This is a genomic window from Nocardia camponoti, from assembly GCF_014646135.1.
Lineage (GTDB): Bacteria > Actinomycetota > Actinomycetes > Mycobacteriales > Mycobacteriaceae > Nocardia > Nocardia camponoti.
In genome coordinates this window covers 1-54,987 of the sequence record NZ_BMMW01000008.1, presented here as the reverse complement: position 1 = coordinate 54,987, position 54,987 = coordinate 1, and the positions used below count along the sequence as shown (strand labels likewise).

51 protein-coding genes, 5 tRNA genes and 1 other RNA gene are annotated in these 54,987 nt (G+C 63.3%); 28 read left to right on the top strand and 29 right to left on the bottom strand.

Features of this window, described 5'->3' with window-relative positions:
• Positions 1-277: 277 nt before the first annotated feature.
• The 3 genes from IEX78_RS23720 to ffs all read right to left on the bottom strand — a co-directional run bounded on the left by IEX78_RS23720 (position 278) and on the right by ffs (position 2,363).
• A complete protein-coding gene (locus IEX78_RS23720; RefSeq protein ID WP_188831292.1) occupies positions 278-853 on the bottom strand; it encodes an HhH-GPD-type base excision DNA repair protein in 576 nt (191 codons plus the stop codon).
• Positions 854-891: 38 nt separating this feature from the next.
• Positions 892-2,184, bottom strand: coding sequence for an aspartate aminotransferase type Ic (locus IEX78_RS23715; protein ID WP_188831291.1), 1,293 nt, complete (start codon positions 2,182-2,184; stop codon positions 892-894).
• Positions 2,185-2,268: 84 nt separating this feature from the next.
• Positions 2,269-2,363: signal recognition particle sRNA small type (ffs, locus tag IEX78_RS23710), an RNA gene on the bottom strand.
• Between the two features lie 132 nt (positions 2,364-2,495).
• Between ffs and IEX78_RS23705 the strand changes: the two genes are divergently transcribed.
• The 3 genes from IEX78_RS23705 (at position 2,496) to IEX78_RS23695 (ending at position 4,278) form a co-directional block, all read left to right on the top strand.
• On the top strand, positions 2,496-3,530 hold the full coding sequence (locus tag IEX78_RS23705; protein ID WP_188831290.1) for a hypothetical protein: 1,035 nt from the start codon (positions 2,496-2,498) through the stop codon (positions 3,528-3,530).
• Positions 3,531-3,573: 43 nt separating this feature from the next.
• Positions 3,574-3,661, top strand: a tRNA-Ser gene (locus tag IEX78_RS23700).
• Positions 3,662-3,891: 230 nt separating this feature from the next.
• Entirely contained in the window at positions 3,892-4,278 is a 387-nt protein-coding gene (locus tag IEX78_RS23695) for a DUF5994 family protein (RefSeq protein WP_188831289.1), read from the top strand.
• Here the strand turns inward: IEX78_RS23695 and IEX78_RS23690 are convergent.
• Positions 4,275-5,687 (bottom strand): threonine/serine exporter family protein, encoded by a 1,413-nt coding sequence (locus tag IEX78_RS23690; protein WP_188831288.1) that lies wholly within the window; start codon positions 5,685-5,687, stop codon positions 4,275-4,277. The two genes, IEX78_RS23695 and IEX78_RS23690, sit on opposite strands and share 4 nt — an antisense overlap.
• 64 nt (positions 5,688-5,751) lie before the next feature.
• Positions 5,752-5,994, bottom strand: a complete 243-nt coding sequence (locus IEX78_RS23685) for a hypothetical protein (protein ID WP_188831287.1) — start codon at positions 5,992-5,994, stop codon at positions 5,752-5,754.
• A gap of 30 nt (positions 5,995-6,024) precedes the next feature.
• On the opposite strand from IEX78_RS23685, the gene IEX78_RS23680 reads away from it, so the two are divergent.
• Together IEX78_RS23680 and IEX78_RS23675 are read left to right on the top strand one after the other, a co-directional pair.
• Positions 6,025-6,696 carry a helix-turn-helix transcriptional regulator gene (locus IEX78_RS23680; protein ID WP_188831286.1) on the top strand — a complete coding sequence of 224 codons (672 nt, stop codon included), beginning with the start codon at positions 6,025-6,027 and terminating at the stop codon, positions 6,694-6,696.
• Positions 6,697-6,867: 171 nt separating this feature from the next.
• Positions 6,868-7,260 carry a helix-turn-helix domain-containing protein gene (locus IEX78_RS23675; RefSeq protein ID WP_188831285.1) on the top strand — a complete coding sequence of 131 codons (393 nt, stop codon included), beginning with the start codon at positions 6,868-6,870 and terminating at the stop codon, positions 7,258-7,260.
• On the opposite strand, the gene IEX78_RS23670 is transcribed toward IEX78_RS23675, so the two are convergent.
• A complete protein-coding gene (locus tag IEX78_RS23670) occupies positions 7,257-8,645 on the bottom strand; it encodes a wax ester/triacylglycerol synthase domain-containing protein (RefSeq protein ID WP_188831284.1) in 1,389 nt (462 codons plus the stop codon). The two genes, IEX78_RS23675 and IEX78_RS23670, sit on opposite strands and share 4 nt — an antisense overlap.
• Before the next feature lie 92 nt (positions 8,646-8,737).
• The gene (locus tag IEX78_RS23665; protein WP_188831283.1) at positions 8,738-8,947 is read right to left on the bottom strand and encodes a DUF397 domain-containing protein; all 210 of its coding nucleotides are present in this window, start codon (positions 8,945-8,947) and stop codon (positions 8,738-8,740) included.
• Between the two features lie 421 nt (positions 8,948-9,368).
• Between IEX78_RS23665 and IEX78_RS23660 the strand changes: the two genes are divergently transcribed.
• The 3 genes from IEX78_RS23660 to IEX78_RS23650 are packed head-to-tail and all read left to right on the top strand — an operon-like array spanning position 9,369 to position 11,551.
• On the top strand, positions 9,369-9,854 hold the full coding sequence (locus IEX78_RS23660) for a DUF309 domain-containing protein (RefSeq protein ID WP_188831282.1): 486 nt from the start codon (positions 9,369-9,371) through the stop codon (positions 9,852-9,854).
• A gap of 9 nt (positions 9,855-9,863) precedes the next feature.
• Positions 9,864-10,775, top strand: coding sequence for a tRNA glutamyl-Q(34) synthetase GluQRS (gene gluQRS, locus IEX78_RS23655; protein WP_188831281.1), 912 nt, complete (start codon positions 9,864-9,866; stop codon positions 10,773-10,775).
• 44 nt (positions 10,776-10,819) lie between these two features.
• Positions 10,820-11,551 (top strand): RDD family protein, encoded by a 732-nt coding sequence (locus tag IEX78_RS23650; RefSeq protein WP_188831280.1) that lies wholly within the window; start codon positions 10,820-10,822, stop codon positions 11,549-11,551.
• 63 nt (positions 11,552-11,614) lie between these two features.
• Here the strand turns inward: IEX78_RS23650 and IEX78_RS23645 are convergent, their stop codons facing one another.
• Complete coding sequence (locus tag IEX78_RS23645; protein WP_188831279.1) at positions 11,615-12,166, bottom strand: DUF4190 domain-containing protein; 552 nt, start codon at positions 12,164-12,166, stop codon at positions 11,615-11,617.
• A 169-nt stretch (positions 12,167-12,335) separates the two neighbouring features.
• Between IEX78_RS23645 and IEX78_RS23640 the strand changes: the two genes are divergently transcribed.
• Positions 12,336-13,010, top strand: coding sequence for a queuosine precursor transporter (locus IEX78_RS23640; protein ID WP_229684311.1), 675 nt, complete (start codon positions 12,336-12,338; stop codon positions 13,008-13,010).
• Between the two features lie 22 nt (positions 13,011-13,032).
• Here the strand turns inward: IEX78_RS23640 and tgt are convergent, their stop codons facing one another.
• The 5 genes from tgt to IEX78_RS23615 all read right to left on the bottom strand — a co-directional run bounded on the left by tgt (position 13,033) and on the right by IEX78_RS23615 (position 19,104).
• On the bottom strand, positions 13,033-14,289 hold the full coding sequence (tgt, locus tag IEX78_RS23635) for a tRNA guanosine(34) transglycosylase Tgt (protein WP_188831277.1): 1,257 nt from the start codon (positions 14,287-14,289) through the stop codon (positions 13,033-13,035).
• A gap of 43 nt (positions 14,290-14,332) precedes the next feature.
• Positions 14,333-16,237, bottom strand: a complete 1,905-nt coding sequence (locus IEX78_RS23630; RefSeq protein ID WP_188831276.1) for an ABC transporter ATP-binding protein — start codon at positions 16,235-16,237, stop codon at positions 14,333-14,335.
• Positions 16,234-17,967, bottom strand: a complete 1,734-nt coding sequence (locus tag IEX78_RS23625) for an ABC transporter ATP-binding protein (protein ID WP_188831275.1) — start codon at positions 17,965-17,967, stop codon at positions 16,234-16,236. The genes IEX78_RS23630 and IEX78_RS23625 overlap by 4 nt, the downstream gene beginning before the upstream one ends.
• Before the next feature lie 78 nt (positions 17,968-18,045).
• On the bottom strand, positions 18,046-18,501 hold the full coding sequence (locus IEX78_RS23620; RefSeq protein ID WP_188831274.1) for an RrF2 family transcriptional regulator: 456 nt from the start codon (positions 18,499-18,501) through the stop codon (positions 18,046-18,048).
• Between the two features lie 9 nt (positions 18,502-18,510).
• Positions 18,511-19,104, bottom strand: a complete 594-nt coding sequence (locus tag IEX78_RS23615; RefSeq protein WP_188831273.1) for a TetR/AcrR family transcriptional regulator — start codon at positions 19,102-19,104, stop codon at positions 18,511-18,513.
• A 131-nt stretch (positions 19,105-19,235) separates the two neighbouring features.
• Here IEX78_RS23615 and IEX78_RS23610 point away from each other — a divergent pair, with 131 nt between their 5' ends.
• Together IEX78_RS23610 and IEX78_RS23605 are read left to right on the top strand one after the other, a co-directional pair.
• Positions 19,236-21,530 (top strand): MMPL family transporter, encoded by a 2,295-nt coding sequence (locus tag IEX78_RS23610; RefSeq protein WP_188831272.1) that lies wholly within the window; start codon positions 19,236-19,238, stop codon positions 21,528-21,530.
• 156 nt (positions 21,531-21,686) lie between these two features.
• Entirely contained in the window at positions 21,687-23,951 is a 2,265-nt protein-coding gene (locus tag IEX78_RS23605) for an MMPL family transporter (RefSeq protein ID WP_188831271.1), read from the top strand.
• On the opposite strand, the gene IEX78_RS23600 is transcribed toward IEX78_RS23605, so the two are convergent.
• From IEX78_RS23600 to IEX78_RS23585, 4 genes are all read right to left on the bottom strand, one after another.
• The gene (locus IEX78_RS23600; protein WP_188831270.1) at positions 23,945-24,196 is read right to left on the bottom strand and encodes a hypothetical protein; all 252 of its coding nucleotides are present in this window, start codon (positions 24,194-24,196) and stop codon (positions 23,945-23,947) included. The genes IEX78_RS23605 and IEX78_RS23600 overlap by 7 nt on opposite strands.
• A gap of 268 nt (positions 24,197-24,464) precedes the next feature.
• Positions 24,465-24,555 (bottom strand) — tRNA-Ser (locus IEX78_RS23595).
• 46 nt (positions 24,556-24,601) lie between these two features.
• The gene (locus IEX78_RS23590) at positions 24,602-25,036 is read right to left on the bottom strand and encodes a nucleoside deaminase (protein ID WP_188831299.1); all 435 of its coding nucleotides are present in this window, start codon (positions 25,034-25,036) and stop codon (positions 24,602-24,604) included.
• Between the two features lie 17 nt (positions 25,037-25,053).
• Positions 25,054-25,593: a tRNA adenosine deaminase-associated protein gene (locus tag IEX78_RS23585; protein WP_188831269.1), complete on the bottom strand. Its 540-nt coding sequence runs from the start codon at positions 25,591-25,593 to the stop codon at positions 25,054-25,056.
• A gap of 58 nt (positions 25,594-25,651) precedes the next feature.
• On the opposite strand from IEX78_RS23585, the gene IEX78_RS23580 reads away from it, so the two are divergent.
• Positions 25,652-26,605 carry a prephenate dehydrogenase gene (locus IEX78_RS23580; protein ID WP_188831268.1) on the top strand — a complete coding sequence of 318 codons (954 nt, stop codon included), beginning with the start codon at positions 25,652-25,654 and terminating at the stop codon, positions 26,603-26,605.
• Here the strand turns inward: IEX78_RS23580 and IEX78_RS23575 are convergent.
• From IEX78_RS23575 to IEX78_RS23565, 3 genes are all read right to left on the bottom strand, one after another.
• Positions 26,602-27,219, bottom strand: coding sequence for a putative glycolipid-binding domain-containing protein (locus IEX78_RS23575; RefSeq protein WP_268240928.1), 618 nt, complete (start codon positions 27,217-27,219; stop codon positions 26,602-26,604). The two genes, IEX78_RS23580 and IEX78_RS23575, sit on opposite strands and share 4 nt — an antisense overlap.
• Positions 27,220-27,281: 62 nt before the next feature.
• Positions 27,282-29,099 (bottom strand): ABC transporter ATP-binding protein, encoded by a 1,818-nt coding sequence (locus IEX78_RS23570; RefSeq protein WP_188831267.1) that lies wholly within the window; start codon positions 29,097-29,099, stop codon positions 27,282-27,284.
• On the bottom strand, positions 29,096-30,904 hold the full coding sequence (locus IEX78_RS23565) for an ABC transporter ATP-binding protein (protein WP_188831266.1): 1,809 nt from the start codon (positions 30,902-30,904) through the stop codon (positions 29,096-29,098). Before IEX78_RS23565 ends, IEX78_RS23570 begins: the two co-directional genes overlap by 4 nt.
• A 208-nt stretch (positions 30,905-31,112) precedes the next feature.
• On the opposite strand from IEX78_RS23565, the gene IEX78_RS23560 reads away from it, so the two are divergent.
• Positions 31,113-32,261, top strand: a complete 1,149-nt coding sequence (locus IEX78_RS23560) for a DNA cytosine methyltransferase (RefSeq protein ID WP_229684306.1) — start codon at positions 31,113-31,115, stop codon at positions 32,259-32,261.
• Here IEX78_RS23560 and IEX78_RS24590 read toward each other — a convergent pair.
• Complete coding sequence (locus IEX78_RS24590; protein WP_268240927.1) at positions 32,258-32,383, bottom strand: hypothetical protein; 126 nt, start codon at positions 32,381-32,383, stop codon at positions 32,258-32,260. The genes IEX78_RS23560 and IEX78_RS24590 overlap by 4 nt on opposite strands.
• 87 nt (positions 32,384-32,470) lie before the next feature.
• Here IEX78_RS24590 and IEX78_RS23555 point away from each other — a divergent pair, with 87 nt between their 5' ends.
• Positions 32,471-33,157 (top strand): DUF998 domain-containing protein, encoded by a 687-nt coding sequence (locus IEX78_RS23555; protein WP_188831264.1) that lies wholly within the window; start codon positions 32,471-32,473, stop codon positions 33,155-33,157.
• Here the strand turns inward: IEX78_RS23555 and IEX78_RS23550 are convergent.
• On the bottom strand, positions 33,150-34,718 hold the full coding sequence (locus tag IEX78_RS23550; RefSeq protein WP_188831263.1) for an esterase-like activity of phytase family protein: 1,569 nt from the start codon (positions 34,716-34,718) through the stop codon (positions 33,150-33,152). The genes IEX78_RS23555 and IEX78_RS23550 overlap by 8 nt on opposite strands.
• An 86-nt stretch (positions 34,719-34,804) precedes the next feature.
• On the opposite strand from IEX78_RS23550, the gene IEX78_RS23545 reads away from it, so the two are divergent.
• Together IEX78_RS23545 and IEX78_RS23540 are read left to right on the top strand one after the other, a co-directional pair.
• Positions 34,805-35,200, top strand: a complete 396-nt coding sequence (locus tag IEX78_RS23545; RefSeq protein WP_188831262.1) for a RidA family protein — start codon at positions 34,805-34,807, stop codon at positions 35,198-35,200.
• A gap of 10 nt (positions 35,201-35,210) precedes the next feature.
• A complete protein-coding gene (locus tag IEX78_RS23540) occupies positions 35,211-35,918 on the top strand; it encodes a maleylpyruvate isomerase family mycothiol-dependent enzyme (protein WP_229684304.1) in 708 nt (235 codons plus the stop codon).
• Between the two features lies 1 nt (position 35,919).
• Here IEX78_RS23540 and IEX78_RS23535 read toward each other — a convergent pair whose 3' ends face one another.
• Complete coding sequence (locus IEX78_RS23535) at positions 35,920-37,017, bottom strand: nitric oxide synthase oxygenase (RefSeq protein WP_229684303.1); 1,098 nt, start codon at positions 37,015-37,017, stop codon at positions 35,920-35,922.
• Positions 37,018-37,256: 239 nt separating this feature from the next.
• On the opposite strand from IEX78_RS23535, the gene nicT reads away from it, so the two are divergent.
• Both nicT and IEX78_RS24470 read left to right on the top strand, forming a co-directional pair.
• Positions 37,257-38,288 (top strand): Nickel transporter NicT, encoded by a 1,032-nt coding sequence (gene nicT / locus IEX78_RS23530; RefSeq protein ID WP_188831296.1) that lies wholly within the window; start codon positions 37,257-37,259, stop codon positions 38,286-38,288.
• Positions 38,289-38,429: 141 nt separating this feature from the next.
• On the top strand, positions 38,430-40,151 hold the full coding sequence (locus tag IEX78_RS24470; RefSeq protein WP_229684300.1) for a glycoside hydrolase domain-containing protein: 1,722 nt from the start codon (positions 38,430-38,432) through the stop codon (positions 40,149-40,151).
• Here the strand turns inward: IEX78_RS24470 and hisC are convergent.
• A complete protein-coding gene (gene hisC / locus IEX78_RS23515; protein ID WP_188831260.1) occupies positions 40,148-41,218 on the bottom strand; it encodes a histidinol-phosphate transaminase in 1,071 nt (356 codons plus the stop codon). The genes IEX78_RS24470 and hisC overlap by 4 nt on opposite strands.
• Positions 41,219-41,274: 56 nt before the next feature.
• Here hisC and IEX78_RS23510 point away from each other — a divergent pair, with 56 nt between their 5' ends.
• The 3 genes from IEX78_RS23510 (at position 41,275) to IEX78_RS23500 (ending at position 42,303) form a co-directional block, all read left to right on the top strand.
• Positions 41,275-42,006, top strand: coding sequence for a dienelactone hydrolase family protein (locus tag IEX78_RS23510; protein ID WP_188831259.1), 732 nt, complete (start codon positions 41,275-41,277; stop codon positions 42,004-42,006).
• A 93-nt stretch (positions 42,007-42,099) separates the two neighbouring features.
• Positions 42,100-42,189: transfer RNA gene (locus tag IEX78_RS23505), tRNA-Ser, on the top strand.
• Positions 42,190-42,230: 41 nt separating this feature from the next.
• Positions 42,231-42,303, top strand: a tRNA-Arg gene (locus IEX78_RS23500).
• A 369-nt stretch (positions 42,304-42,672) separates the two neighbouring features.
• Here the strand turns inward: IEX78_RS23500 and IEX78_RS23495 are convergent.
• Positions 42,673-42,757 (bottom strand) — tRNA-Ser (locus IEX78_RS23495).
• An 81-nt stretch (positions 42,758-42,838) separates the two neighbouring features.
• Here IEX78_RS23495 and IEX78_RS23490 point away from each other — a divergent pair.
• A complete protein-coding gene (locus IEX78_RS23490; protein WP_188831258.1) occupies positions 42,839-43,822 on the top strand; it encodes an NAD(P)H-quinone oxidoreductase in 984 nt (327 codons plus the stop codon).
• A 9-nt stretch (positions 43,823-43,831) separates the two neighbouring features.
• Here IEX78_RS23490 and IEX78_RS23485 read toward each other — a convergent pair whose 3' ends face one another.
• Positions 43,832-45,034 carry a cysteine desulfurase-like protein gene (locus IEX78_RS23485; RefSeq protein ID WP_188831257.1) on the bottom strand — a complete coding sequence of 401 codons (1,203 nt, stop codon included), beginning with the start codon at positions 45,032-45,034 and terminating at the stop codon, positions 43,832-43,834.
• A gap of 59 nt (positions 45,035-45,093) precedes the next feature.
• Between IEX78_RS23485 and IEX78_RS23480 the strand changes: the two genes are divergently transcribed.
• The 4 genes from IEX78_RS23480 (at position 45,094) to glfT1 (ending at position 48,377) form a co-directional block, all read left to right on the top strand.
• Entirely contained in the window at positions 45,094-45,612 is a 519-nt protein-coding gene (locus IEX78_RS23480) for a bacterial proteasome activator family protein (protein ID WP_188831256.1), read from the top strand.
• A gap of 111 nt (positions 45,613-45,723) precedes the next feature.
• A complete protein-coding gene (gene wzm, locus IEX78_RS23475) occupies positions 45,724-46,605 on the top strand; it encodes a galactan export ABC transporter permease subunit Wzm/RfbD (protein ID WP_373291647.1) in 882 nt (293 codons plus the stop codon).
• A 12-nt stretch (positions 46,606-46,617) separates the two neighbouring features.
• On the top strand, positions 46,618-47,418 hold the full coding sequence (gene wzt / locus IEX78_RS23470; RefSeq protein WP_188831254.1) for a galactan export ABC transporter ATP-binding subunit Wzt/RfbE: 801 nt from the start codon (positions 46,618-46,620) through the stop codon (positions 47,416-47,418).
• Positions 47,415-48,377 carry a galactofuranosyltransferase GlfT1 gene (gene glfT1, locus IEX78_RS23465; protein WP_229684298.1) on the top strand — a complete coding sequence of 321 codons (963 nt, stop codon included), beginning with the start codon at positions 47,415-47,417 and terminating at the stop codon, positions 48,375-48,377. The genes wzt and glfT1 overlap by 4 nt, the downstream gene beginning before the upstream one ends.
• A gap of 56 nt (positions 48,378-48,433) precedes the next feature.
• On the opposite strand, the gene IEX78_RS23460 is transcribed toward glfT1, so the two are convergent.
• Both IEX78_RS23460 and IEX78_RS23455 read right to left on the bottom strand, forming a co-directional pair.
• Positions 48,434-50,320: a glycosyltransferase gene (locus IEX78_RS23460; RefSeq protein WP_188831253.1), complete on the bottom strand. Its 1,887-nt coding sequence runs from the start codon at positions 50,318-50,320 to the stop codon at positions 48,434-48,436.
• Between the two features lie 105 nt (positions 50,321-50,425).
• The gene (locus IEX78_RS23455) at positions 50,426-50,950 is read right to left on the bottom strand and encodes a GtrA family protein (protein ID WP_229684296.1); all 525 of its coding nucleotides are present in this window, start codon (positions 50,948-50,950) and stop codon (positions 50,426-50,428) included.
• A gap of 79 nt (positions 50,951-51,029) precedes the next feature.
• On the opposite strand from IEX78_RS23455, the gene IEX78_RS23450 reads away from it, so the two are divergent.
• A complete protein-coding gene (locus tag IEX78_RS23450; protein WP_188831252.1) occupies positions 51,030-51,989 on the top strand; it encodes a glycosyltransferase in 960 nt (319 codons plus the stop codon).
• Positions 51,986-53,509, top strand: coding sequence for a DUF2142 domain-containing protein (locus IEX78_RS23445; protein ID WP_188831251.1), 1,524 nt, complete (start codon positions 51,986-51,988; stop codon positions 53,507-53,509). Before IEX78_RS23450 ends, IEX78_RS23445 begins: the two co-directional genes overlap by 4 nt.
• 27 nt (positions 53,510-53,536) lie before the next feature.
• Here IEX78_RS23445 and rfbB read toward each other — a convergent pair whose 3' ends face one another.
• Positions 53,537-54,538 carry a dTDP-glucose 4,6-dehydratase gene (rfbB, locus tag IEX78_RS23440; protein ID WP_188831250.1) on the bottom strand — a complete coding sequence of 334 codons (1,002 nt, stop codon included), beginning with the start codon at positions 54,536-54,538 and terminating at the stop codon, positions 53,537-53,539.
• Positions 54,539-54,987 lie beyond the last annotated feature (449 nt).

Sequence of the window (54,987 nt, the reverse complement as noted above, 5' to 3'; positions counted from 1 at the left end):
GTCGGTGGTGATGACGGCCTTCGAGTTGTCGACGACCTGGGCGTTGTAGTTGATCGGGGCAGCGGCTTCAGGCGCATCAGCGTGCACGGTGCCAGCGGTGATACCCATGGCAGCGATCAGCAGCGCCGACGTCGCGGCGAGCTTCCTCATCTTCATAAACTTGGCCAATCCCTCATCTGGTTGGTGCGTTGGTGCGTGTTACCAGGCGATATTTCAACATCACCAACCCGCTGACGAGGGAAAAATTCACCGAGAATTTAAGAACAATATGCACGTTTCAGCTGGATTTGGCCTCAGCCTTCGCTTTTTTCTTGAATTCCCTTACCTCCGAAAGCGATTCGGCATCGACCACGTCGGCAACCGATCGCCGCGATCCTTCATCCCCATATGACCCTGCGGCAACTCGCCACCCATCGGGCCGCACATCGCGTTGCTTACCGAGCAACGCGAGAAAAATCTTGGCCTTCTGCGCCCCGAATCCCGGCAGGTCTTGCAGCCTGCGCAACACCTCTTTGCCGTCGGGTTCACCGCTGGTCCAGATGTTGGCTGGCTCGCCTTGATAGTTGTCGAGCAGATATTGCGCGAGCGCTTGGGTGCGCCGAGCCATCGACCGCCCGTACCGATGAATAGCGGGCGGGGTGGCGGCGAGTTCTTCGAATTCGGTCGGATCGGCTTGCGCGATGCGCACCAGATCGAATCCGCCCATCCGGTCAGCGAGTTTGCGCGGCCCGCGAAATGCGTGCTCCATCGGATATTGCTGGTCGAGCAACATCCCGACCAACAGAGCGAAGTCGTCGCTGCTGAGTAATTCGTCGGCCTCGGGTTCCTGCGCCAAACACAGTATGCGGCTCATTAACCAATGGTGACACAATTCACCCGAGGCGCGACGGCTCAGTGTTGTTCGAGCATTTTCTCGGTAGCGGCGAGCAAAACGCAGGTCGCGAGCCCGTCCATCGCCTTTTCCAATTCCGGCAACTGCGGGAAGCTGGGGGCGATGCGGATGTTGCGGTCTTCGGGGTCGTTGCCGTATGGGAACGCCGAACCGGCGGCCGTGAGCGCGATGCCCGCCTCTTTCGCGAGCGCGATCACGCGCGCCGCGGTGCCTTCGAGCACGTCGAGGCTGATGAAGTAGCCGCCCTTCGGCTCGGTCCACGAGGCAACCTTCGACGCGCCGAGGCGGTCTTCCAAGATGCGGCGGACCAGCGCGAACTTCGGCTCAAGCAGCTCGCGATGCTTTTGCATGTGTGCACGCACGCCTTCGGCATCGCCGAAAAAGCGCAGGTGCCGCAGCTGGTTGAGCTTGTCGGGGCCGATGCTCTTCTTCGACGCGTGGCTCAAATACCAGTCGATGTTGGTCTTCGACGCACCGAAGAAGCTCACGCCCGCACCTGCGAAGGTGATCTTGGACGTGGACGCGAAAACCAGCGGTCGGTCGGGATGACCAGCGGCGGCGGCGAGACCGAGCACGTCGACAATCGGCGCCGCGGTATCGGTAAGCGGATGTACCGCGTACGCGTTGTCCCAGAACAGCTTGAAATCGGGAGCGGCGGCAGGAAGCGAAACCAGTTCGCGCACAACCTCTTCCGAGAACACCGCACCAGAAGGGTTGGAGTAGTTGGGAACTGCCCACAGGCCCTTGATGGTCGGGTCGTTGGCGATGAGGTCGGCGATTACGTGCACGTCGGGGCCGTCGTTGTTCATCGGCACGGGGATCATCTCAATGCCGAGGGCCTCGGTGATCGCGAAGTGGCGGTCGTAACCCGGTGCGGGACAAAGCCATTTGACGGTTTCTTCCCGCGCCCACGGACGTGGCGAATCGGGAAAACCGTAGAGCATCGCGAAGATGATGATGTCGTGCATGATTTCGAGGCTCGCGTTATTGCCAGCCACGATGTTGTCGACGTCGATGCCAAGCAATTCGCCGAAGATCGCGCGCAGCTCAGGCAATCCGGTGAGCCCACCGTAATTGCGACAGTCGGTGCCGCTCGCATCGCGGAAATCGTCTTCGCCGGGAAGCGTGAGTAACCGGGCGGATAGATCTAACTGCTCGGGCGATGGCTTACCTCGGGTGAGGTCCAGCGTGAGCTTCTCGGTCTTGAGCGTCGCGTAATTCGCGGTCTGGGCCTCGTGTTCGGACACGAGTTCGCCGTGGCTCATCAAACCGATCTGCGTTTGCCGGGGCATCGGAGCAGCCTTTCGAAGCAGCAAGGGGGGTCGGTGCCACGTTACCCGGCGCATCCCCAGCCCAGATGGCCAGCCGGGGGAAAATAAAGGGGACCCCGCGCACCCGGCAGAGCTCGTTGACCCTTGCTGCCTTCCGGCCCTGGGGGAGTTCACAAGATACGCGTCACGCGGGATCCGTCGGCCAGTGTAGCGCCAGAACGGGCAATGACAACAATCGGGATGCCCACGATCGGTGTCGGCTGGCTACGATCGTCGCAATATCGCGAGGGGGAGGTCCCCGGCCGATGCAGATTCTAGGAGGGGTGCACCGCGTGACCGGTCCGAATAATCAACCGCCAGACTCGAATGCCCAGTGGTGGGAACAACCGGGTCCGGGCGCGACGCCCAATCCGAACCAGGCCGACCCGACACTGTTGCGCGCCGACCTCGGCAGTCTCGGCGGTGCTACCCCACCCGCCGACCCGACGTTGCTGCGCGCCCCCGACCTCGGCGCGTACCAGGCGCAACCGCAGTACGGTTCCCAGCCCGCCTACCAGCAGCAACAGCCCTTCGCCGCACCCCAGCAGACCGGATACCAACCGCAACAGACGGGATATCAGCCGCAATATCAGCAGGCACCGCAGCCCGCGTGGGGCTCGCCGCCGCCGGTGCAGCCCCCTCGACCGCCGTCATCGGGCGGCGGAAACAAGGCGACCTGGTGGGTCTTGGGCGGCGTGTTCGGCGTTGTCGCGCTGCTGGTGATCGTGCTCGTCGCCGTGGCAGCAAGCAGCGGTGGCGACGACGACAAAAAGTCACCCATTGACCCGTTCAAGCCCGACAGCAGCAAGTGGGCGGGCAGCTACGCGTTCAAAGATGGCAAGAACTCGTGCGAGCTGATCGACCCGAGCGTGCTCAACCAGTGGTCGAGCACCCGCGAAACGACGACGCACCGCGAGTACAAGCCGTCCGATTACAGCGGCGGCGGCACCTACGACTGCGATATCTCCAACAAGGAACCCGGTCGCAACCCACCCGAGGCCGATATCAGTCTTAACGTCGCGTTCAAGTCGGGCAGCGAGACCGAATCCGACTACGCGCGCTGGAAGTCGAGCGACACCCGAACCACCGGCAAGGGCTACGACCAGGGCTCGATCAGCGGGCTTGGCTCGGAGGCCTATTTCGCCGCTCAGCAGCAGATGTACTCGTCGATCCCGAACGATTACACCTACATCTGCGCGACCCACGACAGCAACATCTCGGTCAAGGTGAAAATCGAGATTCGCACCAACTCCGGCTACGACCAAAAGGCGATGGACACCGCGTGCCAGTCGCAGGTCCGTAAGGTGCTCAGCGCGCTCAAGAAGTAACCCGTTTTGTTGGAACCCGTGTTCACCCGCTATGCTGCTCAACGGAGGATTCGCCTAGTGGCCTATGGCGCTCGCCTGGAACGCGGGTTGGGTTAACGCCCTCAGGGGTTCAAATCCCCTATCCTCCGCCAAAGCAGGGCCCTTACCGGTTCGCCGGTACGGGCCCTGTTTTTATTGTGGTGAACCTGTCGGTGGTGCGCGTTAGCATCACTTCACCAAGCCCATGAGTGAGGCGGCACCTTAGCGACTTCAAGTCGCCCGGGGGATGTTGTGAGTGCCACCACACGTGAGTGGGTACTCCCATCTTTGCGCGTGAATGAACACGCGCATGCCACCTAGAACTCGAAAGTGAACACACGCCGTGACAACCCCAACCGCCGGTCCTATCCGGCTGATGCTTCGCGACTGCGACACCGCGTCAAGCGGTGCCATCGACGGTGCATGGTGGCCGCGCACCGATCAGCCGATGACCGAAATCCACCAGCTCGTTGGTGCCGTCGCTCCGCGTATCGGCCAGCTCGCGCGTCTTGGCTTCGACTGGACTGACGAAGCGTCCGAGAGCGCACGCATCATGCACCTGGTCGGCAGCAACGACGCCACGTTGGCGCTGCTTGTGGTGCCCGCTAACGCCGACCCTGCTGCCGCGCGCAGCCAAATGCGGTGGGCCGCAGGCAAACCCAGGATTCAAGACCCCGCGCCCGCCGAAGTCGCCGCGCTCGGCCCGCACTCGCTCGTCGACGTTTCCTAGCGGTCGCTTGTGTAAGCCGGGTCGTAGGCGCGAGGGGCCGCTCGACGACTCAGCAAACGGTCGAACCATTCGCCCAAGATCACGCCGGCGGCCAGCGCGCAGCCAACGCCAAAAGCGCCGAGGATCTGGCCGAAGCCGAGCAGCGTCTCGTCTTCGAGCAGGGCGTATAGCCCCCGATACACCTTCAGACCAGGCAGCAGCGGTGTGATGCCAGCTACCGCGACAACAAGCGGTGGCGTCAAAGCGCGACGGGCCATCAGACCACCGACAAGGCCGATCGCCGTCGCGGCGACGCCCGACGAGACAACCGGCCCGAAGCCGATATCACCGATCGCAAGGAAAACCATCGTGCCGCCAGCGCCGGAAAGCGCGGCGGCGAACAGCGCGCGACGTTCGGCGTAACAGGCAAGCGCGAACGCGACCGCGGCGACAGCGCCAGCGATCAGTTTGATCGCCAAATACTCCGTCGACCGGCCAGCGCTCTCGCCAATCGACGGAACAGCGACACCGAATAGCGTCGAAAACCTAAGGGCGAGACCAATACCCGCGACGATCCCGCCGGTCATCATCAACACTTCAAGCATGCGCGCGGTTGCCGTTACGGGTGCGCCGGTGATGGCGTCCTGCACCGAACCAACCAACTGCTGCCCACTGAGCAACACCGTGATCCCTGCCGCGACGATCAGCGCCGCGTCGTCGCGCCATTCCGGGCTATAGGCGGTAAGCGCGATCGCGGGCGCCGCGGCGAGCACACCGCCGACGATGTGCTGAAAGAACAGTGGCAGGCCCAGCTTGTGCAGCATCCGGTTGACGATGTCGATCACGGCGGTTGTCGCGAAGCTGATCGCCGCGAGCGCGTAATCCCCGCCGAGCAACACCGCGATCGACGCGGCGAGCAACGACCACGCCGCCGTCGAAACCCAGCGCGGATAAGGGTGCCGCGAGCTCACGATCTCGTCGAGCGCGGCGTGAGCTTCGCCGATCGGCACCAGCTGGGTGCGCAACCTGCGGGTAAGTCGGTCGACGGCGGCAAGTCGGGTGAAGTCGAGCGACCGGTACTTCACGACCCGCATGTCGCTGGCCGGTGGCAATCGAGGCCCACGATCGGCCCAGATACGAATGGCGTCGAACGTGACGTCGATATCGCACTGACTAAGCCCGTACGTCGACGCGATGAACCGCACCTGCGCGGTCGTATCAACAACACCGGTACCTGCGGAAAGCACAACCTCCCCGACGCGAACCGCGAGGTCGAGCACTTCCGAAACCTGGGCGTCGTCGGCCAGGTCGATCGGCTGCACGGGGGCTGGAACCGCGACAACGCTGTCGGCCGTCGCGCGCGGCCGCAGCAGCCGCAGTCGCCTTCGCGCGGCTTCCCGCGTACTCACGCTGCGCCAGTCGACTCCCATTCCGTCGACGGTAGTGGCGGAAACGGCGTCGTCGTCGGCACGCAACGAGTTCGAAGTCGTGTCGTCAGATGTCGTCTTGCAGACCGGTGCTGTACGCGGTCGCGGCGAGGTACTGCAAACAGGTCGCCGCGCATTCGGCATGGGCAGTAAGGACGAAACGAGCCTGTTGGAGCGAAGAAATGGAAGAATCGGCGGCGCAGTCGGCATGTTCGCGACGCCAGTGTCGCTCGATTCGGCGCTGGGCTTCGCGCGATGTCGGCTGGCCGGGAACGGGTAGGGGTACGTCGAAGACGGTGTGCCGACGCACAGAGGGGCCGACAATGGAGGCGATGTCTGTATGAACACCGGGACGGGGAAGGTCATCTCGGAACGTCGGCGGTTGCTTGGGCTTTCGCAGCCAGCTCTCGCTACCGCGATCGGGGTGAGTTCGCGCCAAATCACGCGATACGAGGCCGAAGAACAGTCGCCGACGCTGCCGGTAGCGGTGCGACTTGCTGATGCGCTTGGCATTTCGATTGCCGAACTCGCCGGGCTTGTCGACACTCGCGTCGACCTCGCCGGCCAGTGGTGGGCTGCTTGGCAAAAGCAGACCAACGGCGAAGGCGACGGCGATAATGTGGAAATCGCATCGGTACGCATTCGCCATGAAGGCGACCACCTTCTGCTTGACGCTGGGTCGGCGGATTGCGACGACGCCGAGCCCGATACCGAAGCTGGGGTCGTATCCCGCGAGCCTGCGCTCGGCTTCCGTGGGGAGATGCGCGTGCACGACGGCGACGCCGTCACCGGTTGGGTGCGTGGGCTCGACCTCGCGTGGCCCGTCGGTTCCATCTACTACTCGCTGCACCCCCAGGGGGCACACGCGGTCGGTTCGTGGGCCACTTCGGCTGGGCCGGATGGGGTCGCACGGGGTTGGAGCGCGCTTGCTCGCGAGCGCGCGGATGCGGAAAAGCTCTTGATCGAACTGGTCCGCACTAACGGTTACGTCGAATCCTGGCCCGGCGACTAGCCTATGCGGTTCACGCATGCGCACCTCCGTAAATGGTCTCCCGTGACAGCCAACAATCGGAAGTATGGGTAGCCGCTAGACCTTTTGGACAGCAAAAGCCGTCTACAGATCGTCTACAACCTGCTCAAATGGGTCGCAGGACAGACCTTTTGGGCAGCTAGGATGGCGATCATGTCCACCGTCGACGGAGCTCGATTGCGGCAACTACGCGAGCAGGCGGGTCTCTCCCTGACCGCCCTCGCCACCCGGGTGCCCTACAGCAGATCAGCGCTCGGCCACTACGAAACCGGTGCGCGCACGCCACCGCCAGCCGTCATCGACTGGTACGAGCGTGTGCACGCCGAACGGGCACCGCGCCCCACCGATGACGACACCATCGATGCGCTCTTTCCCATCGAAGCGCCCCTCATCGCGATCAGCCATCCGCGCTTTGGTGGGCGCGGATATTACTGCGGATTCCGCATCGACGGAGGGCTTAGCGGGCACGTCGCGGCGAGCGATGCGGCGACGGCGGTGCGAATTGCGTTGAGAGCGGTCGGGTTTGAGCTGGACCGGGCGAGTTAAGTGTGCGCCGCGACGACGTCTTCGACTGCGCGAGTCAGCTGTTCGAGATATCCATCGACGTCGCTGACGACGCCAACATCGGAACGCACTGACAGCGCGATGGTTTCGCCGATTCCATGCACGCCGTGGGTCAGCCGCATAACGGTCCCCAATGCGGGAAAACCGCCCGTGAACAGGACAGGAGCGTCGAGGAAGCGCAGATCGGCCGCCCCGCGGTTTCCACTCGAAACGACGACGTTGCCGTCGAGCTCGGCAGGTACCGCTTCGAGGTCAGCATTGGCCACATCACGCCTTGCGAAGAGCGCGGGTACCGCCTCGCTCACTCGATCTATTTGCGCGAAAGTGACATTCGCCGCTCGCCTACGACGCTCGTAGAGTTCTCTGGCGATGAGTTCGGCTCGCGCTGTTAAGTCAGGCTCGGCCAAATGGAGGTCGACCGTCAACGTGCGATAGCTGTTGCGCGCGTTGCCCTTTGTCGACATCGGGACCGCCGCGCTCAGCGTCGTCACGTCCGGGAAGTGGTCACCGAGCGCTTTGCTGATTGCGGTGAGCGCTAGCACAGTCACCGGGAGACCGGTTGCTTTGAACTCACGAAGGGAGAACGTCACGAACCGAATCTGCTGAGCGACAGGCAGATTCGATGGGTTGACGACCGACGCCGGGAAGGTCTGCGCGGGCGGTGGTACCTCGCCTCGGGCCGTCGCTGCCAACAGGCGACGCTTGGCGCGTTCGGCTTCTCTTGCACGGCTGAAGGTTCGGACTATTTGGGCTGGAAACCGGAGCAGCCCAACGATGTTCGCAACGAGATCTCCACAGAGTTGTCCACAGGAATCCACAAACGTTGAACTGTTGTCCACAACGCCTACCTGGGGCTTTCGTAAGTTATCCACAGTTCCAACCACCGGCCTGTGGATAACTTCGTCGGTTCTGGAAAACAGCGCACGGGCGATCTTCGTCGCGCGGGTTCCGTCAGCCAGAGCATGCGAAAGTCGCAGTACCGCAAGCAAAGTGGGAGCCGACGAGCCTGGTACTTCGGCAACGTCGCGAAAGACGTGCAATTCCCACGGACTTCGTGTGGCATCGAGACTTTCGCCACCCATGAGATCTTCGATGGCCGCTCTGCACGCCAGCCACGAAAGGCCCGGCTCGTGCGCGATGAACTGATTCGGGCCAGGAGACATCGGTACCCAGCGCGGATAGTCGAACCGTGTTGGCCGCACACGGATCGTGAGGTCACCGACGAGCGCGGCGCGCTCTTCGACGAACTCACGCAATTGCGCTGTACTGCTTTCGGTTTCAGCGAACGCGTACAGCGCGAAGATGTCGTTGTTAGTTCGGCCCGACAACCACCACATCGTCGCGTCACGTGGCGACATCCGAGTCATGCCACCGACACCCTAAATGAAGTGGGCCCCGGGGAGCTTCCCGGGGCCCGAACTCGCTACGGATATGGCTAGCTTGGGGCGCATCGCGCGACTCAGCTAAGCGCGAACTCTCCGGCGGTGACATCGGCTATGAAGGCCGACCACTCCCCCGGGCCGAACGCCAAGATGGGGCCAACGCCGTTGTCCTTTGTATCGCGGACCGCGACCTCACCCCCGCGCAGAAAAGCCACCTCTACGCAGTTACCGTCTGGACCGCTGTAGGTGCTCTTCCGCCAGACAGCGCTGGTGACATCAACTTTCACGGCACTTGCTCCTTTGCTCCATCGTGATACGGGATAACTCAAGGAATCGCTGAAACAACCAGATATCCGGTGCGAGCGGACAGTTACTTCGCGGCATCGGAGAAACTGCCGCCGTCGAGCACGCAACCGACCGGTGCGGGCCAGCACAGCGGGACCTTTGGCCCCCGGGGGCTGTCCCCGCGAGTCAGACAGTAGCAGGTCTTCCGCAAGTTTGCGGATGAGAATTTGCGTTCCCAGAAATATTTGCCAAGGTTGCGAAGATAAACGTTTGCGCGAGTTTAGCCAGCGCTGTTTACCCATTCTCAGCATCGGTCACACATCAGCATTTACTTCCATGTGATTGGTCTGTGATACGTCACTTTTAGCCCGGGTATCTGCGACCTCGCAACCACACTCAGCGCGCGAGGAGGATCATGGAGTAATGATCTCCCGTGACCGCGACGCCGCAGGTCGTGCCCGCAATGACCGTCCCCGCGACCGCCTCGGGCGACCGCTTCCACCCGGCAGTGTTGGGGTCGCCCGAATTCCCGACGATCTTGAACTCCCGCCCCAGCAAACTCTCGACTTCGCTCAGCAACTGCTGGACGAAGGATTGGCCTTCAATGCGCATGAAGTGTTGGAGGCCGCGTGGAAGAACGGACCGGTTGCCGAGCGGATGCTGTGGCAGGGCTTGGCACAGTACGCGGTTGGCCTTACCCACATCCAGCGCGGGAATGCGAAGGGTGCGGCCACTCTGTTACGACGAGCGGCCCAGCGACTTGGTGAGTATCCGGCGAATTCCGAGCACTACGCCGTTGATACCGCAGGGCTCATCGCGCACACGGAAAGTCTGCTCAGCGCACTGGATTCGAGTGGCCCCATCGCAGACGACCAACTGCGCACGTCGTTGCGGGTGCGCGGGTCATAGGATGCCTCGGTGAACAACGCAGGTAGATACGCCCCGAGCCCGTCCGGTGACCTGCACATCGGCAACCTCCGCACCGCGATTCTCGCGTGGCTGTTCGCGCGAACTACGCAGCGGGCGTTCGTTCTTCGCGTTGACGACCTCGACCGGGTGCGTGCGGGCGCCGCAGAGCAGCAGCTCGCCGACCTTGCCGCGATCGGCATCGATTGGGACGGTCCCGTCGCGTACCAATCAACCCGGACCGATGCTTACGACGCCGCGATCGCTGAATTGGCCGCGGCGGGAAGAACATACGAGTGCTACTGCACGCGGCGCGAGATCCAAGAAGCGGCCACCGCGCCGCATGGTCCGATGGGCGCGTACCCGGGCACGTGCCGCGAACTCACCACCGCACAACGCGACCAGCGGCGAGCATCCGGGCGACCAGCCGCGATTCGCCTGCGCGCGGATGTCGATTCGTTTACCTTTCACGATCAACTTCATGGCGAATACACCGGCGCGGTGGACGATTTGGTGTTGCGGCGCGGCGACGGCATCCCGGCCTACAACCTCACCGTTGTCGTCGATGATGCTGATCAAGGCGTCGACCAGGTGGTTCGCGGCGACGATCTCCTGCCGTCAACGCCCAGACAGGCTTATCTCGCAACCCTTCTCGGGCTCGCGGTGCCGACGTACGCGCACGTTCCGTTGGTGCTCAATCCCGAAGGCAAACGGCTGGCGAAACGTGATGGGGCAGTGACACTTTCCGATCGACGCGCCGCAGGCGACACGCCGCAAGATGTGGTTGCGCTGATTGCCGATTCGCTCGGATATCGCGCTCGCACAACGGCTGAGCTCCGCGAACTGTTCGACGCGGCCCAATTGCCCAGAAATCCATGGATACTCGACCCTACTGGGTTGTTCCGACCGGACGAATGTCCGTAACGTACGGATCGACCGATCTACGCGATCACGACGAGGACTGATTTATGACCACCGGTGGTTACGACCCCAACCAGTACCCGCAGGGCGGCCAGCCCGGCGGCTACGGCCAAGACCCGTACGCCCAGCAGGGCGGTCAGCCCGGTTACGGCCAGCAGCAGCCGGGCTACGGCCAGCCGCAGCAGCCGTACGGACAGCAGCCCCCGAGCTACGGGCAGCCCCAGCAGCCTGCTTACGGGCAGCAGCAGCCTTATGGCCAGCAGCAGCCGTTCAGCCAGGACGCATACAAGCCGCAGGATGCTTACGGGCAGCAGCAGGCCTACCCGGCCAGCGGCTACGACCAGGGCTTCGGTGGCGTCCAGCCTGCCGACCTCGGCATTCGCGTTGGCGCGCGCGTCATCGACAGCCTGATCGTCAGCGTTCCGCTGTACATCGTGCTGCTGATCGCGCTCAGTGGCAACGCTGTTCAGCTTCTCGGCGGCGTCCTCATCTCCGTGGCGCTCTACGGCTACTTCATCGCGATGGAAGTTACCCAGGGCACCACGCTCGGCAAGAAGATCCTCGGCCTGCGCGTTGTCGCGCCGGGCGGGGCCGCGCAGCTCACCCCCGAGCAGTCGGCCAAGCGCAACCTGTTTGAGATCGTTGGTCTGATCCCGTGCGTCGGTGGCCTCATTAGCCTCGGCCTCGCGATCTACATCATGGTCACCATCTCGCAGGACCCGAACAAGCAGGGCTGGCACGACAAGTTCGCTGGCGGCACGCAGGTCGTCAAGGGCTAATCCCCTACGACACGAAAAGGGGCGCTTCCGAGTGAATTCGGAAGCGCCCCTTTTGCTTTCGCGCTAGTAGCTAGAACTAGAGCTGCCAGCCAGTCCGATGATCAGGAAGACAAACCAGACGACGATCCCAATCGTCATGAGCGCACCGATGATCACGCCCGCGATCGCCAGGCCTCGACCAGCTTCCTGCCCTGGTTCCTTCGTTTGGTTCAGCGCGATGAAACCCAGGATCAGGCCGACGATGCCGCCGAGCCCGCAGGTCACCAATCCCGTCAGCGACGTGACAAGCGAGGCGATCGCCATTCCGTTGGTGCCCTGCGCCTGCGGCTGCGCGTACCCGTACGGCTGATACGGCGCACCATACGCGGGCTGACCCGGGTACGGCTGCGGCTGCCCATAAGGCTGCTGCGGATACTGCGGCGCGGAAGGCGGCGGCGCCGTTGGGTATTGCGGCGTCGATGGGTAACTAGGCGGCGACGGCTGGGCAGGTTGGGAAGGCTGCGACGGCTGCGCGGTCGGGTACTGCGGCACCGAACCCGGCGCGCCGGACTCTGGCGACACGCCAGAGCCGCCGTACTGCTTCCACCACTCGTCGGAATCGCCGGGATTCGTCATCGCTACAGCGTATTGCACAACCGGAGCCGGTGAAACATCGCGAGCTTGGGACAATAGGGCCGTGAATGATGCAAACTCGCTCCAAAAGCCCCAGAAAACAGCTGAATCTGGACACCCCGCGCAAGAGCATGCGGCGTTCGCCCAGGCCGCGCGGGGGTTCTATCCGGTAATCGTCGCGATTTTCACCGCGACACTGATCATCTCCAATATCTGCGCGTCCAAGGGCGTCGAACTGTTCACCAGCTACTCGGTGAGCCTCGGACCAGTGCAGATCCTGCCGCTCGTGACCGACGGCGCCTTCTTCCTTTTCCCGCTCGCCTACATTCTCGGTGACGTGCTGAGCGAGGTGTATGGCTTCCGCGCCGCACGCCACGCGATTTACACCGGCTTCGCCGCGCTGCTGCTCACCGTCGGCTGCTTCTGGGTGACGATTCACCTGCCATCGGCTGGCTTCTACGAAAATCAGGCCGCCCTGGAAACCGTGCTCGGCACCACCCCGCGACTTGTTCTCGCAGGTCTCGCCGGGTATTTCGTTGGGCAGCTGCTGAATTCGGCCACCCTCGTGCTGATTAAGGAGCGCACAAAGGAGCGCCACCTTTGGGCGCGACTGATCGGCTCGACCATCGTCGGTGAACTGGCCGACACGCTCATCTTCTGCTCGATCGCCGCCGCGGTGATCGGCATCGACACCTGGCAAGCGTTCATCAACTACGTCATCGTCGGCTTCCTCTGGAAGACGCTGTGCGAGGTGCTCGTCCTGCCGATCACCTACCGCGTTATCGCGTTGTTGAAGAAGACCGAACCCGGTTACACGGCCCAACCCCTTCCCGCACTACGCGAGTGACGTTGACGGCGGGGTCGAGCGACTAGACCTGACCAGGCACCTTGATCCGACCCCGCCACTGCCCGAGGAATTCCTTTTTGTACTCATCGAATTCGCCGTTTTCGATGCTCGCGCGAATCCGGTCGACAAGCCGAATTGTGTAACGCTCGTTATGGATTGTGCACAGCGTTGCCGCGAGCATTTCCTTCGCCTTGAACAGGTGGTGCAGGTAGGCGCGGGTGTAGTTCGCGCAGGTGTAGCAGTCACAGGTCTCGTCGATCGGCGTGAAATCGCGACGGAAGCGCGCGGTGTTGATGTTGAAGCGACCCTCATCGACGTAGATCGCCGCGTTGCGCGCGACCCGTGACGGGTTCACACAGTCGAAGGTGTCAGCGCCATTCTCGACAGCGGTGAACATGTCTTCCGGTTCGCTGATGCCGAGCAGGTGACGCGGCTTGTTTTCGGGAAGTTCGTCGCAGCACCAGCCGACGATCGTGCCGAGGTTGTGCTTTTCCAACGCGCCGCCGATGCCGTAGCCGTCGAAGCCGGTGCCTTCCGCGCCACGCAGAGTTTCGAGATCACGGCACGCTTTGCGGCGCAGGTCTTCGTACTGCGCGCCCTGGATGACGCCGAAAAGTGCCTGGTAGGGCTTGTCGGCGCGGGCCGCGGTCAACCGTTCGTGCTCATCAAGGCAACGCTGGGCCCACTCGTGCGTACGTTGCAGCGACTGTTCCTGGTAGCCGCGCGTATTCATGAGGGTCGTGAGCTCGTCGAAGGCGAACATCACGTCGGCACCAAGCTGATGCTGAATGCCCATCGAAACCTCGGGCGTGAAGCGGTGCCTGCTGCCGTCGAGGTGCGAGCGGAACGTGACGCCGTCGTCGTCGACGACAGCGAGGCGTTCCTTCCCTTCGGCAATCACCTGGTCGGACCGTACGCCGACGGCTTCCATCGCGAGCACCTTTTTGAACCCAACGCCAAGCGACATCACCTGGAAGCCGCCCGAGTCGGTGAAGGTCGGCCCCGGCCAGTTCATGAACTTGCCGAGGCCGCCTGCCTCATCGACGATGTCGGAGCCTGGTTGCAGGTACAGGTGGTAGGCGTTGGCGAGCAGCGCTTGGGCCCCGATCTCGCGCATCGTCTCCGGCAGGACCGCCTTCACCGACGCCTTGGTGCCGACCGGGATAAACGCGGGCGTCGCGATGTCGCCGTGCGGGGTGCTGATGACTCCGGTGCGTCCATGACGACCCCCATCAAGCCGGGCATCGACGGAAAACGAGAACTCACTGGAATCAGCCATGCGCTAATCGTCTCAGGCCGACGATTAGCGCCCACCCCCCAGGTCAGACAGCCTCAGCGAACTGCGCGTTGTAGAGCCGGTAGTACGCGCCGCGATCTTCAAGCAATCGCGTGTGCGTGCCAAACTCGACAATCTGACCCTTCTCCATCACCACGATCAGATCGGCGTCACGAATCGTCGAAAGACGGTGTGCGATAACGAAACTCGTGCGGTCTTGGCGCAGCGCCGCCGTCGCGTGCTGAACAAGCGACTCGGTGCGCGTATCGACCGAACTCGTCGCCTCATCGAGCACCAGGATCGACGGCTTCGCGAGGAACGCGCGCGCGATGGTGATCAGCTGCTTCTCGCCCGCGCTCACGCCGCCGCCCTCTTCGTCGATGACGGTGTCGTAGCCGTTGGGCAGCGCGTGCACGAACCGGTCGACATACGCCGCCCGCGCCGCTTCGAGAATTTCCTCGTCGCTGGCCTCGGGGTTGCCGTAGGCGATGTTCTCTTTGATCGTGCCCTTGAACAGCCACGTGTCCTGCAACACCATGCCGATGCGCGAGCGTAGATGGTCGCGCGAAATGGTGGTGATGTCGACGTCATCAATGCTGATCGAGCCCGAATCGAGTTCGTAGAACCGCATCAACAGGTTCACCAGCGTGGTCTTGCCCGCGCCCGTCGGCCCGACGATCGCGATCACGTTGCCGGGATCGGCGGTGAGCGACAGTCGCTCGATGATCGGCTGATCGGGTTCGTAGCCGAACGACACCGCGTCGAACTCAACGCGACCACGGTCGACCGGCTGCACAACCTGTTCCTTGGGATCAGGCGACTGCTCAGGTGCGTCGAGAATCTCGAAGATCCGCTCAGCTGACGCGACTCCCGATTGCATCAGGTTGGCCATCGCACCGATCTGCGTGAGCGGCTGGCTGAACTGACGCGAGTACTGAATGAAGGCCTGCACGTCACCGAGCGACAGGTTGCCCGTCGCGACGCGCAAGCCGCCGACCAGCGCGATGAAGACGAAGTTCACGTTTCCGAGGAACATGATCGACGGCATGATCAGGCCGGAAATGAACTGCGCTTTGAAGCTCGCGTTGTAGAGCTTGTTGTTGCGCTCGTCGAATTCCTTGCCAACCTCACGCGCCCGACCGAACGCGCTGATGATCTCGTGCCCGGTGTATGCCTCTTCCACCGACGCGTTGACCTCGCCGGTGTAGCGCCACTGATCGATGAAGTGCGGCTTCGACCGTTTCGCGATCTGCGCGGTGACAATGATCGCGGCGGGCACCGTGAGCAGGGCGATTACCGCGAGCAGCGGCGAAATCCAGAACATCATGATCAAGATGCCGACCACGGTGAACAGCGACGTGAGCAGCTGGCTGATGGTCTGTTGCAAGCTCTGCGACACGTTGTCAACGTCGTTAGTGACGCGACTGAGCACGTCACCGCGCGGCGATGTGTCGAAGTAACTCAGCGGAAGGCGATGCAGTTTCTGTTCGACTTCGTCGCGCAGGCGCTTTACCGTGCGGTTGATGACCAGGTTCAGTAGGTATCCCTGCAACCACCCGAAAAGCGAAGCCGCGACGTAGAGCGCGAGCACGATCGCGAGCACGCGACCGACGGCGCTGAAGTCGACGCCAACGCCGGGCACGACGTTCATCGCGCCGAGCATGTCGGCTTTGGTGTTGTCGCCACTATCGCGAAGTGCTTGTACCGCTTGCTCTTTGGTGATTCCGGCGGGCAACTGCTTACCGATGAACCCGTCGAAGACGAGGTTGGTTGCCTTACCGAGCAGGTAGGGGCCGAGGGTGTTGAGCACGACCGCGGTGATGACCAACGCGATGATCACGCCGACCGCGAACTTCTCCGGTGCGAGTCGACGGACTAGTCGCTTGAGCGACGGGCCGAACGATTTCGCTTTGGTTCCGGGCGCACCGGGAACTGGACCGCCTGGTCTCATCGAGCTTCCTCCACACTGAGCTGGGACTCGACGATCTCGCGGTATTCCGAACAGGTTCGCATTAGTTCGTCGTGCGTGCCGATACCCGCGACCTTGCCGTCTTCCAAGACGACGATCTGCTCGGCATCGCGAATGGTCGCGATTCGTTGGGCGACGATGATCACCGACGCGTGCGCGACGGCGGGCTTAAGCGCGGCGCGCAGCCGCGCGTCGGTTGCCACGTCGAGCGCGGAGAACGAATCGTCGAACAGGTAGATATTGGGGTTGCGGACCAAGGCCCGCGCGATACACAACCGCTGCCGTTGACCACCGGAAACGGTGGTTCCACCCTGGGCGACCGGGGTGTCGAGGCCCTGCGGCATTTCCCGCACGAAGTCGGCGGCTTGCGCGACTTCGAGTGCGGCCCAAAGCTGTTCGTCGGTGGCATCAGGGTTGCCGTAACGCAGGTTCGTCGCGATGGTTCCCGAGAACAGGTACCCGCGCTGTGGAACGAGGCCGATGCCGTTGCGCAGTACTTCCAAGTCGAGTTCGCGCACGTCAGTCCCGCCGACAAGGACGGCGCCCGCGGTGGCGTCGATGAGTCGTGGAACCAGGTTGATCAGCGTGGTTTTGCCAGCGCCGGTCGACCCGACGATCGCGGTTGTCGTGCCCGGCGTGACGGTGAAACTCACGTGACACAGCACCGGCTTTTCCGCGCCGGGGAACTTGAACTCGGCATTGTCGAACTGAACGAGCGCCGGGTTGGCCTTAAACGGCTGCGGATGCGCGGGCTCGACAACCGACGACTCGGTTTCGAGGACAGCGCCGATCCGGTCGCCCGAAACAGCGGCACGCGGCGCCATCATCGCGAGGAACGACGCCATCATCACCGCCATCAGGATCTGCATGATGTAGGACAACATCGCGGTGAGCGAGCCGATCTGCATCGTGCCGTTGTTCACGTGATGGCCGCCGAACCAGATCACGCCGACGGCGGTGAGGTTCGAAATCAACATGACGGTCGGGAACATCAACGCCATCAGCCGACCAACGCGCAGCGAAGCGTCGGTGAGCGCGCGGTTGGCCAACCCGAAACGCCAGATCTCCTGCCGTTCGCGCACGAACGCGCGGACAACGCGAATGCCGGTGATCTGCTCACGAAGCACGCGGTTGACGTCGTCGATGCGCGACTGCATCTGTCGGAAGCCGGGCACCATCTTCGCCACGATCGTGCCCATCGCGACCGCGAGCGCGGGCACCGCGATGAGCAGCAACCACGAAAGCGAAAGGTCTTCGCGCAACGCCATGATGATGCCGCCGACGCACATGATGGGTGCCATCACCAGAATCGTCACTGACATCACGATCAGCAGCTGCACCTGCGAGATGTCGTTAGTCGAGCGCGTGATGAGCGAAGGCGCGCCGAAGATGCCAACTTCGCGCGCACTGAACGTCTCAACACGATGCAAAACCGCGCCGCGCATATCGCGACCAGCGCCCATCGCGGCTTGCGCGCCGAGGTACACCGACGCCGAGGACGCGACGATTTGGATGAGACTCACCCCGAGCATCCACAGGCCGGTGGTCCAGATGTAGCCGATGTCGCCCTGGGTGATTCCGTTGTCGATCAGGTCGGCATTAAGGCTCGGCAAATAGAGCATGGCTATGACCGAGATCAGCTGGAGAACCAGGACCCCGGCCAATTGGGCACGATACGGGGCCAAATAGGTCCGCAGCAGGGTGATCAACATAATGATCGAAGGTTACCGCCTGGTCACAGGCGAAGCGCGAGCGATTTCTAATCTGTGGATAACTCGCCCGAGCGCGGGTTAGCGCCTTGCCCACGCTCCCGGATCAGCCGTGAGTTGAGAAATGAAGCCAGGCAAACGATCTCCGGCGACATCGTCAATCGACACGTTCTCCAACACGGCGCGAATATTCACCCGCAGCGCGATCCACACCTGCTGCAGCGGCTCGCCCGCGCCCGGATACCGCACATCCTCGGGTCGCTGCCCACGCACCGACGCCAACGGCGACTCGATCGCGCGGATCACGTCCGCGATGGAAATCTCGCTGGCCGGTCGCGCTAGGCGGTAACCGCCGTCGGGCCCACGCCTGCTCAGCACCAACTCGGCTTTGCGCAATTCGGCGAGCACCGACTCAAGCACCTTCGGCGGAATCTCGGCGGCCGACGCGATCGCTTCGGCCTTGACGACCTCCCCGGACGCGGCAGCGAGCTCAAGCAGCGTTCGCACCGCGTAGTCCACCCTTGCGGTGATATGCACGTATCGAACTTACGTTGTTGCCGTACCGGCGAGCACGGTGGTCGCCGCGTCGAGCAGGATTTTCTCCAGCATGTCGTCGCTCGCGTCGGGCGCGACCTCGGTGGAAAGCAGCGCGACGCTCAACACCTCAAGCGCGGCGGCGGCGCGTAGGCGCGTCTCGACCGTCGGGTTTGGTCCGGCGAGCCATTTACGCAGCTCACGGCTGGGTTCCATCAGATCGGGGTAACGACTCGCGATCGCGTTGAAGATCGCGGCCGTGTCGCGAATACACAGCGCGCCAGCCGCGCGATTGCGAATCATCGAGCGCAGGTACGTGCGGAGCACGGTCCTGACGCCATCGGGGTTATAAGCGACCGTGTCGAGGTCTTCGACAACGTCGCGCATCGAATCGAAGATGGGATCAATGATCGCGACGAGCAAATCGAGCTTGGACGCGTAGTGGTAATACAGCGACGCCTTTGTGATTCCCACCATATCGGCGACCTCGCGAAGGCTCGCCTGCTCGAATCCTTTGGCCGCGAACAACTTCAGCGCGGCGTCACGAATCGCGGCTTTAGTGCCTCCACCAGGCGTGATGGTATCGCCGACGCTTCGCTGTGCCATACGGCAATCCTCCCACCTTCTGATTCATCCCACGACCCAGCTAACTAAATTGAGGTTGCCCCTCCACTTAAGCAGTCGGTAGTCTACCTACCGCACGGTAGGCAAGGAAATCAACGAGTGGAGGAGCAGGGGTGTCCGTATACCTCTATCGCTGGGGGAAGTTCGCTTTCCGCCGAAAATGGATCGTGTTACCTGTCTGGCTGCTGCTATTCGTCCTGCTTGGCGGCCTAGGCGCAACGCTGGCGAAGCCGATGAGCAACGACTTCAGCATGCCGGAGCTGCCATCAGCCCGCGCTAACGAGATTCTCGACAAGCACTTCCCTGGCATGAGCCAACAGTTCAAGTTCGACACTGTCTCTGGCACCTACGTGATCGGCGCTCCGGCGGGTCAGCAGCTCACCGACCCGGCCAACCGTGCCGCGATCGACGCGTTCATCACCAAGCTCGGCGAACTCGACATCGTCGACCACAAGAAGCCCCTCGCCAGTCCGCTCGACATGACCGACAAGATGGGCTGCCTCACCAACCCTGACCCGTCGAAGTGTTCCGGCGCGCCGGTGAACGTCCTGAGCAAGACCGCGCCGAATTCGGTTTCTGTGCTTCAGGTTCCGTTCACCATCGCCAAGGTCACCGACGTCAAGGACGAGCATCGCGACGCGGCGTACAAGGTCGCTGCCGACGCGCGCAACGCCGGCCTCACCGTCGAGATGAGCGGCTCGATCGCCCAGAAGCAGGAACAGCCGTCGGGTAAAGCCGAGCTGATCGGCATGGGCGTCGCGCTCGTCGTGATGATGGTCGCGTTCGGCGCGGTCGTCGCCGCTGTTGTTCCGATCGTCACCGCGATCGTCGGCCTTGGTGCCGCGACCTCGTTGATCATGCTCGGCACGTCAATCATGGAAGTCCCGAGCTTCACGACCTTCCTTGCCTCGATGATCGGCATCGCGCTGTCGATCGACTACGCCCTGTTTATCGTTTCGCGCTACAAGCACGAACTCACCGTGCGCGATTCGCCGGAGGAGGCCGCGGGCGCAGCCCTTGGCACCGCTGGTTCGGCCGTCGTTTTCGCTGGTCTGACCGTGATTATCGCGCTTGGCGCGCTTGGCATCGTCGGCGTGCAGTTCCTCACCTTCATGGGTCTCGGTGGCGCGATCGCGGCCGCGTTCGCCGTGCTCACCGCCGTCACGCTCATGCCCGCGTTGCTTGGCGCTTTCGGCAAGTACCTGTTCAAGCCGAAGCTGCCGCTCGTCGCGCGGCACGATCCCGAAGACCCGACCGCGTCGGTCACCCTCGGACAGCGTTTCGCACGCCTGATCGGCCGGTTCCCGTGGGTCGCGCTTGGTCTTTCGGTGCTTGTGCTCGGTGCGCTCGCCGCGCCCGCGGTGAACCTGAACCTCGGCCTGCCCGGCGAGGACAGCCAGCCAAAGCACTCGACGGTCCGCAAGGCGTACGAGCTGCGCACCGAAGGCTTCGGTGAAGGCAGCAATGGCGTGCTGATGGTCGTCGCCGACCTGGCGAATGTGCCGGAAGGCAAGCGCGACGAGGCGGTTGAGGCCCTGCGCACCAAGCTCGCTTCCTACTCCGACATGGACTACGTGACCGCCCCGCAGTACAGCGAGTCCAAGCTCGGCGCAATGCTCAACGGCGTGCCGAAGGCGGGCCCGAACAACCAGGTCACCAAGGATCTCGTCGCCGAAGCACGCGGTGCGGAAGCGAGTTTGAAGGCCGACTACGGCATCGAATACGGCATCACCGGAACGACGGCCATCTACGCCGACGTCGACCACGTGCTGCTGTCGAAAATCGTGCCCTACCTGGCGATTGTCGCCGGTGCCGCGTTCGTGCTGCTGATCTTGGTCTTCCGGTCGATCCTCGTGCCGCTCACCGCGGCGCTCGGCTTCCTGCTGTCGATGGCGGCCACGTTCGGCGCTGCCGTGCTGATCTTCCAGGAGGGCAAGCTCGGCCTGATCGACGATCCGCAGCCACTGGTCAGCTTCCTACCAATCATGTTGATTGGCTTGGTATTTGGTCTCGCGATGGACTACCAGGTGTTCCTCGTTACCCGCATGCGTGAGGAATTCGTGCATGGGAAGTCGGCGAAGGACGCGATGGTTTCGGGCTACCACCACGGTGCCCGCGTTGTGACCGCGGCGGCGATCATCATGATCTCGGTGTTCGGTTCGTTCATGCTGGAAAACGACGTCACCGCGAAGTCGTTCGGGTTCGCGCTCGCCGTCGGCGTCGCGATCGACGCGTTCATCGTTCGCATGATCATCGTTCCCGCACTGCTGGTGATCATGGGCAAGTGGTCGTGGTGGATCCCGGCGTGGCTCGACCGCATCCTGCCCGACATCGACGTCGAAGGGACGAAGCTGGACAAGCTGCGCGAGCCCGACCTGCTCGCAAAGCAGCCGGTCAACGTCTCGTAAGTAGTTCCAGCCGGAAATTAAACGGCCCCGTAACCCGCTCGCTGGTGGGTTGCGGGGTCGTTTTATTTCGGTTTCGTCGCAGGCCAGTTGCTTGATATCGGGGTTGCCACGGACCAGACTCAGACCAAGTTTCCCCCCACCGCGAGGAGAACTGCCGTGTCTGTGTATCTGTACCGCTGGGGTAAGTTCGCCTTCCGGCGCAAATGGATCGTCTTGCCCGTGTGGTTGCTTTGCTTCATGGTCCTCGCCGGACTCGGTGGGAAATTCCAGAAGCCGATGACCGACGACTTCTCGATGCCCAACCTGCCGTCCGAACGCGCGACCGAAATCCTCGACCAACACTTCCCCGGGATGTCGGCCGAATTCGCCTTCGACGCCGTGACCGGCACGTACGTGGTTGGCGCGCCCGCTGGGCAGAAGCTCACCGAGCCGAAAAACCGGGCTGCCATCGACGAGTTGATCACCGAACTCAGCCAGCTCAACATCGTTGACCACGCCAAGCCGATCGTGAACCCGATCGCGGCCACCGAGGAAATGGGTTGCCTTGTGCCGCAACCTGATCCGAAGGACTGTAGCGGCGCGCCGCTGAACGTGTTGAACCCGACGATGCCCGACACCGTTGCCTATTTCCAGGTGCCGTTCGCGATTAAGGAATTCGGCGACGTCACCGATGCCGACCGTACCGCCGCCTACGACGCGGGGAACAAAGCACGTGCAGCCGGGCTGACCGTCGAGATCAGCGGCACCATCGCGACCGTGCAGGAAGCGCCAAGCGGCAAGTCCGAGATGATCGGCATGGGCGTCGCGTTCATTGTCATGATGATCGCGTTCGGTGCGATTGTCGCCGCGTTCGTCCCGATCATCACCGCGATCGTCGGCCTTGGTGCCGCGACGTCGTTGATTTTCCTGTCGACCTCGGTGCTTTCGGTGCCGAGTTTCACGACCTTCCTCGCGTCGATGATCGGCATCGCGCTGTCGATCGACTATGCGCTGTTCATCGTTTCGCGCTACAAACACGAGCTGAGCGTGCAGGATTCGCCGGAAGAAGCGGCAGGAACCGCGCTTGGCACGGCTGGCTCGGCGGTCGTTTTCGCTGGCCTCACGGTGATTATCGCGCTGGTCGGGCTGGGGATCGTCGGCGTTCGGTTCTTGACGTTCATGGGTCTCGGTGGCGCTATCGCGGCGGCGTTCGCCGTGCTCACCGCGATCACGCTCATGCCGGCGCTGCTCGGCGCGTTTGGGCGTTTCCTGTTCAAACCCAAGCTGCCGTTCGTCGCGCAAAAGGACCCCGACGACGATTCCGTTCCGACGATGGGGGGCCGGGTCGCGAAGGTGATCGCGCACTACCCCGCCGTCACGATGATCGCCGCGATCGTGCTGCTCGGGTTGCTTGCCTGGCCCGCGACCAACCTGAACCTCGGCTTGCCTGGCGAGGACAGCATGCCTAAGACAACGACCGTGCGAAAGGCGTACGACCTGCGCACCGAAGGGTTTGGCGAGGGGTCGAACGGTGTGTTGCAGGTGGCTGTCGACCTGAGCGAAACCCCTCCTGACCAGCGCGAAGCGGCGTTGACCGCATTGTCGGACAAGCTGGCTTCCTACCCGGATATGGCCGTCGTTACCGAGCCGGTGATGAGCAAGGATGGCGCGGGCGCGCTGATCAACGGCATTCCTAAGACCGGCCCGAACGCGCAGTCGACGAAGGATCTCGTGCAGGAGGCCCGCAACGACGAGGCGGCGCTGAACGCGCAGTATCACCTGCGCTACGGGATCACCGGAACCACCGCGATCTACGCCGACATCGACCACGTTTTGCTGTCCAAAATCGTGCCCTACATGGCGATTGTTGCCGGTGCCGCGTTCATTCTCTTGATCTTGGTTTTCCGGTCGATTCTCGTGCCGCTCACCGCCGCCCTCGGCTTCCTACTGTCGATGGCGGCCACGTTCGGGGCGACCGTGCTGATCTTCCAAGAGGGCAAGTTCGACCTGATCAAGGACCCGCACCCACTCGTGAGCTTCCTACCAATCATGCTGATTGGCTTGGTTTTTGGTCTCGCAATGGACTACCAGGTGTTCCTCGTTACCCGCATGCGGGAGGAGTACGTCCAAGGCGCGTCGCCGACGGTCGCGGTGGTGCGTGGGTACAAACACGGCGCGCGCGTGGTGACCTCGGCCGCGATCATCATGATCTCGGTGTTTGGATCGTTCCTGCTTGAATCCGACGTGACCGCCAAGTCGATGGGCTTCGCGTTGGCTGTTGGTGTTGCGCTCGACGCGTTCGTCGTGCGTATGGTCCTGATCCCGGCTTTGCTTGTGCTGCTTGGCAAGTGGGCGTGGTGGATGCCCGCGTGGTTGGAAAAGATCGTGCCGAACATCGACGTGGAAGGCACCGGCCTGCGCAAGTTGCAGAGCGGTCACTGACTAGGTTGCGGCACTTCACATTCGGTGACGCGGGGGTTGAGCCCGATGTAGTTAGTCGGGCCAGCCGCCGCAGTGACCGCGATCGTGGCCCAATCAGCGCATTCCTTGGGCAGCTGCGAAAAATAATGCCGCTGCCCGGCAGCAACAAGCCCAACGGCCACCCAGCCGAGCACAAGAAGAACAACCAGTTTCCCCCCGAGCCCGATCCCGGACTTCGCGGGTGGCGGCTGACGTCGCCCGCGCATACACATCGACCCTTCCCCGGAATAGCGGTAGTGCCAGTGTATTACGCGTCCCGACAACGGGCTTGAACAACCAATGAACAGGGGGAACGTGCACGAGACCACGACAATCCTCGCGGACCTCTACAACGCCACCCGGGAGTTGCCCAACGGCCCTGACCTTGAAGTGCCCGTTCAGGACTCGGCTAGGGTGGCCAGCCTGTACTTCACTGACATCGGCTTGTCGATTATAGAAAAAGCGCCCCACCTGCGTGAACAGGTGGGGCGCTCTTGGCGGTGGCGGAGGGATTTGAACCCTCGGACGGGGGTTACCCGTCACACGCTTTCGAGGCGTGCTCCTTAGGCCGCTCGGACACGCCACCGCCGACTACTGTACCGGAGCAGGTGCCGAATCGTTAAATCGGCTGGTCAACGCTGGTTTTTGAAGAAATTGTCAAGGAGGGTGACGCAGTCGGGTTCCAGGATTCCGCCGCGCACTTGCGGGCGGTGGTTCAGGCGACGGTCGCGGACCACGTCCCACAGCGAACCGACCGCGCCCGTCTTGGGTTCCCACGCGCCGAACACGACCTTGCCAACGCGGGCCAAAACGAGCGCGCCCGCGCACATCGTGCATGGCTCTAGGGTCACGGCCAGGGTCGCGTTTTCGAGCCGCCAGCTGTCGCCGTAGACGGCAGCAGCGGCGCGCAGGGCAAGCACCTCGGCGTGGGCGGTCGGGTCACCGAGGGCTTCGCGCGCGTTCGCTGCCCGTGCGAGCTCGTTGCCTTCGGCGTCAAAAACAACAGCGCCGACCGGCACATCGCGCGGGTCGGCGTCGGCGGCCGCAGCGATCGCCGCGCGCACCATCTGTTCGTCGGAAAGGCTCACCTTGGCATTTTGTCGAGCACGGCAGCGAGTTCGCTCGCGAAACCGAGGCGCTCGGCGATCATCGCCAACTGCTCGTCGGGGTAGAGGTCGGTTTCGGCGAGGATCACCGCGAGCACCGGCTCGGGCAAACCGAGGTCGGCGAGCACGCCGAGGTCGCCTTCTTCCCACGGCTCGATGTCGTCGAGTTCATCCGGGTCGATGTCGGGAATCTCGACATTGAGCGCGTCGAGGACGTCGGCGGCGATGTCGTAGTCGATGGCCGCTGTCGCGTCGGAAACGAGCAGTCGGGTGCCGCTGGGCGCGGGACGCAGCACGACGAAGAATTCGTCATCCACGTCGAGCAACCCAAAAACAGCACCTGAACTGCGCAAAGCCTTCAATTCGGTCTCGGCGACCGACAGATCGAGCAACGCCTCGTGCGTGAGCGGGCTGCACCGCCAGGTCCCTTCTTCGCGGACCACGGCCACCGCGAACCCCTCGACGTCGTAGTCATCGTCCGACGTCGCCCTGTTCGTGCCCGAGCGCTGTGCTGCCATGCCTCAAACGGTAGTCTGTCGGGCCCTCAATGATGAACTCGTGTGCCAATCTGTTCCGATGAGCAACAACGCGCGCGGTGCCATCTGCGTCCTCGGCACGGGCCTGATCGGCGGTTCATTGCTTCGCGCCGCCGTCGCGAGCGGGTATGAGGCGTTCGGGTTCAATCGGTCACAATCCGGGGTCGACGCGGCCGCAGCCGACGGTTTCGACGTGTCGAGCGACTTGGTGGCCGTGCTGCGCCGCGCCGCCACCACCGACGCGCTCATCGTGATCGCGGTCCCAATGCCCGCTGTTGACGCGATGCTGACCAAGATCGCCGAACTCGCGCCCGATTGCGACATCACCGACGTCGTCAGCATCAAGGGCCCGATACTCGAAGCGGTGCGTGCGCATGGACTGAGCGCCCGGTTTGTGGGTGGTCACCCCATGGCTGGAACGTCCCAATCAGGTTGGGCGGCAACGGATTCCGAGCTTTTCGACGGTGCAGTTTGGGCGGTTGGCGTTGACCCCGACACCAACGCCGCATCGTGGGAACGGGTGGTCCGCTTGGCAATCGACTGCGGTTCGGTCGTCGTCCCTGTCGTCGCCGAAGAACACGACCAAGCCGTGGCCCGCATCTCGCATCTGCCGCACGTGTTGGCCGAAGTATTGGCGTCGTCAGGCGCGACCGGCGGCGCGCTGGCGCTCGGCCTCGCCGCAGGTTCTTTCCGCGACGGCACGCGCGTGGCGGGCACCGCCCCCGACCTGGTCCGCGCGATTTGCGAACCAAACGCGACAGCTTTGGCCGACGTCTTGGACGAGACGATCGACGCCCTGATCGCGGCACGCACAACACTTCGCGAGAACGGCGACTTAGGTGCCGTTGTCGAGACGGGTTACGCGGGCCGAACCGCTTTCGAGAACCGCGTGCAGCGAGAAATCACCGATGTGACGCCCGGCAAGCCCGGATGGCTCGACGACTTGCGTCGAGCAGGCCAAGCGGGCGGCGTGATCCGCAGCCTCGACAACTAGACCCGCTCGGCCAAGCCCGGGTAATCCAGCACGAAACCCTCGGCATCAACTCGCAACGTGGCGCTCGACACCGGCGACAGCACGTTAATCCCATCGGCCGCGCTCGAATACGTGAGTTCCGCTTCCTGCACCAACAACTCGGGCAGCCGCACGTAAACGACCGGGACCTGCACGTCACCGACCGCGTTCTGGAGGCCGAAGCGTCGGATGGGCAACGTGTTGAAGAACGGGCTCAGCACCACGTCAACGTCGACAGCACCGCCGAACGTGGCTCGCACATGCGAACCGCCAGCGTCGACGAGCCAGTAGTTCTCCTCGTCGCGCTGGATCGACGCGTGCCGTTCGCCTGCCGCCGTTGTGGTGCGCAACGACAACCTTCGCGTTGCCCCAGCTTCGTCGGTGACCAGGTCATATGACGCGCTGAACGCCGGGTGTTCTTCGCTCGCGCTGCCGATCAGCCGGCCTGCCGCGCGGATTCGGTTGCCGTTGACCGTGACCCGCACCGACTCCATTCGCGAGTTGTCGTGGGCACGCCACGTGAGCACCGAGGGCCACCGGGGAACCGGGGCGATCTCGGGTGAGCCGTCGGCAGTGCCGGGCGCTGGTGTCGTCACCTCTCTACGGTAAGCGACACCAGCCCGCGACTGTCGAAACACCGACGCATCAAACGCCGCTTTCACACCAGCGACTCACGCCAAGCGGCATGCAACCCAGCAAACCGACCGTCGCCAGTGACGAGTTCGGCTGGGCTGCCGTCTTCTACGACCCGACCTCCTTCCATCACGAGCACCCGGTCGGCGATCGCGACCGTCGATAATCGGTGCGCGATGATCACCGCGGTGCGGTCGCGCAGCAGCGTTTCCAATGCCCGCTGCACGAGCCGCTCCCCTGGAATGTCCAGGCTCGACGTGGCTTCATCGAGCACGATCACCGACGGGTCGGCGAGGAACACCCGCGCGAAGCCGACCAACTGCCGCTGCCCAGCCGACAACCGACCACCGCGCGTGCGCACATCGGTGCGATAGCCGTCTGGCAGCGACTCAACGAACGACGCCAACCCAACCGCCTCGGCCGCCGCGCGTACTTCGGCATCGCTAGCATCCGGCCGACCGAGCCGAATGTTGTCGGCGATCGTGCCCGAGAACAGGTACGCCTCCTGCGTGACCATCACGATCGCCCGCCGCAGATCGACATTGGCCAGCTCGCGTAGGTCGATGCCGTCTAATCGCACCGCGCCTGCCGACGGGTCGTAGAACCGGGTGATGAGCTTCGCGAGCGTGGACTTGCCAGCACCCGTTGCCCCGACGAGAGCGACGACCTGCCCGGCTGGCACAACCAGGTCGAGCGTTGGCAGCACCGGCCGGTCGGCGTGATACCCGAAGGACACCCCGGCTAGCTCAATCGAGCCGCGCGAATTGCCAAGCGGCACAGCATCACTCGGCTCCGGGACCGCGGGCTTTTCCTCAAGCACGCCCGAGATCTTCTCCAGTGCCGCAGCAGCCGACTGGTACGCGTTGAAAACCTGGGCCAGTTCGTCGAGCGGCCCGTAGAACTGGTCGAGGTAAAGCAGGTAAGCGGCGAGCACACCGATCGCAAGGTCGCCCTCGATCACGCTCCACGCACCGACGAACAGCACAAGTACCGTCGTGAGGTACTGCAGCACGATGGAAATGCCGACGTAATCGGCCATTCCCCGAATCGCGGTCATGTTCGCCTGTTGGTACTGGCGATCATCGACCCCGACGACTTCGAGGTTGCGTTCTTCGCGCCCAAACGCCTGCACCGCGCGCATGCCACTCATCGCCTCGACGAAACCGACGATGACCCGCGCGATGGCCCCGCGCGTGCGTCGGTAACCCGCCCGTTGGCGGCGTTGCGCCCACCGCGTCGCGATCAGCAATGGCACGAACCCGGCGAGCACGATCATCGCGAGCGTCGGGTCGAGCCAAATGAGGATGATCGCGATCGTGAACACCGAAAGCAGCGCGCTCATCGCCTGATTCAGCGCACCTTCGAGCAGTTCTTGTAATGCGTCGATGTCAGTGGTGAGGCGCGTGACGACCTTGCCCGCCGTGTAGTTCTCGTGGAACGAGACGCTCAACTCCTGCGTGTGCGTGAACGCGCGCACCCGCAGGTCGAACAGCACCCGTTGGCTGAGCGTGCCGGATGCCCGTAGGAACGAATAGGTCGTGAGTCCACCAAGCAGGGTGACGGCGATGAACCCGATGACGGCCGTGAGCAGCGGTGTCCAATTGCCTTGTCGCCCACCGGAAATACCCTGGTCGAGTCCGTAGGCAATCCACAGTGGCATCGACAACTTCGCCGCGTTGTCCAACACAACAAGCGCGAGCGCGCCCGCAGCCAACTTCCGGTACGGCCGGAGCAGTGAAAACAGCAACCGCCTTGACCGCCCGGCCAGTACCAAGTTGCCGGTGGCCGTGACGGTTTCGTCTTCCTTGGCGATGCCCCGCCAGTCGGCGGCAGCGTCGGTCATGGTTGCGCTCCCATCAAGGCTCGATATCCGCTGTTGGTGTGAAGCAAGTGCTCGTGCGTTCCTTCAGCGACGATGCGACCGTCGGCGAGGAAGGCGACGCGGTCGGCTAGCGCGGCGGTGGACGGTCGATGCGCGACAAGCAGCGTGGTTGCTCCCGCCAACACCCTCCGCAACCGCTCCTGCACGCGCGCTTCGGTTTCCACGTCGAGCGCGGAAAGCGGGTCGTCGAGCACCATGACGCGTCCACTTCCGCCCGACTCACCGGTGAGCACCGCCCTCGCCAAGGCGAGTCGCTGTCGCTGCCCGCCCGACAGGCTCAATCCCTGCTCGCCGATTCGCGTGTCCAATCCCCACGGCAGTTCATCGACGAACTCGCTGGCCGCCGCGATATCGAGCGCCTGTCGCACGTCGGCATCCGATGCGCTTGCATCGCCAAGCGCGACGTTCTCCCTCACGCTCGCCGAGAACAACGTTGGTTCTTCGAACGCTACGGTGACAACCGAACGTAGGTCGGCGAGCCGAAGCGTGGCGATGTCGACACCGTCGATGCGGATGCTGCCCGCGTCGACGTCATACAGCCGGGGAATCAGCTCAAGCATGGCGGTTTTCCCGCTGCCGGTGGCGCCGACAAGCGCGACGGTTTCGCCCGGCCGTATGCGTAGCGAAACATCTTGCAACACCGCGTCTTTCGAACCGGCATAGCCGAAGCGCACCCGATCGAGCACCAACTCGCCACGCACCCGCGCAGGAAGACCAACCGGCTCAGCAGGGTCAGCGATCTCTAGTGGTGCGTCGATGATTTCCCAATACCGGTCGGCCGCGGTGCGCGCCTCCAGCAACTCCGACAGCAGAAACCCGAGCCAGATGATGGGCCACTGCAGGAACGTGGCAAGCGAGAGGCTGGCGACAAACGCGCCGAGGGTCATCGACCCTTGCACCACCTGATACCCACCGACGCCAAGGGCGATCGCAATCGACAGCGTGGGGCAGGTGACCAGCGTTGCCCACAACGACGCGTCAAGCCGCACTTTCACCAGCTCAGTGCGTTGCAACTGCCTCGCGAGCGACGCGAATCGCGCGCCAAAGAACGTGCCGCGACCAAGCGCCTTCAACACCCGAATGCCCTGGGCCGACTCTTGCGCGACGGTAGCGAGATCGCCGGTCTGGTCTTGCGCCCGGCGCGACGCGACGTCGAACTTTCGCACGAACCACAGACAGACCAGCGTGATTGGCAGCGAAAACACCGTAAAGATCAGTGCCACTTGCCAGTTCAGCACGTAGAGCACGATCAGTCCGACCGGCAGGACGCTGACGTTCACCAGCAACATCGGCGCGACGAACCCAACAAACCGGCGGATAGTGCCAACGTCATCAATGGCTCGTGAGAGCAACTGTCCCGACTGCCAGCCGTCGTGGCGAGCGATCGACAGCTGCTGCAATTTGGCGAAAAGCTTTGCCCGCATGTCGAATTCGAATTCGGTCTGCGGTCTAGAACACAACCAGCGCCTACCCCACCAACCAGCCGCCTCGACTAGGCCAAGCGCAAGCACCCCAAGCACCGGCAGCCACAGCCCGTCGGCGTCATGACGCGCGACCGGCCCGTCGATCACATGCGCGATCACCATCGGGACGAGCACCTGCATGACCGCGGCGACCACGGAGATAAACGCGGCGGCGATCAGCGCTACCCGATGCTTACGCAGGTAGGGCAAAAACCTTGCTAGCGAACGCAATCCGGTGCGGGCGGGCACCGGTTCCAACAAAGCTGGGATCTCAGCTGTTGAACGCTCAATCGTGACGGACAAGTATCCCCCTTGGTCCGGTGGATGGATGTTCCCGACAAACGGACGCGTGATGATGTTCGCACCAGGGTCCGACAAGTTTGGCCAATCAAGGGTCTCACCAGGGCCAATGCCACTGCCAGCGATTTTTCGCGCGCACGCGACCAACGACGAGCTTGGGCGCGGCGATACACTGCGGCGAAACGAGAACCGGGCGAAAACAGGAGGAACCGTGGGTCGCGCGGTCGGGCTGTTCGCCGGAATCGGCGGCCTCGAACTCGGCCTGGGCGAACACGGTTGGTCGACTGAACTGCTCTGCGAAATCGATCCGGGTGCCCAGGGCGTACTGCGCGCGCGTTTCCCGGGCGTCGACCTCCATGCCGACATCACCCGTTTGCGCTCACTGCCCGCTGGCACGGAACTCGTCGCGGCTGGCTTTCCCTGTCAGGACCTCTCGCAGGCAGGACGTACCGCGGGCATAACAGGACGAAGATCCGGACTGGTAGACGAGGTTTTCCGCCTCGTCCGCCGACAGCGCGGCCCACGCTGGCTACTGATCGAAAACGTCCCATTCATGCTTCAACTTGGCCAGGGCGCGGCCATGCGGCACATCACGTCGGCACTTGAGGACCTCGGTTATCTTTGGGCTTATCGCGTCGTCGACGGTCGCGCGTTCGGCCTCCCCCAGCGTCGCCAGCGCGTGCTGATGCTCGCTTCTCGCACCGACGACCCGCGGCATGTCCTCTTCAGCGACGATGCCGGGCCGCGCGAATACGGCGACCCCGACCGCGACCCATGCGGCTTTTACTGGACCGAAGGCGTGCGCGGACTTGGTTGGGCGGTGAACGCGGTCCCGACGCTGAAGGGCGGTTCCGGCCTCGGCATCGCGAGCCCACCCGCTGTTCGGCTGCCCGCTGGCGAACTCGTGACACCCGGCATCACCGACGCCGAACGCCTGCAAGGATTCGCCGCCGACTGGACCGCACCCGCGACGAACGCGGCAGGCGTGCGCGGTGGGCATCGCTGGAAATTGGTTGGCAACGCGGTGAGCGTGCGCATGGCGAGCTGGCTCGGCGAACAACTAGCTAGCCCGGGCGAAGCACTGACGCTGGGCGAACCGCTGAGCCCGGGTTCGCCGTGGCCACGCGCGGCATGGGGGCACGCGGGCACTGTCTACCGCGTTGACGTTTCGACTTGGCCCGTGCGTGAACCGTACGAGGACCTCAAAAACTTTCTCACCGACGCGCGACTGCTATCGCCACGCGCGACGGCGGGTTTTCTGCGCCGCACCGACATGGGCACGCTGCGCTTTCCGCCAGGATTTCTCGATGACGTGCGCGCGCACCTCGACCGAATGGGCGGCTGGCCAGCTACCAGCTAGCGCTTGTCGTTAATTCGAACCGGGACCGGCTCCGGGCGGGCCGAAGCGCGCATCGCGGCGACCGAGGCCATGACAGTGCCGAGCACCATCGCCAGTCCGGTGAGCGTGATCGCGTAGTTCATTCGGCACCTCCACTAATTGGTTCTGGCAAGCCCATCCTGCCTGTCGAACCTGACAGCAACCTGAACGTTCAGCACCGCGGCAGCACAATGGACAACGTGGCAGCAAACGGACGGGCCGCTCGCGTGTTAGCGCCAGTGATCGCTTGCGCTGTCGTCGGCGCGGGTTTTTGCTACTCGGCGTGGGTGCTTGAGTTCGTTTTGCCTGTCAACACCGACCCGGTAAACACGTTTTTGAGCGAGCTCGACGCTGAAGGAAAACCGTATCGCGACGTGTTCGCTAGCGCTGACAAACTCACCGGATTGCTGCTGATCCCTGCCGCGTTATGCGGCCTTTTGGTGTTTCCGCGAAGGCGGTTCACGACCGTCGGCTGGGTGGCGCTGATGGCCTTCGGTGCCGCGACGATCGCCGACGCGATGCTGCCGTTGCACGATTGCGATCCGGCCGTTGAGAACTGTTCGACAAGCGAACTTTTTCCGCAGCTGCATCAGCCGCACGCGTTCACGAGTTCGCTCGCGGTCACGTCGATCGCCGTCGCGGCGTTCGCGTTCAGCGTCGCGGCCTTCCGCTATCACCGGTGGCGAATTCTTCGCGAATTCGGCGTTGTCGTGCTGGTAGTCGGGTTGTCGGCGACCATCTGGATGCTGATCGCCGACAACCTGACCGGAAACTACGCGCTCGGCATCGCCCAGCGCATCCAGGTCGGCGCGATGTCGGCCTGGTTGGTGACCCTCGGTGTCGCGGTGCTGATCGAGGGTCGGAAGCAAACTACTTGACCGTCACCTTCACCGTGTAAGTCTCGGTCTTGGCTGGCAGCTTCGACGTGTCGACGCGCAGCACCTCGCCCGTGTCCTGGGTGCCGTCGGGCAGCACCTTCGGCTTCAGTGCGAACGGCGGCAGCTCACCTTTGCTGCCTGCCAGGCCGAAATCGCTGTCGTTCGCGATGTAGATGGTCTTGCCGCCGTCCGGGCTGGAAATGCCCTCGATCTTGTCGTGGCCGAAGAACTTGCCTTCGGCGTCGAGGCTAACGACGAGCGCGTTGATGTCGAGGTTGCTCTTCTTCGCGACCGGCGTGATGCCGACCTTGCTCAACGCGGCGACCGCGTCGTTCGTCGAAACGCCACCGACCAGGGTTTCGATCGCCTTGCCGTCGATCAGCACGCCGCCCTTCTCGGCGTCGTAAACGCCGACCTTGCTCTGCGGGCCGATATCAGTCGCGCCGGAGATGTCGATGGTCCACAGCTTCTTGTCTGCCTTGGGCGCGAGGTTGCCGTCGCGCTCGTCGACGAGGAAGGTGGTCGCGCTCAGCGCCGTGATCTCGGAAACGGCGACCTTGTTCTGCTTCGGATCCTGCAACGGGTACAGGAATTCCTTGATGTCCTTCGACTTCAAGTCGACGGTCACGATTCGCGCGAGCGGCACATCCTTGGCCGAACCGACGAGGCCCGGGGTGTTGAGCGCGGACTGGACGACGCCGACCAGCGTGGAACCGTCGGGCGTGATCGTCAGCCCTTCCATGCCCTGGTTGGGCGTGCGCAGCGCGATTTCCTTCGGCAGACCGTTGCCGGGCGACAGTCGCTCGATCTCGGTGCCCTTGGCGTCGAAGTGAACGATGAACGGGCCGTACTCGTCTGACACCCAGAACGTGCCGTCGGCGAGCGCGACGATGCCTTCGGGGTCGATGCCGTGATCGGTCGCGGGCAGCACGTTGCCCTGCAGGTCCTTGATGGTTTCGCCGGTGCTCGCCGACGTGTCGACCTGGCCGTTGAACGGCACGCCCGCCTTGTTCTTGAGTTCGATGCTCGACTGCAGCACCGCCTGGTTGTCGACCAACTTGAAGCGGCCGATCTTGGGAACGAAAGACGGGGTGGGCGAAAGCTTTTCGTTCTTGCCAGGGCCGTCGACGTTCGGACCACGGTCGGTGAGTCCGTAGAACTCGTCGGTGGTGCCGGGCACTGCCGTCCACGATGAACCGAAGCCGCTGCCCTGCACGGTCGTGCCAGCGAACTCGCCGAGCGCGGGGACGTTGGTTGTGTAGAGGCGAACCGCGTCGGTTGTGGTCACCTTGAACTCGTCGGTGCCCGTGTAACCGGCGGCCGGGGTGTAGACGTAGGCGCCGTCGGCGCGCTTGGTGACGGTGCCGTGGCCCGGCTGGGCGCTCACGCCGACGACAGCGCTCTTGCCCGACTTGCTGGTGAGGTCATTGAGCGAAAGGACGAGCGGCTTGTCCTTCGTCGCGGTGAAACCGTCGGTTGCGCTGGTTGAGCAGCCCGCGACAGCGGCCGCGGCGCACAACGCGGCGGTCAGCGGGAGGAGACGTAGAGCTGGTCGAGTCATGGGAGCATGCGTACTCCGGTCACTCGACGGGCAGCCAACGCGGAAATGAATTGTGCCCGGCTTACGCGTGCCCCATCGTGACAGGTATGAGTGCTAAACGGGTCAACATTTCGTCGGCGTCGGATTTCGAGGATGTGGTCGGGTATTCGCGTGCGGTTCGCGTTGGGTCTTCGGTATTTGTGAGCGGGACGACGGCTTCGGTTGTCGGCGGCGGTGCGGTTGGTGGTGACGACATCGGCGCGCAGACGCGAGAAGTGTTGTCGCGTATCGGGATTGCTCTCACGCAGGCCGGGGCTTCTTGTGCTGACGTTGTTCGCACGCGAATCTTCGTTACCGATATTTCGCGGTGGCCCGAGGTCGCTGCCGCACACGCTGAAGTTTTCGGATCGGTGCGGCCAGCGGCGACGATGGTTGAGGTTTCGGCGCTAATCGCACCGGAACTGTTGGTCGAGATCGAGGCCGACGCGGTCATCACTGAGTAGGCTCAGCCGTGTGACCAGCCCTTTGCTCGACCAAGTCGCCGCATCGACCGCTCGCTTTGACGCCGCCGTCGGGGGGCTCACCGATGAGCAACTTCGCGAGCCGTCGCGGCTGCCTGGCTGGACGCGCGGACACGTCGTCGCACACATGGCGCGCAACGCCGATAGCCTGCTCAACCTGCTGTTATGGGCGCGCACGGGTATCGAGATCCCGCAGTACGCGAGTCTGGAAGCACGCGACGCAGACATTGAGACCGGGGCCGACCGAAGCCTAGCCGTGCAGTACGCGGACTTCACGGCATCGGCACACCGCTGGGCTGCGGTCGCTTCGACAATGCCCGACGACGCATGGACTGGACCCGTCCGCAATCGGCAGGGCGGAACATTGCCCGCGAGCGACATCCCGTGGATGCGCTTGCGCGAGACCGAGATTCACCTGCTTGACCTCGACGTGGGCTTCACGCCGGCTGCCTGGTCCGCCGACTTTGTCGCGCGCCTGCTCCCGGAAGCGGTAGCGGACCTGTCGGCGAAACTCGACGGCTCTTCGGTCGAAACCTTCGACTTGCAGTCGACCGACAGCGATTTCATCGCGACAATCGGCCCAGGTCGCCCGACCCACACGGTGATGGGCCCGTCGGCGTCCTTGGCGGCATGGCTAATCGGCCGCTCACCGGGCGACGACTTGGCAGGCCCGTTACCGGAACTGCCCGCGTGGAAGTAGCTCACACCCTCTTCACGAAATTCGGGCGGACTTCCATGTCCGGGTCGTCGTAATAGCGGTGGAAGGTGGGGGTCAAGCCTGACGAGATTGGCGGGTTGATCCACGTCCAGTCTGTTGGGCATTTGCGGCCCGCCGCTTCCTCGCGTGCCACGTGGTCGCAGAACTGTTTTGCCACCGTGTGGTGGTCGACCATGTGTACGCCTTCGGTGCGGAAGCTGTGGAGAACCGCGTGGTTGAGTTCGATTAGGGCCTTGTCGCGCCACAGTGTGCGCACCGATGACGTGTCCAAACCCATCATGTCGGCGATCAACGGGAGCATGTTGTAGCGGTCGGTATCGCTTAGATTGCGCGCGCCAATTTCAGTGCCCACATACCATCCGTTAAATGGCGCGAACGGGTACGTAATTCCGCCCACTTCCAAATCCATATTTGAAACCGCCGGCAGCGCATGCCATTTCAAGCCAAGTTCAGCGAACCACGGAAAGTCCGGGTGGCTTAGCGGCACTTCCTGCACCAATTCTTTTGGCACATCAAAATATTGCGCCTCTTCATCAGGCGTCTCAATGACGACTGGTAGCACGTCGTATGGTGTGCCAGCACCTTCCCAGCCCAGCTTGACCGCGTGCTCAGTCGCATCGATATTGGCCGGATCACCGGTGACCGTGCCATCCCCGTTGCGATAACCGGCGTATCGAATCAACTGACTACTCATAATTTGGAATCGCGACCCGTCGACGCCCTGTTGCGGGCCGACGGTAATCATCGACTGAATCGCGCCACCATTGGTCGCGAGTCGAAGGTGTTGCCAACACACGTCCGCGAGTTCGGCAGCCGTCGTCACTCGACGCGCATCGAGCAATTTCAGCGCGCGCCAATGCTTTCGGCCAACGCAGCGTGCGTGGTTGCGCCACGCCAGCTTCGCGCCGAGCAGGATCTCCTCAGCGGTCTGGCGATACGTGCCTTCCTCCGACAGTTGACGAAGGGCGCTCGTCCTTCGCTGGGCGGGGATGTGGGCGAGTTCTGGGCTGCGAAAGAACTCGTCACATTCGCGCAGACGACGCTCGATGTCGAGCTTGGGATCGAGCAAAGCTCTTGTCACACTTGGTACTTCATCTTGCTTTACGTGGTTCACGTACGACTCCGTTGGGCAACGCGATGCAGTGCGATCCAGCCTATGCCCGCGTGCTGACGGTGTGCCAGGAATCGCATGATTGCGTTCCCAGCCCGACGTAAACGACCCATGACAAGGTCAACGCGCTACCGTTGATCCATTGGTTGACAGCGACACTTAAGGCGGCTGACGTGGGTAAAGGCAATTTCGGCCGGGACGTGATTGGGATGAGCGCGGCAGTGCTCGCCCTGCACGTAATTGGCTGGGGAACGCTGCTCTTCTTTGTCGTTCCTGAACGAAATATCGTGCAAGGAACTGTTTTTGGTGTTGGTCTCGGCCTTACCGCCTACCTGCTCGGTATGCGGCACGCCTTCGACGCCGACCATATCGCCGCTATCGACAACACAACGCGCAAGCTCGTCGCGGGTACCGAACGCAAACCGGCGCGCACCGTCGGATTCTGGTTCGCGCTTGGGCATTCCAGCGTGGTATTTCTTCTTGTCGCGTTGATCGCGTTTGGCGTCCGTGCTGTCGCGACCAATATCGAAGACGAGAATTCCGCACTCCAAACATGGACAGGTCTATGGGGAACCGGCGTGTCCGGCACCTTCCTGATCGTGATCGGCTTGCTGAATCTCGCATCGCTGATTGCCATTTGGCGCGTTTTCCAGCAAATGAAGCGCGGCGACTTCGATGAAGAACAGCTTGAACGCGAATTGGATCGGCGCGGCCTACTCAACCGCATCCTTAGCCCCGTTGTCCGACTGGTGCGTCGACCTGGACACATGTACCCGGTCGGGTTCCTTTTCGGTCTTGGTTTCGACACCGTCACCGAGGTCGGCCTGCTCGTGATCGCGGGCGGTGCCGCCGCGACGAACCTGCCCTGGTACTCAATCCTCGTGCTGCCCGTGCTGTTCGCGGCTGGCATGACGCTTTTCGACTCGCTCGACGGCGCGTTCATGAGTCGCGCGTACCTCTGGGCGTTCGCTCGACCGGTGCGGAAGGTGTATTACAACCTCGTGATCACCGGCCTCTCGGTGCTGGTCGCGCTCATGATCGGAGTGCAGGAAGTGATCTCGATCGTGCACGAGCAGCTCAAGGTCGAGTCGGGCCCTGTCGCGTGGATCGGCGGCCTTGACCTGGGCGATCTCGGCTTCATCATGGTCGGCGTTTTCATCGCGACCTGGGCTGTGGCGCTTGGTTTCTGGCGCTTCGGCGACGTCGAGCGACGCTGGAACGCGAAACTCGCGAAGAGTTAGCTGAATTCGCGCGAACCCCTTGCCCTCGTGGCCAAGATCGTGGATCATCGAACGCGTCGATAGCTGTGAAGTATCACCGGCTTCGGCGTTGCTCGCCCCCGTTCCTGTCTTGAAACCACGCTGGCGCAAGGGGTTTGAACTATGGCCACTGCCGTTGACTTCGCTGCTCGACTCATCAAGCCATCCGCGATTCGTGCCGCGGGTCACAGTGCTGTCCTCGCCTACGTCTCGCCGAGCAGGCCGGGAGCTAACTTTGGCGCGAAGCCCATCACCCGCGCCTACGCCGACGAACTGCGGGCAACCGGGCTGGAAATCGTCTCTATCTGGCAATTTGGCAAGCCGGGCGATGCGACACCGTCGGACTTCACAACGGGTTTCGACGGCGGTCGGCGGATGGCCGAGCAGGCACTCGCAACGCACCTCAGTCTCGGCGCTCCGCGTCGCGCGCCGATCTTCTTCGCGATCGACCAAGACATCACGTTGGCCGAGTGGAACAGCACCGCGGTCGAGTTCTTTCGCGGCGTCAACGCCGTACTCGGGGTGGAATGGACGGGGATATACGCCCATTCGCGAGCGTGCGCGTGGGCCATTCAGGACGGCGTCATCGGGTCGCGCGGCGGGTTCAGCTGGGCATGGCAGACACGTGCGTGGTCAGGTAGTGAACGTGAAGCGCGAGCTGTGCTGTATCAGCGAATCATTGATACGCCAACCAACCCGGGTCCCTTGATCGACGGCACCTCGGTCGACGTGAATGACATCCTCGCACCGGATTACGGGCAGTGGACCCTCGATCGTCCCGCGATCAGCGCGCCGCCTTTTGAGCAGCTGGATCTGCTTGGCGGGTCCTACGATTCGCGCGACGGGGCTCGCATCACCAACTTCATCCTGCATACGCAGGAGGGCAACGGCACCGCGCAGTCGCTAGCCGCGTACCTCAACAATCCGAACAACGGCGTCTCCTACCACTACACGCTGCGCGATTCCGTACTCGCGCGGGTGGTCGACGAACAGTTCGCGTCGTGGTCGGTGCTGTCGGCGAACGCGTTCACCGTCAATCTCTGCTTCGCGGGAAGTCGAGTCGCGTGGTCGCGTGCGCAGTGGTTGGCCATTGACGCCGATCTGCGTATCGCCGCGTTCATCGCGGTGCGCAGCGCACGCCAGCATGGGTTTTCGACCGAGGTCATCGCGCCGCCGTACCACGTGGCAGAAGGCATCACCGACCATCACTACATCACCCAAGCGCTGGGAATTGGCAGTCACACCGATGTTGGGTCGAACTTTCCGTGGGACGTTTTCGCCAGCTATGTCGCTGAATACGCAGGGAGCGTGGGTCCGGTGCCGAACGCGATTGACGACCGAGCAGCCGCGACGCCGTGGCTTGGCGCTCGACGCACGAACGGCGAACTTCCGACTGCCGACGGGGTTGGTCGGTTTGCCGAGTTCGACAACGGGTTTGTCTACTGGCATCCGACAACGGGTCCGCATGCGGTGCCAACGTCGATCATGGAGAAGTACGCGGAATTGCGGTGGGAGCGTGGGCCGCTCGGTTATCCCACGGAGGAACGCATCGAGGTCAACGACGTTCCCGCACCGAAACCCGGAGTGAGCCAAGCATTTCAGGGCGGCACGATCTATCGGCGAGCTGGCCGTCCCGGGTACTGGGTCCACGGCGCGATTGGCGACCGTTGGCGCGCTGCGGGTGGCGTCAGCGGCGAACTCGGCTGGCCCACGTCCGACGAGCGTCCACTTGAGGACGGGGCCTACCAAGAATTCGAGTTCGGGCGCGTCTACTGGGCCCCCGGACAGGTTGTCGCGCTTCGTAATTCGGGCGAACCTGATACGCCACTGTCGGAGACGGCCTAGGTGAATTGCGCGGCGGAATCCGTCGCGAAAGTCAGGAAGCGGTTGTTTTCGTGCGGGTCGCCCACGGTCACGCGCACGCCGTGGCCGGCGAACGGTCGCACGAGCACGCCAGCGGCGGCACTCGCTTCGGCGAAGGCGGTTGCCTTGTCGCCAAGTGGCAGCCAGAGGAAGTTGGCTTCGCTCGCCGCGACCGGATAACCGGCATCGATGAGGGCTTCGGCGATCTGATCACGTTGGGCCACAAGCACATTGGTGCGCTCAAGGAGCTCGCCGCGTGCCTCAAGCGAAGCGATCGCGGCCGCCTGCGCAACGCGGTTCACGCTGAACGGGATGTGCACCTTCATGAGCGCCGCGATCACGTCGGGTGCGCCGACGGCGTAGCCAACCCGCAGGCCCGCCAGGCCGTACGCCTTCGAGAAGGTGCGCAGGACCACCACATTGGGCCGGGAGCGGCCGATCTCGACGCCATTGGGCACCGTGTCAGGGGTGAGACGCATGTACTCGTAGTAGGCCTCGTCGAGGACAACGAGCACGTGCTCGGGCACGCGATCGAGGAACCGTTCGAGTTCGGCTGTGCCGTGGGCGGTGCCGGTGGGGTTGTTCGGGTTGCAAACGAAGATCAGCTTGGTGCGCTCGGTGATGGCGTCGGCCATCGCGTCGAGGTCGTGGAGGTGGTCGGGCGTGAGCGGCACGGTCACCGACGTCGCGTTGCCGACCTGTGTGACGATCGGGTACGCCTCGAACGAGCGCCAGGCGAACAGCACCTCGTCGGTTGGGGCATCGCAGGTGATCTGCACGAGTTCCTGACACAACGCGACGCTGCCGCAGCCGACCGCGACGTTTTCGACGCCAACGTCCAGGAAGTCGGCGAGTGCCGTGCGCAATTCGGTGACCTGATTGTCGGGGTACCGGTTCGACAGTTCGGCCGATTCGGCGATCGCCTTCGTTGCTGCGGGTAGCGGCCCAAACGTGGTTTCGTTGGAAGCTAGCTTCACCGCGTCGGGGTGGTTGCGGCCGGGAACGTATGCCGGGATTGTCGCGAGATCGGGCCGAATGTGCGCAGTCACGCTTTCACCCTACTCAGGCCCTACCCAACCGCACTTTCCGCGCCTACGCTGGGTATATGCCGGGACAACTCCCAGCCCATTACCGAGCGTCCGCTCGGCTCAGGTCAGCGCAGACCTCCGCCGCTGGCGCGGTGCTTGATGTGGTCCGCACCGAAGTCCCGATCACCGTCATCGAACCCGAACGCGTCGCGCGCGGTGGCATCGTGATGTTGCACGAATCGCGCGAGTTCTCGCCGCAGGTGCTCGCCCTGATGAGCGCGTTGGCCGACGAGGGCTGGATCGTCGTCGCACCGCACCTGTTCGCCCGAATCGTCGACGAGAACGTGCACGAGGTGTTCGGTGCCGAACTGTTCGACGACTTCGACGCGGGTTTCGACTGGCTCGTCGAGCGCGGGGTGTTCGCCGACACCATCGGGGTGCTTGGGTTCGACACCGCGGGCACGGCCGCGTTCCTTGTCGCGACGGACCGGCCGGTTGGCGCTGCGGTGAGCGTCGCGCCGGTTGGCATCATCGAGCCGTTGGCCGCCCAGGAACGCGCGCTGGTCGACATCGCCGCCAACTTGCGCGCCCCCTGGCTTGGTCTTTTCGGTGCCGACGACACCGATCCAGCGGCCGTCGACCGCCTACGCGACGCCACCGCGGCAGCCGACGTGGCCAGTCTCACAGTCGTTTATGAAGGCCTTGGACACCGCCCAGATCGCGACGGAAGTCGGTCAGAAGCCGATTTACGCGACGAGTTGGCGGCACGCCACCGCGTCTACGATTGGTTCGACGCCAATTTACGGTAGTTGACCAGGCGTTTTGGAGACGTGGGTGTGCTCGTGTAATCTTCATTCCCGGCGGTTCGAGAAGAACCGGTGCCCTCGAAAGAGAAGGCTCCAGGAGGCGTGCCAGAGCGGCCGAATGGGACTCACTGCTAATGAGTTGTCCCTTCACGGGGACCGGAGGTTCAAATCCTCTCGCCTCCGCCACACCCAGTTCGCTGGGTAACAACTAAATATGCAGGACACATGCGCCCGTAGCTCAACGGATAGAGCACTTGACTACGGATCAAGAGGTTAGGGGTTCGAATCCCTTCGGGCGCACAAAGAATTCGCCCCCACCAGCTTTGGTGGGGGCGAACTTCGTTTTGGTAGAGGCCACCTCGCGACAACCGGAACTCGCCAGCGAAAAGCACCCCGCACCCAGATCAGCCGAACCAACGTGAGGGCAGCAGCACGGAAGTTCCGGGTAACTCCCCAACCACAGCAAAGGCAACCAGATACACAACCGCTGGCCGCCAACGCAAAGGTCCCCGCAGCTAGATCTGGCCTAAGTCGCGGAGAGGCGGGTGAGCTGCGGGTAACTCCCCAACCACAGCAAAGGCGACCAGCCAACACATCCGCCGGTCGCCAACGCTTACGCCTCCCCGCTCCTAGATCTGGCCTGAGACTCGGGGAGGCGGAACAGCCCTGCGGAGACGGAGGGATTTGAACCCCCGATGGTTTTACCCATGCTCGCTTTCAAGGCGAGTGCATTCGGCCGCTCTGCCACGTCTCCTTCATCGCGATGGTAACTGATTCGGCGACATACCCCCCAACCTGAGGCTGTCTCCGTGGTTTAGCGGCCAGGATGGGCAGCGTGTACGCAATCGAATTGGACGGGTTCGGCGGACCCGATGTGATGCGGTGGACCGAAGCTCCTGACCCGGAAGTTAAGCCCGGTGAAGTGCTGATTGAGGTCATCGCGGCGGGGGTGAATCGGGCCGACATCATGCAGCGGGAGGGGAAGTATCCGCCGCCCGCGGGTGCGTCGAACATTCTCGGGCTTGAGTGCTCGGGGCGGATCGTCCAGCTCGGCGACGGCGTCACTGACTGGAAGGTCGGCGATCCGGTGTGCGCGCTGCTTTCCGGTGGCGGTTACGCGCAGCGGGTCGCCGTTCCGGCCACGCAGGTGTTGCCGATTCCGCCCGACGTTGACCCGGTCGCGGCGGCTGGGCTGCCCGAGGTCGCAGCGACAGTGTGGTCGAACATTGTGATGACCGCCGGGCTCAAGAAGGGCCAGCTCCTGCTCGCGCATGGCGGCGGCGGCGGCATCGGGACGATGGCCATTCAGGTGGGTAAACAGCTCGGCGCGCGGGTCGCGGTGACCGCTGGTTCGGACGAGAAGCTCGCGCATTGCCGCAGGCTCGGGGCCGACATCGGGATTAACTACAAGACCGAGGACTTCGTCGCGGTGGTCGCTGGCGAGGGCGGCGCGAACGTGATTCTCGACAACATGGGCGCGGCCTACCTCACCCGCAACGTTGAAGCGCTCGCGCCGCACGGCAATCTGGTGATCATCGGCATGCAGGGCGGAGCGACGGGCGAGTTGAATATCGCTGCGCTGCTTGGCAAATGGGGTTCGGTGACCGCGACGAACCTGCGCAACCGACCAACCACGGGCCCGTACAGCAAGGCCGAAGTGATCGCGTCGGTGCGCGAACACATGTGGCCCGCTGTCGCGGCTGGCGACATCATCCCGGTGATTTCGGCCGAGGTGCCGATCACTGAAGCTGGGCGCGGGCAGGAACTGTTGAGCTCGCCCGACACCTTCGGCAAAGTGGTCTTGACCGTCCCCGAGTAACCGAGTACCTCAGTGCAACGTGGCGAGCGCTCGGCCGAGCTGGTCGATTTCGTAGCGGGTGGTGTAGGGCGCGAGGCCGATCGTGACCGCGCCACCCTCGTCGTTCACGCCGAGCGCGTCGAGCAGTCGACTGCCACCGTGCACGCCGCTGACCGTGCCAATGCGGGCGTCAGCCAAGCGCGCCGCAACCTTCTCGGCCTGCATCCCCGCGACGGTGAAACTCACGGTCGGAATGCGGGTTGACGCGCGACCGATCACGGTGAGCCCATCGATCTTCTCAAGCACCTGCATCAGGTGGTCGAAGAGTTGGTCGTGGTAGTCCTGCAACGACGTGATCGACAGTTCAAGCCGTTCGCGACGGGTGCCACGGGCGCGGTCGTCGAGTTTGGCGAGGAAGTTGATCGACTCGGTGAGCCCGGCGAGCAGCGCGTATTGATGCCCACCGACTTCAAGTCGTTCAGCCCCCTTGGCATAGGGGTTAAGCGACATCGATGGGATGCGGTCCAAGAACGCGGGGTCGCGGAAAACAAGCGCGCCGACCTGCGGTCCACCCCACGACGGCGCGCTCAACGCGACAACGTCGGCATTGAGTTCGTCGATGTCGATGAGCGCGTAAGGGGCCGCACCAAAGCAGTCGGCGACGAGCAGGCCGCCAACGTCATGCACGCGATCGGCGGCGACGCGCACCGCGGGCGCGGACCCGACGATCGGCGACGCCGCCGTCAATGCGACTAGGCGCGCGGTGGGCCCGATGAGTTCTTCGAACTGCCACGACGGCATCTCGCAGGTTTCGATCTCGACCTCGGCCCACCGCACGTGCGCGCCGTACCGGTTGGCGATGCGCAACCAGGGCGCGACGTTGGCTTCATCGTCGAGACGCGACAGCACGATGCCGGTGCCAAGCCCAAGACGCGAGCTCAGCGACTCGGCTAGCCAGGCGAGCAGAACCGCGCGGTCGGGCCCGAGCACAACGCCAGCCGGGTCGCCGCCGACCAGGTCAGCGACGGCTTCGCGGGCGGCGTCGAGGATCGCGCTGCTGCGCTTGGCCGCGCCGTAACGGCCGGTGTGGGCGAAAGAGGAGGTGCGAAAACCTGTGGAGACGGCCCGAGATACCGAATCGGGAACCAGCATCCCGGCCTGCGGGTCCAGATGGATCCAGCCGTCGCCAAGGGACGGTATAAGGCCCCGGACCCTCGCGACGTCATAAGTCATGGAGGCCACTTTAAGGGCAGCGAGCGCCGTGGGGTAACCGCGTCGGCCATGATGGGTCTATGACACATTCCGAGGACGCACCCGAAGACATCGAAGTGATCACCCCGTCCGAAGACACTGTCGCAGCACCGAACGACGCGGCCGAGTCGCTCGCCGACATGGTCGAGCAGCCAGCCAAGGTCATGCGCATCGGCACGATGATTAAACAGCTGCTTGAAGAAGTGCGTGCCGCTCCCCTTGACGACGCGAGCCGCACTCGGTTGATGCAGATTCACAAGTCGTCGGTGCACGAGCTTGAGCAGGGTCTCGCGCCGGAATTGCGCGATGAACTCGAACGTCTCACCCTGCCGTTCACCGAGGATTCCGTGCCGTCTGATGCCGAGCTTCGCATCGCTCAGGCCCAGCTCGTCGGCTGGTTGGAAGGGCTTTTCCACGGTATCCAGACCGCGTTGTTCGCCCAGCAGATGGCCGCGCGAGCACAGCTTGAGCAAATGCGTCAAGGAGCCCTGCCACCTGGCCTGCACTCGGGCGACGCCAAGGGTGTTAACCAGCACGTCGGTGGCGGCCAATATCTGTAGACGGGTCCATAACCGCAACCGACCGCCTGTCAGACCAACCCTGTAATGTTCGGCAGCGTGCCCGCAGCTGCCGCTCGTCCCGATTCGGTCTCCGATCAGGCTGACGCGCGTATTGAAGAGAGCCCCGTGCATTCCGTAACTCCCGAACCCCACACGCCGGACCCGATCGTTTCGGATTCCCAGACGTTCAAGCGCGCGTTCGCAGACATGCGCGCAGGGTTCGGACAGCGTGAGCTTTGGCTATCGCTCGGTTGGCAAGACATCAAACAGCGCTACCGCCGCTCGGTGCTCGGCCCGTTCTGGATCACCATCGCCACCGCGTTGCAAGCGCTCGCGATGGGCCTGCTGTATTCGACGTTGCTCAATCAACCGCTGCGCGAATACCTGCCCTATGTGACGATCGGTTTGATCGTGTGGGGCGTGATCAGCGCTTCGATCCTTGAGGGTGCCGACGTGTTCATCGCGAACGAGGGGCTGATCAAACAGCTCCCGTCCGCGCTAAGTGTGCACGTATATCGCCTGGTCTGGCGGCAATTCCTCTTCTTCATCCACAACGCGGCCATCTACGTGCTGTTGATCGTTGTGTTCGCGGTGTGGCGCGACCTCGGCTGGTCGTTGTTACTCGCGATTCCGGCCATCCTGTTGCTGTTCGCGAACGCGATGTGGGTGTCGATCGTGTTCGGCATTTTCGCCACTCGCTACCGCGATATCGCGCCGATCCTCGGTTCGATGACGCTGATGTTGTTCGTGCTCACGCCGGTCATGTGGTCAACGAAGGCGCTGCAAGACGCGGGCGGCCAGCTGTCGGACCGCGCGAAGCTGGTCGAGATCGTTCCCACCTACCACTACCTGGAAATCGTGCGCGCGCCCCTGCTCGGCGACCCCGTTCACTGGCGCAGTTGGGCCGTCGTTGGCGTCATCACCGTCGTCGGCTGGGTGGTTGCGGTGTTCGCGCTCAAGCAGTACCGCGCCCGTGTTCCGTACTGGGTTTAGGAGCTTGCCCCGATGAGTCGTGTGAGTATCGAAACCCAGCAAGCGTGGGTCGAGTTCCCCATTTTCGACGCCAAATCACGGTCGTTGAAGAAGGCGTTCCTCGGCAAAGCTGGCGGCGCGATCGGGCGCAACGGCTCCGACGTTGTCGTTGTTGAAGCACTGCGCGACATCACGCTTTCGCTCAAGGAAGGCGACCGCGTCGGCCTTGTCGGCCACAACGGCGCTGGCAAGTCGACGCTGCTTCGGCTGCTGTCGGGCATCTACGAACCGTCACGCGGCAGCGCGCGCATTCGCGGCCGCGTCGCACCAGTTTTCGACCTCGGCGTCGGCATGGACCCGGAAATCTCGGGCTACGAAAACATCATCATTCGCGGCCTTTTCCTCGGTCAAACCCGCAAGCAGATGCTCGCGAAAATCGACGAGATCGCCGACTTCACCGAGCTCGGCGAGTACCTTTCGATGCCGCTGCGCACCTATTCGACCGGTATGCGCGTGCGACTCGCGATGGGTGTTGTCACCTCAATCGACCCCGAAATCCTGCTGCTCGACGAGGGCATCGGGGCGGTCGACGCGGAGTTCATGAAGAAGGCGCGCACGCGACTCCAGTCGCTGGTCGCACGCTCAGGCATCCTGGTTTTCGCAAGCCATTCCAATGAGTTTCTCGCCCAACTGTGCGATACCGCGATGTGGATCGACCACGGTCAGATCCGTGAGCACGGCGGGATTGAGGACGTCGTTCGTGCGTATGAGGGCCCGGAAGCGGGAAACCATGTGGCACAGGTACTTCGAGAGCTAGAACGAGAGAGTGTATGACCGCGCTGCCCGATGATGCCGAACTACCCGCGGGGGCTGAGTTGGCCGATCTCACCACCGACACCGGGCCGTCCGCGCGCATCGTCGCGGTTGTTGTCACGCATAAGCGTCGCGAGCTGCTTGCCGAGTCGCTGAAAGTGCTTGCGGCACAGTCGCGTCCGATCGACCACCTGATCGTCGTCGACAATGCCAACGAGGACGAAGTCGCTGAACTCGTCGCGCAGCAGCCGATTGAGGCGACCTACCTTGGGTCGCGCCACAACCTTGGCGGTGCTGGTGGGTTCGCGCTCGGCATGCTGCACGCGCTTTCCCAAGGTGCCGACTGGGTGTGGTTGGCCGACGACGACGGTCGCCCCGATGGGCCGGAAGTGCTTGCGACGCTGATCGATTGCGCTCGCCGTCACAATCTCGTCGAGGTTTCGCCAGTGGTGTGCGACATCGACGAGCCCGACCGGCTCGCGTTCCCGCTGCGTCGTGGCGTCGTGTGGCGACGGCTGCGTTCCGAACTCGGCGACGAAGACTTCCTGCCCGGCATCGCTTCGCTGTTCAATGGCGCGCTGATCTCGGCGAAAGCTGTTGACCTGATTGGTGTTCCCGACCTGCGGCTATTCGTTCGCGGCGATGAGGTCGAGGTGCATCGTCGACTTGTGCGCTCGGGCCTGCCGTTCGGCACCTGCTTGCAAACGGCGTACTTGCACCCGAACGGCGCTGAGGAATTCAAGCCGATTCTCGGCGGCCGCATGCACACCCAGTACCCCGACGATCCGGTGAAGCGCTACTTCACCTACCGCAACCGCGGGTACCTGATGTCGCAACCTGGGATGCGAAAGCTGTTGCCACAGGAGTGGATTCGCTTCTCCTGGTTCTTCCTCGTCACGCGCCGCGACCCGGCGGGGCTCAAGGAGTGGTTCCGGCTTCGCTCGCTCGGCCGCAACGAGCACTTCGGCAAACCCGACTAACCCAGACAAAAAAATCGCCGCGTTCCCAGTTGGGAGCGCGGCGATTTTTGCTGTTGCTAGCTCGGGTCGATGCCGTACAGGCGCGCCCAGTTTTCGCGGCTCGTCAGTTCCGGCACCGCGGCGCGGTACTGCGCCTGCAACGCGGGCAGCTCCTTACGCAGCTTGCGCAGCGTGCGGAACGTGCGGATCAGCAGCGCGCGGGCGCGTGCCTTGTCGCGCTGACGCACGCGCACGCCCGACTGCGAAGCGTCGGTGACGACCACGTGGTCGAACAGGCCGACGTGCCACCAGTGCGCGTCTTCGCGCGTGACGCCGATCAGGCCCTTCTGCGTGCGCCCGGTCCACTGCGCGATCGCGCGCTTGATCAGCACAAGCGTGACCCGACTCGGCTCGCCGCTCGCGCGACGGATCGAGATGTCGGCGGAGTTCACCGGCGGCGTCGCGGCCGGGTGCTTGATCGTCTCGGGGTAGTCACCACGCGACGAACGGGCGGCGGCGAGGGCGTCAATGCCGCCGTCGCGCAGGATCTGCGGACCCTTCATGAAGTCCTCGATGCCCTGCAACGTGGTGTGCACGAGGCCGTACTGCATGCCGACGAGGTGCTCGGCGATGTAGCGGAAGAAGTCCTTGGTGATGGCTTTGCCGTCGAGATCAGCGTGGAGCGCGCCGACGATCAGGGAGTTGCGGGTGGAGAAGTACCGCGCCCAGTCGTCGTAGTCCTTCCAGTAGAAGTCGGCGTGCCAGACGGCAGCGTTCGGCAGCGTGACGGTGACGAAACCGTTCTCACGTGCGCGGATGCCGTATTCGACGTCGTCCCACTGGAAGAAAATCGGGACGGGCAAGCCGATCTTTTTCACGACCTCAGCCGGGATCAGGCACGTCCACCACGCGTTGTAGCCCGCGTCGACACGCCGTTCCTGGTTTTTCTTCAACATCGACGTGTTGCGCAGCGCCTTCGGCACCTTCTGGCCGTGCTTGAGTTCGTGCAGATGCACTTCCTCGGCACCGACGTTGAGGAAGTCGGGGTTAAGCAGGAACAGCATCTGCGCGCCGACAAGCGTCGGTTCGACGGTGAGATTCGCGAACGCCTGCAAGCGCAACACCGTTTCCGGTTCGCACAGGATGTCGTCGTCCATGAGGATCACGTCGGCATGTTCGTTGGTCGCCGAAACCTCGTACAGGCCACGAGTGAAGCCGCCAGCGCCGCCAAGATTCGGCTGGCGCAGGTACCGCAGCTTGTCGCCGAAAGCGGGCTTCACCTGCTGGAACAGCGGGCGGTCTTCGACCAGATCAGTGCCCTGGTCGACGACATAGACGGCGTCGATCGCGGCGAGCACGGTCTCATCGGAAGCCAGCGCGGCGACGGTGTGCGCGCAATCCTCGGCACGGTTGAACGTGCAGATCGCGATCGCGACCGGGCGCAGCTGCTCTGGCGCGGCAGCCGTCCAAGCCAGTTCGCTAATGCCCAACTCGCCGCCGACCGCGTCGAATTCAAGCCACAGCGCGCCGCCGTCGACGTACTGGTCGAGCGGCGCGGTAAGCGTGACCGGCCCGCTCGCCGTCGCGACTGCGGTCGCGATAATGCGGCGGTGACCTGCGATATCGGACGCGACGAGGCGCACGTTGGCCTTGCCGGTCACGTCGAGCAGCGCGCTCACCGTTACCTCGGTGACCGTCGTCCAGCGCTGCCAGTAGCTCGCGGCGAACCGGCCGAAGTAAGTGTTGGTGTGGGCGGTAGCGCCCTTTGGCACGCGAATGCTGTGCCGGTCCCGAACCGCGTGACCGCCCTTGACGACGGCATAAAGTTCGTCGCTCACCTTCGCTGACGGACCAGTGAAAATGCCGCGGGCAAGGACAAGGCGGGCAGGTGCAGGGTGGCCGCCGCGCAGAGCTGCGGGCGCGTCGTTGGATTCGGTTACGGCCTCAATAGCCGACTGGTCCATGGGGTCCTCGAAATTCTCGGTATCGACTGCGCCGACGCAGGCAGTCACAGAAATGGGTCGTCGCCGCGCGGGTGAGGATATCAATCGCACACCGCAGGTGCGGGCTCAGTGATGCGTAGCGGCGCCTCGCGCGTGTTGCTCGTCATTCGCTGCCGAGCCGGTGAAGACGAACTTGTCGTAAGCCCAGTAGCGGAACACAACGGCGACGATTTGCCCGATGAGCGTGCCGGAAATGTTGTCGGCGAGCGGTGACGCGAGGTCGAGCACGTAGCGAGAAAAGCCGAGGCAGCCCAGTTGCAGGCCGATCGCGACAACATTGAAAACCGCGTAAAGCACGTATTCGCGCAGCGGGTTGTCTGTCTTCTTGTGTGAGAACGTCCACCACTTATTGCCGAAGTAGGTGACCACCGTCGCGGTTGCGATCGCGATGATTTTCGCGAGCAACGGCGAGTGATAGAGCACACCTTCGGTGAAGGAAAAGCCGCCGCCCCAGAACACCAACAAGTTGTATGTACCTGCATCGACTACGAACCCAATCGCGCCGACAATCAAGAACGCCGCGCCCTGCCGCAATGCGGTTACTACTTTGGAAAACAACGAGCCACTTGCGGGCTCACCTGGTTGCGACACCGCTCGACGGTAGCGCGTCGCGTTAATCCTGTACCCTCCCGGTGACCGACTGCCCCCAAAACATCGAGGATTGACCCGGGTGGACTCCACCGAGCTTCGCATTGCCGCCGTGGTCCCCTGCCACAATGAAGAGGCAGCCGTCGCCAAGGTCGTCACCGACCTCAAGGCCGCGGTTCCTGGGATCGTCGTCTACGTCTACGACAACCGCAGCACCGACGCCACCGCCGAACGCGCGCGGGAAGCTGGCGCGATCGTGCGGTACGAAAACACCAAGGGCAAGGGCAATGTTGTGCGCCGCGCCTTCGCCGACATCGAAGCCGACATCTATCTGATGATCGACGGCGACGACACCTACGAGGCGTCGGCGGCACCGGAGATGATCGCGACGCTGCTCGACGGCCCGTACGACCACGTGCTTGGCGTGCGCAAACAGGACGAAGAAGCCAACGCGTACCGGTCCGGTCATGAGACTGGCAACAAGGTGCTCAATGGCGTTGTCGGCAAGGTTTTCGGCGAAAACGTCGAAGACATGCTCAGCGGATTCCGCGTTTTCTCGCGCCGTTTCGTCAAAAGCTTCCCCGCTGTCTCGCGCGAATTCGAGATCGAAACCGAGCTCACCGTGCACTCGCTGCACCTACGTGTCCCGCAGACCGCGGTGCCCGTCGGGTTCCGTGACCGGCCCGCTGGCAGCGAATCGAAGCTGCGGACCTACCGCGACGGCACCAAGATTCTCGCGCTGATTCTCGGGCTCGCCCGGCATGAACGGCCAGTCGCTTTCTACGGTTTGTTCGGCACTGTCGCGTGGTTGATTTCGATCATTTTGACCATTCCGATCGTCGTCGAGTTCTACAACACCCACACCGTTCCACGGTTCCCCACGCTGTTTTTCGCGTTCACGCTGATGCTGTTGGGCAGTCTCGCGTGGACGGCTGGCTGGATTCTCGATGGCATTCGGCGCTCGCGGCATGAAGCCGCTCGCCTGGTTTACCTGCGGTACTCGGCGCCGGGAGTGAACGGCACGGTTGAGGCGTCGCGGTGACGGCGGAGATTTCCACGGTTGCGGCTGAGCCTGGGGAACCTGCCGCGGCAGATCCGGTCGCTAAAGCTGGCTGGCTTGGCAAGGTGCTGAATCGTTTTGGCGCGGCTACCTGCGCGTTCGCGATCATCGCGACGGTGTTCGGCGCGATTTTCGCGGTGCTCACTCCCCCGTTTTGGGGGCACGACGAGCTGACGCAATTCGGTCGGGCATACCAGGTCGCGCATGGTGGTGTTTTCCCGCAGCGCATCGCCGACGGGCGCGGCGTCGCCTACGGTGGCGAGATTCCGGTCAGCGTCGACGCGCTCATGGATTACGCGTTCCGCGACTACAACGACAACCCCGAAGAGCCCGACGCGATGGTCGCCGACCCCGGCGCCTACGACCGGCTCGGATCGGCGTCGATCAGCTCGGCTACCAAAACAATGTGGTTCACCAACACGGCCGCATATTCGCCAGTCCCGTACGTGCCGACCGCGATTGGTATTCGCGTCGGCGAAGCGCTCGGGCTCAATGTGGGCGGGATGTACCTGCTCACGCGCCTCGCCGGGCTGGTCGCCTACGTGAGTGTGGTGAGTTTCGCGCTGTTCACGCTGCGACGCCATCGCAGTCAGTGGATCGCGTTCACCATCGCTGTCCTGCCGATCGCGCTGTTCCAGGCAGGGACGGTCACCGCTGACACGCTGACCAACGCGCTCGCGATTCTCGTCTCGGCGCTGTTAGTGAAGTCGCTGTTTATCGGCGCGCGACTGCGTCCGTACGAGACCGCCGCGTTCCTCGCGACCGCGATTTTGCTGCCGTTGAGCAAGCCGACCTACGTGCTGCTCGCGATGTTGATCGTTGCTGTGCCGCCTTCGCGCCTCGGTTTCACCGGCAAATGGCGACTCGTTCCCGCCGCGTTCGCCGCCACCGGTCTCGCACTGTTCCTCGCGTGGACCAAGATCGCCGCGCCAACCGGCGAGGGCATGGGGCTGATGCGCAAGCCCGAGCAGTGGTACCAGGTCCGACCTGGCGACCAGCTCAAGGGCGTATTGAGTCACCCGATCGACTTCATTCACACCTTCGGCGAGTCGATCGCGTTGCGCGACCACCGCTGGTTCAACCAATTCTTCGGTGAACTCGGCTTCGCCTACGTTGACGTGCCCGCGGTGTCGATGCTTGCCTGCCTGATCGCGATCGCGGTGAGTTTCGGGATCGCCGATCGATTCACGGCTGCCGCGATTAACACCAAGCGCGCCGTGATCGTGCTGCTGACGCTGCTTGCCAGCGTGGCGATGATCTACGTGACGCTGTACATGTCCTTCACCCCGGTCGGTTTCTACCTCATTGACGGCGTACAGGGCCGGTATTTCGTGCCGCTCGCGATCGTCGGGCTCGCACTCGTTGCACGGTGGGTTCCGTTGCGGCTCACCAACTCTGAAGGCGAGACCCCCCTTAAGGGCACCGCGATCGCGATCGTTAGTGCGTCGAGTATCGCGCTAATTGCCGCTGCCGCAACGTATTACACGGTGATCTGGGGATAAATCCCAGACCACCGCAGCGCGGGCGAGTTACAGCGTTTTCTCGCCCGCAGTCGCGTAAGCGAGTTCAGTTTCGGCTTTTTTGGGCCGCCACCAATCCTCATTGTCGCGATACCAGGCAATCGTGTTGGCAAGTCCCGCACGGAAATCGGCGTACTGCGGCTCCCAGCCAAGTTCCTCGCGAAGCAATGACGCATCGATGGCGTAGCGCTGATCGTGACCGGGGCGATCTGTCACGTGATCAAAATCGTCGGCAGGGCGTCCAAAAGCTTCCAAAATGAGTCGCACGACGGTGAGGTTGTCGAGTTCACCTTGCGCGCCGATGAGATAGGTCTGACCGATTCGGCCGCGTTCGAGAATGTCGAAAACAGCACGATTGTGGTCGTCGACGTGGATCCAATCACGGATCTGATGTCCCGCACCGTAGAGGCGCGGGCGGACCCCGTCGATCAGATTCGTGATTTGGCGCGGAATGAATTTCTCAACATGCTGAAACGGGCCGTAATTGTTGGAGCAGTTCGACAGCGTGGCCTTGACGCCGAACGAGCGAGTCCACGCGCGAACAAGCAGGTCAGAGCCTGCTTTCGTGGCCGAGTACGGGCTCGACGGGTTGTATGCGGTGTTTTCGGTGAACGCCGGATCTTCTTCGGTGAGATCGCCGTAAACCTCATCGGTGGAAACGTGGTGGTAGCGCACCTCGTGACGGCGCACTGCCTGGAGAAGTGAGTACGTGCCAACGATATTCGTCTGCACGAACGGCCACGGTTCGGCGAGTGAGTTGTCGTTGTGCGACTCGGCGGCGAAATGCACAACCGCGTCGACCCCGCTGACCAGATTGTCGACGAGGTCGAGATCGGCGATGTCGCCGTGCACGAAATCGATTTTGTCGGCAACGGAATCGAGTGATGCGCGGTTTCCCGCGTAGGTGAGTGCGTCGAGCACCGTCACCGAAACATCAGGCCGCGTTGCAACGGTCTGTTGGACGAAATTCGCACCAATGAACCCGGCCCCGCCGGTTACGAGCAGTCGCACCCAATCAGGATACGTGGGGCGCGAAGGTGATTGAACCGTTCACGAAACGAAACAGCCCGTTTATTAGCCGTGTGATCTCCATCACTTTACCCCTAGGGAGGTTACGACTCGGAGTCGGTTTTATTGGCAAAAGACGTGCTCAGGCTCAGGTTTCTCTCAGCCAACTAAGCCTGGGGTATGGATGGTGAACAGAATTTGAATAGAACGACACAGGGGGTTCACCGCGCGTTAGCTGCTGGGGCTTTTGATCTAGCGAGTCCCCTCCGAACGCTCCAACATCGAGGTTCTACGAAATGCTGATGAGGAAATTCGCCGCCACTTCGGCGCTGCTGATCGCTGCCATGGGCGTCACCGCCGGCACCGTGCACGCTGATGCACCCGAAGCCGCTGCCCCGATCAACTACAACGCCCAGGTCGTCGACAACTCGAAGGCCGTCATCACCACCGAC

What these genes read in the sequence shown, in the direction of transcription:
- IEX78_RS23590 (WP_188831299.1), bottom strand. Translation starts at nt 25,036, where the DNA reads ATGGTGCGCGCGGCGATCGCTGCGGCCGCCGACGCCGACCCGCGCGAT.
- IEX78_RS23625 (WP_188831275.1), bottom strand. Translation starts at nt 17,967, where the DNA reads ATGTTGATCACCCTGCTGCGGACCTATTTGGCCCCGTATCGTGCCCAA.
- IEX78_RS23615 (WP_188831273.1), bottom strand. Translation starts at nt 19,104, where the DNA reads ATGGCACAGCGAAGCGTCGGCGATACCATCACGCCTGGTGGAGGCACT.
- IEX78_RS23480 (WP_188831256.1), top strand. Translation starts at nt 45,094, where the DNA reads ATGACACATTCCGAGGACGCACCCGAAGACATCGAAGTGATCACCCCG.
- IEX78_RS23510 (WP_188831259.1), top strand. Translation starts at nt 41,275, where the DNA reads ATGCCGGGACAACTCCCAGCCCATTACCGAGCGTCCGCTCGGCTCAGG.
- IEX78_RS23650 (WP_188831280.1), top strand. Translation starts at nt 10,820, where the DNA reads ATGACCACCGGTGGTTACGACCCCAACCAGTACCCGCAGGGCGGCCAG.
- IEX78_RS24590 (WP_268240927.1), bottom strand. Translation starts at nt 32,383, where the DNA reads ATGAACTACGCGATCACGCTCACCGGACTGGCGATGGTGCTCGGCACT.
- IEX78_RS23630 (WP_188831276.1), bottom strand. Translation starts at nt 16,237, where the DNA reads ATGAGACCAGGCGGTCCAGTTCCCGGTGCGCCCGGAACCAAAGCGAAA.
- IEX78_RS23720 (WP_188831292.1), bottom strand. Translation starts at nt 853, where the DNA reads ATGAGCCGCATACTGTGTTTGGCGCAGGAACCCGAGGCCGACGAATTA.
- IEX78_RS23675 (WP_188831285.1), top strand. Translation starts at nt 6,868, where the DNA reads ATGTCCACCGTCGACGGAGCTCGATTGCGGCAACTACGCGAGCAGGCG.
- IEX78_RS23460 (WP_188831253.1), bottom strand. Translation starts at nt 50,320, where the DNA reads ATGGACCAGTCGGCTATTGAGGCCGTAACCGAATCCAACGACGCGCCC.
- wzt (WP_188831254.1), top strand. Translation starts at nt 46,618, where the DNA reads ATGAGTCGTGTGAGTATCGAAACCCAGCAAGCGTGGGTCGAGTTCCCC.
- IEX78_RS23670 (WP_188831284.1), bottom strand. Translation starts at nt 8,645, where the DNA reads ATGACTCGGATGTCGCCACGTGACGCGACGATGTGGTGGTTGTCGGGC.
- IEX78_RS23680 (WP_188831286.1), top strand. Translation starts at nt 6,025, where the DNA reads ATGAACACCGGGACGGGGAAGGTCATCTCGGAACGTCGGCGGTTGCTT.
- IEX78_RS23600 (WP_188831270.1), bottom strand. Translation starts at nt 24,196, where the DNA reads ATGCGCGGGCGACGTCAGCCGCCACCCGCGAAGTCCGGGATCGGGCTC.
- IEX78_RS23585 (WP_188831269.1), bottom strand. Translation starts at nt 25,593, where the DNA reads ATGGCAGCACAGCGCTCGGGCACGAACAGGGCGACGTCGGACGATGAC.
- glfT1 (WP_229684298.1), top strand. Translation starts at nt 47,415, where the DNA reads ATGACCGCGCTGCCCGATGATGCCGAACTACCCGCGGGGGCTGAGTTG.
- IEX78_RS23660 (WP_188831282.1), top strand. Translation starts at nt 9,369, where the DNA reads ATGATCTCCCGTGACCGCGACGCCGCAGGTCGTGCCCGCAATGACCGT.
- IEX78_RS24470 (WP_229684300.1), top strand. Translation starts at nt 38,430, where the DNA reads ATGGCCACTGCCGTTGACTTCGCTGCTCGACTCATCAAGCCATCCGCG.
- nicT (WP_188831296.1), top strand. Translation starts at nt 37,257, where the DNA reads ATGAGCGCGGCAGTGCTCGCCCTGCACGTAATTGGCTGGGGAACGCTG.
- IEX78_RS23715 (WP_188831291.1), bottom strand. Translation starts at nt 2,184, where the DNA reads ATGCCCCGGCAAACGCAGATCGGTTTGATGAGCCACGGCGAACTCGTG.
- IEX78_RS23580 (WP_188831268.1), top strand. Translation starts at nt 25,652, where the DNA reads ATGAGCAACAACGCGCGCGGTGCCATCTGCGTCCTCGGCACGGGCCTG.
- IEX78_RS23550 (WP_188831263.1), bottom strand. Translation starts at nt 34,718, where the DNA reads ATGACTCGACCAGCTCTACGTCTCCTCCCGCTGACCGCCGCGTTGTGC.
- IEX78_RS23690 (WP_188831288.1), bottom strand. Translation starts at nt 5,687, where the DNA reads ATGGGAGTCGACTGGCGCAGCGTGAGTACGCGGGAAGCCGCGCGAAGG.
- tgt (WP_188831277.1), bottom strand. Translation starts at nt 14,289, where the DNA reads ATGGCTGATTCCAGTGAGTTCTCGTTTTCCGTCGATGCCCGGCTTGAT.
- IEX78_RS23645 (WP_188831279.1), bottom strand. Translation starts at nt 12,166, where the DNA reads ATGACGAATCCCGGCGATTCCGACGAGTGGTGGAAGCAGTACGGCGGC.
- IEX78_RS23545 (WP_188831262.1), top strand. Translation starts at nt 34,805, where the DNA reads ATGAGTGCTAAACGGGTCAACATTTCGTCGGCGTCGGATTTCGAGGAT.
- IEX78_RS23570 (WP_188831267.1), bottom strand. Translation starts at nt 29,099, where the DNA reads ATGACCGACGCTGCCGCCGACTGGCGGGGCATCGCCAAGGAAGACGAA.
- IEX78_RS23555 (WP_188831264.1), top strand. Translation starts at nt 32,471, where the DNA reads ATGGACAACGTGGCAGCAAACGGACGGGCCGCTCGCGTGTTAGCGCCA.
- IEX78_RS23485 (WP_188831257.1), bottom strand. Translation starts at nt 45,034, where the DNA reads ATGACTTATGACGTCGCGAGGGTCCGGGGCCTTATACCGTCCCTTGGC.